Source organism: Gemmiger formicilis (genome assembly GCF_900167555.1).
Lineage (GTDB): Bacteria > Bacillota > Clostridia > Oscillospirales > Ruminococcaceae > Gemmiger > Gemmiger formicilis.
Map to the genome: position 1 here is coordinate 1 of NZ_FUYF01000016.1, position 49,626 is coordinate 49,626.

Below are 49,626 nucleotides of genomic sequence, written 5' to 3' on the forward strand. Positions count from 1 at the left end.
GCTCACTTGTGCCGAAGATAGTTGGCTGGAAACGGCCTGTGAAAATAGGTAGATGCCGGCTTCTCTTTTATAAGCACCATTAGCTCAGTTGGTAGAGCAACTGACTCTTAATCAGTGGGTCCTGGGTTCGAGTCCCCGATGGTGCACCAAAAAAAGCCTTACGGAAACGTAAGGCTTTTTTCATAATGATTGCCGCTTTGTGGAGTGCTTTCGTTTTGCCGCTGACTTCAACCCAAGTCAACGGCTCTTTTTGTTTTGTAGGAGAAATTCAAGAACTTTTATTGTAAGAGAAACGGTGGCATATATGCAGCTGCCAATAAAAGTAAGCAGCAAAATTATTTAGAGAGCTGTCAAAAAAGGCTCGCCAATTCCTCAATGGCGGTTTGTTGGTACAATACCAACCAGTCAGGCTTTGCCCAACTATGGATGATATGTATCAGGCTTATAGTCAGAGGAGGAAAGGAATGGATTGCCATCTGTACGCGGGCCCCATTTTGACTTCGCTGAAATTTTCTGAACGCTGCCCCAACCGGCGGGCTCCTTCTTGTATGGGCGGATGCGATACATAATTCGGTGCTTGCCATTGGTAAACTCAAGAATGGCGATTTTGGCGGTGGGAAATTCAGTGTTGCTGGGGTCGACCAGTTGAAACCTCCAGGTATACTGTTCGCCTTCCAGTTCAGATAACTCTATGATTTGTTTGGCAAGCTTATGGGCTGTATCCTCATTGGGCTGTTCAAAATAGCCATTGTCGTCGACGTGCAATTCGCCTTTCGCATACGCCTCATCAATTGTCGCCTGGGCGGCGGTCATGAGGGAGCGAGCCTGGAGCATGATGCGCTTTTCAACGGCTTTGTCGATATAGCCGGTCAGGGACGGGACCAAAAGCGCTGCTAATACGGCCAGGATGACCAGGACAACGATCAGTTCAACGAGGGTAACCCCCCTTTTTTGGTTGGAATCACAGAACCGGGCCATAGCGCACGCCTCCCACATCAGTATAAAACCGTACAAATAAAGTATATGCACATAACGATGCTGCGTCAATTGTGGGGGATGCCAAATTCTTTATACATTATTTGTGAATAATGTAAGACTGTCGAAAAACTCTTGTAGGGGCGAGCATTGCTCGCCCGTGCCCGTTTGTCTGGGAAAATACCTTCCGGGAAAACGCATTGCTGCGTCAAGCTGGCGGGCGACCAATGGTCGCCCCTACACATTCAATAGGTCAGGAATGTGATTCTCTGACACACTGACGTTATTTGTGAATAATGTGATATTATAATTCGATTTGAAAAACGCAGACGACGGCGGTGGTAAGAGGTACTGCCAAAAATCCTGCCCCCAATTTGTCGATTGTGCCAAACGAATAAAGTTGCAATCCGATTTGACTTTTTGTATACTATATCTATATATACTATACAAAATAATCGGAAATATTATAAAAATTCTGGTTGGAAAGCGGGCTGGGTGTTGAAAAAGATTAGGATACAGCGGGTGAGCATCTTTGATATTGTCGCCACGCTGGTGTTGGCGGTGGTGCTCGTCGCGTTCGCGGTGCAGGGCACGGGGGAGTTGGCTCAAATGCAGACCGCCACGGACGATTACATCCAGTGCGAGACACTGGCCCGGCAGCTGCAAAGCGGGTCGGACTACCTGATCGAGCAGGTGCGGATGTACACCGCCACCGGTCAGCGGGAGTACATGGACAACTACTTTGAGGAGCTGAATACGACCCGCCGCCGCGAGAACGCTTTAGAGTATTTTGCAGAGCATTACGGCGACACCGATGCTTTCACGCTGCTGAAATCCGCCATGACAACGTCGCAAAATCTGAGCTATACGGATCGCGCAAACCCCGGCGAGAGCATCTTCAAGGATGCTGACGAGGCGCTGTACCGTGTCAAGCAGAACGGCAAGCACGGCTGCGGCTTCTATTAAGTGCGCACGGATTTTGCGCAGCTGCGCCGTCTGCCGGACCTGCTTTTCCCGCGGCGTTGTCCGTTTTGCGGGTCATTGCTGGGGCCGGACGCACTGCAGGGCACGGTTTGCCCGGCCTGCGTGCCCGAGGAAATGCGCTTACAGCACATTCCGGCGCGTCTGCCGGAGGGCGAACACGATTTTTACGCCGTGCGGGAGGCTGCCGCGGCGTATTATTACGAGGATATTGTACGTACAGCCGTTTTGCGCTGCAAGCGGGGCGGCTGCTTTTGGTATGCCCGGGAGCTGGCGGACCGTGTGGCCGTGCTGGTGTTCGGCGCACTGCCGGCCAAACAGCCCGGAAAAATGCCACAGTATGCGGGTGTGACCGCGCTGCCGCTGTACAGCTGTATTGTGCCGGTGCCGCCCCGCCAGCCGCTGCCCGGTATGCCGGGTCTGCCGCTGCTGCTGGCGCGCCGGTTGGGCGCGGTGCTGGGGGTCCCGGTGGAGACACCGCTGTACATCAAGCGCCGGGGCCGCCCGCAGAAGGAGCTTACCCGCGAGCAGCGCCTGCAAAACGCCAGGGGCGCGTTTGGCTGCCGCCCCGGCACAGACCTGACCGGCAGGCGGGTGCTGCTGATTGATGACATTATCACAACCGGTGCGACGGCATCGGCGTGTGCGCTGGCACTTTTGCAGGCCGGTGCGGTGGAGGTGACCGCTGTGGCGATTGCCGCGGCGGAGGAGCTGCCCAAGAGCCGGAAAAAGCCCCCTGAGACAAAACCATAAAAAGACCGAAGCGGCGTGCCCGGAAATCATGGGCGTACTGCTTCGGTTTTTTTCATAGCTTATACGAGCTTATACGGGGTATCTCCGCACCATCCGGTATGCCGTGCCTGCCCCGACCAACGCCAGCCCTGCCAAAAATAGGGTGAAAAATTTGGCGGTTTTGCCACGCGCATAAAATCTGAACATCCTGTATAATAAAGACACGGATCGATTTTCTGCTGTAAAAGGAGAAACCGCGATGACAAAGCAAAAATATATCATGGCGCTGGACGCGGGCACCACGTCCAACCGCTGCATCCTTTTTAACGCCAGGGGCGAGATGTGCAGCGTCGCGCAAAAGGAGTTCACCCAGTATTTCCCCAAGCCAGGCTGGGTCGAGCATGACGCCAACGAGATCTGGACGACCCAGCTCGGCGTGGCGCTGTCGGCCATGAACGAGGTCGGCGCGTCGGCGGAGGACATCGCCGCCATCGGCATCACGAACCAGCGCGAGACGACCATCGTCTGGGACCGTGACACCGGCGAGCCGGTCTACCACGCCATTGTCTGGCAGTGCCGCCGCACAAGCGAGTACTGCGACGAGCTGAAAGCCCGCGGCCTGACCGACCTGATCCGGCAAAAGACCGGGCTGGTCATCGACGCCTACTTCTCGGCCACAAAGCTCAAGTGGATCTTGGACAACGTGCCCGGCGTGCGCGCGCGTGCCGAGCGCGGCGACCTGCTGTTCGGCACGGTGGAGACGTGGCTCATCTGGAAGCTGACCTGCGGCAAGATCCACGTGACCGACTACTCCAACGCCAGCCGGACGATGATGTTCAACATCCACACGCTGGACTGGGACGACGAGATACTGAAAATTCTCGATATACCGCGCTGTATGCTGCCGCGTCCCGTGCCCAACAGCGAGTTCTACGAGTACGCCGACCCGATGCACTTCGGCGGCGAGATCAAGATCGCGGGGGCGGCGGGCGACCAGCAGGCCGCGCTGTTCGGCCAGACCTGCTTTACCAGGGGCGAGGCCAAAAGCACCTTCGGCACGGGCGGCTTTCTGCTGATGAACACCGGAGAGAAGCCGGTGTTCTCCCAAAACGGGCTGGTCACCACCGTGGCGTGGGGACTGGACGGAAGAGTGAATTACGCGCTGGAAGGCTCGATTTTTGTGGCGGGCGCAGCCATCCAGTGGCTGCGGGACGAGCTGCACCTGCTGGAGGACGCCCGCGACAGCGAGTACATGGCGCAGAAGGTCAGGGACACGAACGGCTGCTACGTCGTGCCTGCGTTCACCGGTCTGGGTGCGCCGCACTGGGACCAGTACGCCCGCGGCACCATCGTGGGCCTGACCCGCGGCGTGAACAAGAACCACATCATCCGCGCGACGCTGGACAGCCTGTGCTACCAGATCAACGATGTGCTGGCCGCCATGCAGGCGGATTCCGGCATTGACCTGACGGCGCTCAAGGTGGACGGCGGCGCGTGCGCGAACAATTACTTACTGCAGACGATGGCGGACATCAGCAACCTGCCGGTCAAGCGCCCCTGCTGCGTGGAAACGACGGCGCTGGGTGCGGCGTATCTGGCCGGGCTGGCCGTCGGCTATTGGAGCAGCACCGAGGACGTGCTGCAAAACTGGTCGGTGGACCGTGAGTTTATGCCGGGCATCCCCGACGACGAGCGCACCAGACGGCTGAAGGGCTGGAATAAGGCGGTGCGGTGCAGCTACGGCTGGGCGAAGGAGGAGTAAGGTCCCTTAAGCCTTCCCCTTGGGGGGAAGGTGGCCCGAAGGGGCGGATGAGGGGAGAACTTACGGAAGAGGTCTTTTAAAAGCGTGCCTCCCGGTAGGGGCCGGACATGTCCGGCCCTCTGCCAAAAGGCAAAATTACGCTTGCGGAAAGGCCGCGGGCCGGGCATGCCCGGCCCCTACAGTCTCTATATGGAAAAGTAAGCGGTTTTTGGCGCGCATAGGACGGGCGTAGCCGCGTCCTCTTGCCTCCCCTGGCAGGGGAGGTGGCGCGCAGCGCCGGAGGGGTCGAACTTTGCGGTAACCCGAAATAGTTCGGACCGCCGCAAGGTTCTCTCCCTCACCCGCTGCGGCGGGAGCCCCCTCGCAGAGGGGGCCGAGAAAGAGACGCCGCAATAGAAAACCAACAACACGAGGTATCAATATGTACGACATCATCATTATCGGCGCGGGCGTGTCCGGGTGCGCCTGTGCGCGGGAGCTTTCGCAGTATGACGCGAAAATTCTTGTAGTAGAGAAGGAGGAGGACGTCTGCTGCGGCACGTCCAAGGCCAACAGCGCCATTGTCCACGCCGGGTACGATGCGGCCCACGGCAGCCTGATGGCCAAGCTCAACGTCGAGGGCAGCCGCCGGATGCCGGCCCTTGCGAAGGAGCTGGATTTTGCCTACGACCGGTGCGGCAGCCTTGTCGTCTGCCTGAGCAACGAGGACCGCCCCGCGCTGCAAAAGCTCTATGAAAACGGCATCGCCAACGGCGTGGAGGGGCTGCGCATCATAGAACGGGACGAGCTGGTGGGAATGGAGCCGAACATCTCGGACGCCGCCGTCGCCGCACTGTGGGCGCCCACGGGCGGCATCGTCTGCCCGTTCGGCCTGACGTTTGCGTTGGCGGAGAACGCCGCCAAAAACGGTGTGCAGTTTCGGTTTGACACCAAAGTTACGGGCCTGCACCCGCTGGACGGCGGCGGAACCGGGTGGGCCGTCGAGACCGACCACGGCACGCTGGAAACGCGCTGCATCGTCAATGCGGCGGGCGTATACGCCGACACGCTGCACAATATGGCCGACGCGGCGCACCCCATGACCATCACGGCCCGGCGGGGAGATTACTTCCTGCTTGACCACACGGCGGGGCAGCATGTGCGGCACACGGTATTCCAGCTGCCGGGCAAATACGGCAAGGGCGTGCTGGTAACGCCCACGGTGCACGGCAATCTGCTGGTCGGGCCGACGGCCATCGACGTGGACGACAAGGAGGCCACGGCCACGACGGCGGCGGGCCTGGACGAGGTGCGGGAAAAATCCGGCCTCGCGGTCAAGGACATTCCGCTGCGCCAGACCATCACGAGCTTCGCGGGTCTGCGCGCCCACGAGGTGCGGCACGACTTCTTCATCGGCGAGATCGCGCCCGGCTTTGTGGACTGCGCGGCCATCGAGTCGCCCGGCCTGTCCAGCGCCCCGGCCATCGGTGCGATGGTCGCGGACATCGTGCGCGGCAGTCTGCACTTACACAATAAGCCCGATTTTGACCCGACGCGCAGGGGCATTCTGGACCCCAAAGCACTGGATCTTGCAGCGCGGGCGGAGCTTATCCGACAAAACCCGGCCTACGGGCAGATTATATGCCGGTGCGAGAGCGTGACCGAGGGCGAGATCATCGACGCCATCCGCCGCACGCCCGGCGCACGCAGTCTGGACGGCGTCAAGCGGCGCACCCGCGCGGGCATGGGCCGCTGCCAGGCGGGCTTCTGCAGCCCGCGCGTCATGGAGATCCTGGCGCGGGAGCTGGGCGTGCCGCAGAGCGAAATCACCAAGTCCGGCGGTGCGTCCAAAATCATCGTCGGCACGAACAAGGATAGCCTGTGAAAGGGGGCGTCTGCCATGAAAAACGTTGATCTGGTCATTATCGGCGGCGGCCCGGCGGGGCTGGCCGCGGCGGTGGCCGCACGCAAAAGCGGCGTGCAGGACATCCTGATCCTGGAGCGCGACAGTGAGCTGGGCGGCATCCTGAACCAGTGCATCCACAATGGCTTCGGCCTGCATACCTTTAAAGAGGAGCTGACCGGCCCCGAGTACGCGACACGGTTTGTGACGCAGGTACGCGAATTGGGAATTGAATACAAGCTCAACACGATGGTGCTGGATCTGGCGGCGGACAAGACCGTCACCGCCATGAACAAGACCGACGGACTGTTTCAGCTGCACCCCAAGGCGGTCATTCTGGCCATGGGCTGCCGTGAGCGCCCGCGCGGTGCGCTGAACATTCCGGGCTACCGGCCCGCGGGCATCTTCACCGCGGGCACGGCGCAGCGGCTCGTCAACATGGAGGGCTGCCTGCCCGGGCGGCGGGTCGTGATTCTGGGCAGCGGCGACATCGGCCTTATCATGGCACGCCGCATGACGCTGGAGGGGGCAAAGGTGCTCTGCGTGGCGGAGCTGATGCCGTACTCCGGCGGCTTAAAGCGCAATATTGTGCAGTGCCTCGATGATTTTGGCATTCCGCTGAAATTGAGCCACACGGTAGTGGACATTCAGGGCAAGGAGCGCGTGACCGGCATCACGCTGGCGCGGGTCGAAAACGGAAAACCCGTCCCCGGCACCGAGGAACACTACGACTGCGACACGCTGCTGCTTTCCTGCGGGCTGCTGCCCGAAAACGAGCTGAGCCGCGCCGCGGGCGTGGCGCTGAACCCCGTCACCGGCGGCCCGGCGGTCAATGAGAGCCTGGAAACGAACCTGCCCGGCGTCTTTGCCGCGGGCAACGTGCTGCATGTGCATGACCTGGTGGATTATGTGTCGGAGGAGGCCGCGGCGGCAGGTGAGCACGCGGCGGCATACATTGCGGGCGGCGGGGCCGCGGCGGGCCGCACCCTGCCCGTGCGGTGCGAAAACGGCGTGCGCTACACCGTGCCGACCACCATCCGCCCCGACTGCGCGGGGGATACCGTGACGCTGCGGTTCCGCGTGGGCGGCGTGTACAAAAATAAAAAAATCGCGGTGTACCGCGGTACAGACTGCATCTACAGCCGCAAGCGGCCCGTGCTGGCCCCCGGCGAGATGGAGACTGTGCGGCTGAAGGCCGAGCTCCTGCGCGGCCCGGGCGACGCCGTGACGGTAACGTTGGAGGAGGGCTGACGATGGAAAAACGTGAACTGATCTGCATCGGCTGCCCGATGGGCTGCCCGCTGACTGTGACGCTGGACGGCGGCGCGGTGGTCACCGTGCAGGGCAACACCTGCCCGCGCGGCGACGCCTACGCCCGCAGGGAGGTCACCGCCCCGACGCGCATTGTGACCACAACGGTGCGCGTGACCGGCGGCATCCTGCCCGCCGTGAGCTGCAAGACCCGCAGCGACATCCCGAAGGAGAAAATTTTTGACGTTGTCCGCGCGCTGAAAAGCGTTGTGGTGCCCGCCCCCGTACACATCGGTCAGGTCCTGCTGCCCGATGCAGCCGGGACCGGCGTGGATGTGGTGGCGACGAAGGACGTAGCCGAGGTGTAGATTCATCCCGTTATGAAAATAACTTTCCAAAAAAGTTAAATTTTCAAAGAAATTTGGGCAAAAATCAATGGCGTGTTTGAATATTGCACAAAGAAACCGTTGGTTTTTCGGCTTTTCGACAATTTTGCTAAAATCACTTTCTTTTTTGTGAAGAATATGTTAATATGAGATTAACAAAGTGTCGCGGCTGCGGAACCAGACGGCCCGGCGCCGAGTTGGGAGAGACCCACTCACAATTTTTGGAGGAATGCTTTTATGATGAAGTATCTGCAGAAGCTCGGTAAAGCCTTAATGCTTCCCGTAGCTGCTCTGCCCGTCTGTGGTATCCTGATGGGCATTGGTTACGCTCTGGCTCCCGCCGTTATGGGTGCCGAGGGCCCGACCTCCGGTGCTGCTTACACCGTAGGTTTCCTGCTGATCAAGGCCGGCGGCGCCCTGATCGACAACATGGCATGGCTGTTCGCCATCGGCGCTGCCGTGGGTCTGTCTGACGACCACGACGGCACTGCCGGTCTGGCCGGTCTGGTCAGCTTCCTGATGATGCAGCAGCTGCTCAGCCCCGGCGTTGTCGGCGCTGTCCGCACGCTGGAGGAAGGCACCGTCGATTACATTGCTTTCAGCAAGATCGCCGGCAACTCCTTCATCGGCATCCTGGCCGCCATCATCGGTGCTGCCTGCTACAACAAGTTCAAGAACACCCAGCTGCCTGACTGGCTGGCATTCTTCAGCGGCAAGCGCAGCGTTGCTATCGTGACCGCCGTTGTTTCCATCGTGGTTTCCGTTGTTCTGCTGTTCGTCTGGCCCATCATCTTCGGCGCTCTGGTTGCCCTCGGCAACGGCATTGCCAAGATGAGCGGCATCGGCGCCGGCATCTACGCTTTCCTGAACCGTCTGCTGATCCCCACCGGCCTGCATCACGCTCTGAACAACGTGTTCTGGTTCGACACCATCGGTCTGGGCGACCTGAGCCACTACTGGGCTGGCGATGTCACCGGTCAGAATGGTGTCAATTGGGACCTCGGCATGTACATGTCCGGCTTCTTCCCCTGCATGATGTTCGGTATTGCCGGTGCTGCTCTGGCCATGGTCCAGACTGCCAAGAACAAGAAGGCTGCTATCGGTCTGGTTGTTTCCGCTGCTATCTGCGCCTTCGTCTGCGGCGTTACCGAGCCGTTCGAGTTCGGCTTCATGTTCCTCTGCTTCCCCCTGTATGTTGTCTATGCTGCTCTGTACGGCATCTTCACCATCATCACCTACTACTCCGGCTTCCGCGCAGGCTTCTGCTTCTCCGCCGGTGCTACCGACCTGATCTTCTCCGCCAGCCTGCCCGCACATGCTAAGACCTGGATGATCATCCCTCTGGGCATCGCCGCTTTCGTTGTCTTCTATCTGGTCTTCAAGTTCGCTATCGTCAAGTTCGACCTGAAGACCCCCGGCCGTGAGGACGAGGATGCCGAAGCTGCTGAGGCCAACATCACCCTCGCCAACAACGACTTCACCGCTATCGCCTCCGGCGTTCTGGCTGCTGTCGGCGGCAAGGGCAACGTTGCCAACGTTGACTACTGCGCCACTCGTCTGCGCTTTGAGGTCAAGGACAGCACTGCTGTCAACGAGAAGGCCGTCAAGGCTGCCGGTGCTGCCGGCGTTATCCGCCCCAGCAAGACCGCTTGCCAGGTCGTCATCGGACCCAAGGTCCAGTTCGTCTACGACGAGCTGAAGAAGATGCTGTAAAAACAGGCATCACCGGATAAAGGTCTGGTTCCCTTTATCAACTCCGCCGCGGGCGGGCGATCAGCCCGTCCGCGGCTTTTTCTGTGATTTGCTGCAAAAACGGCACAAAATCTTGGTACAAATCACATAAACCGGTCATGGTATCCCGCCCCATGGCGTGGTATAATGAAGAATAGGAAAACCGGGGCAACGCACCCCGAAAAGATCAGGAGGTATTTTCTTATGAAGATCATCCGTGCAAAAGATTACTACGACATGTCCCGCAAGGCCGCCAACATCATCTCGGCCCAGGTCATCATGAAGCCCAACTGCGTGCTGGGCCTGGCCACCGGCGGTACGCCCGTGGGCACCTACAAGCAGCTGGTCGAGTGGTACAACAAGGGCGACATCGACTTCTCCGAGGTCACGACGGTCAACCTGGACGAGTACCGCGGCCTGCCCAAGGAGCACCCCGAGAGCTACTGGAGCTTCATGCACCGCAACCTGTTTGACCATGTCAACATCCGTCCCGAGGCCATCAACCTGCCGGACGGCACCAACATGGACGCCGACGCCGAGTGCGCCCGCTATGACGCGGTCATTCACAATGTGGGCGGCGTTGACCTGCAGCTGCTGGGCATCGGCAACGACGGCCACATCGGCTTCAACGAGCCGAACGAGGCATTCGAGCTGGGCACCCACTGCGTTGATCTGAAGGAGGAAACCATCGAGGCCAACAAGCGCTTCTTCGACGGCAACGCCGATCTGGTCCCCAAGCAGGCCTACACCATGGGCATCAAGACGATCATGCAGGCCCGCAAAGTCCTGATGGTCGCCAACGGCAAGGGCAAGGCCGACATCGTCAAAAAGGCGTTCTTCGGCCCCGTCACGCCGGAGGTCCCCGCCAGCATCCTGCAGATGCACCCCGACTTCATTCTGGTCGGCGACGAGGAAGCCCTGAGCGAGATCTGATTTGCGGAGGAACACTGCAATGATTATCAAAAATGCAAAAGTCTACAGCGACGGCTGCCGCTTTGTGGAAAAGGACCTCATCATCCGCGATGGCCGCATCGTCTTTGGCGCGGCCCCGCAGGAGGGCGAGGATGTCATTGACGCGGGCGGTGCCTATGCGCTGCCGGGTCTGGTGGACATCCATTTCCACGGCGCAGTCGGCCACGATTTCTGCGACGCCGACGAGGCCGGCCTGCAGGCCATCGCTGATTTTGAGGCGAGCAAGGGCGTGCTGGCCATCTGCCCCGCAACCATGACGTTCAGCGAGGAGATCCTGAACGGCATCATGGACGTGGCCGCGGCCCACAAGAACGAGCGCGGCGCGGATCTGGTCGGCATCAACATGGAGGGGCCGTACATCAGCCCCAAGAAGGTTGGCGCGCAGAACCCGAAGTACGTCATGGCCGCCGACGCGGGCATGTTCCGCCGCCTGCAGGCGCGCAGCGGCGGGCTGATCAAATTGGTTGACGTCGCCCCCGAGGAGCCGGGCAATCTGGATTTCATCAAGGAATGCCGCGATGAGGTGCGCATTTCGATTGCCCACACCTGCACCGATTACGACACGGCCAAGGCCGCGTTTGCGGCGGGGGCATCCCACATGACCCACCTGTACAACGCGATGCCGGGCATCACCCACCGTGAGCCGGGGCCGATCATTGCCGCGCTGGAGGACGGTGCCGAGGTCGAGCTGATCACCGACAACGTCCACATTCACCCGGCGATGGTGCGGTTCACCTTCAACACCTTCGGGGCGGATCGTGTGATTTTGATTGCGGACAGCATGATGGCCTGCGGTCTGCCTGACGGCCAGTACAGTCTGGGCGGCCAGGCCGTCACGGTGCGCGGACCCCGCGCGACGCTGACTGAGCAGCCCGGCACGATTGCGGGCAGCGCGACCTGTCTGTTTGACTGCATGAAGCGTGCGGTCCTCGACATGGGCGTGCCCCTTGAGAGTGCCGTCCGCGCCGCGACCCTGAACCCCGCCCGCAGCATCGGCATTGATGCCGATTACGGCAGTCTCGACGCAGGCCGCTACGGCAACGTCGTGCTGGTCGATGATAAGCTGGATATTTTGAAGGTTGTGCGGCACGGAGAGGTTATCGGCTAAACCGGGAACGGCAGTCCCCCGGAAACTCGCTTTCTTTTGGCAGCAAAAGAAAGCTTGCAAAGAAAACTGCCGCTGTTGCGAATGCAGCGGACCCCGCCTTAGGGGCTGCACGCCCCTAAGAACCCCAATAAGGAAGTCGGAAGGGCCGATGGCTAAACGGACGCAGTATTACTGTCCGTTCTTAACGCCATCGGCCCTTCCTCCACTTTTGAGTCGGGAGTTCCCCCGAACCCCCGCAGGGGTGAGGTGGAGGCCCCCTTGTCAAAGGGGGCTGGCCGCGTTAGCGGACTGGGGGATTCCGACGGGCTGTGCGTGGTCGCCCATTCCCGGGCAACCTCCGCACGCGAAAAGGGGCCGGGCTGCCGCCCCCCCTCGCCCCTCTCGTCCGCGACCCGTTTACGGCAGTCTGTAGGGGCCGGGCATGCCCGGCCCGCAGCCTCGCCATTACCACCCCTTTTATCCTTTGCATCGTAGGGAGGGGTCTTGACCGCTTGACGGCGCACAACGAGCGCCGTCAGCCAGCAAAGCTGGCCCGCTCATGCGGTTGTTTGCCCTGCAGGGGCAAACATTGTTCGCTCCCCGATTTCGCTCCGCTCAACCGTGGGCCCACGCTCACAACCCCGCACCTCCGCGGGGCGTCGGGGACGCCGCCCCCTACAACACAATCCGCAGGGCTTCTCATTACCGCAAACGTCCGCGGCGGCCTGGGGGCAGGCCGCCCTACATCCCACTTTACCACATTCCGTGGGACGGGCCTTCGCCCGCAACTCATTCACGCCACCCTGTAGGGGCCGGGCATGCCCGGCCCGCAACCCTGCCATTACCACCCCGTATCCTTTGCATCGTAGGGCGGCAAGCCACAGGGCCTTTGCATAACCGCCCAGCCCCCTCAAACACAAAAATAACCTGCCTGCGACCTCTCGCAGGCAGGTTATTTTTTTAGTTCCTTTTCTTCTAAGGAAAGGAACAAATCCCCGTCTCGCAAAAATTACTTCCGGTCAATCGCCACAACTACGCCGGCCAGCGCCAGCAGGGCCAGCAGGTTCGGCACGGCCATCAGGCCGTTGAACAGGTCGGCCAGCGCCCAGACCAGATCGACCTTCAGGGTAGAGCCGACCAGAATGAACGCAACTACAATGATGCTGTACACCGGCAGCAGTTTCTCGCCGAACAGCGCCTTGAAGTTCGACTGGCCGAAGAAATACCAGCCGATGATCGTCGAAAACGCGAAAAAGAACATGCACACCGCGATGAAGATCGGCCCAAAGCCGCCGAACGCCTGGCTGAAGGCGGCCTGGGTCAGCACCGTGCCGGTCATGCCCTGCGGGATCAGGCCGGACGTGATCAGCACCAGGCCGGTCAGCGTCAGCACAACGAACGTGTCAACGAACACGCCCAGGATCGCCACAGCGCCCTGGTCCTGCGGGCGCTCGACCTTGGCCAGCGCGTGGGCGTGGGGCGTCGAGCCAAGGCCCGCCTCGTTGGAGAACAGGCCGCGGGCCACGCCGAAACGCATGGACTGCTGCACGGTCACGCCTGCGATGCCGCCCGCCATGGCCTGCGGCTCAAACGCCAGCACAAACACCTGCGCCAGCGCGCCGGGCAGCGCCTTGGCGTTGATGACCAGAATGACGATGCAGCCCAGAATGTAAAATGCCGCCATGATCGGCACAACTTTTTCCGTTACAGCGGCAATTCTCTGCACGCCGCCCAGGAAGATGAACGCCGCAATGGCCGCCACCACGACGCCCACCGCCAGCCGGTTCAGGCCAAAGGCGTTGTGGAACGCATCACCGATGGAGTTGGACTGTACCATGTTGCCCATGAAGCCCAGCGCCAGAATGATGAGCACCGAGAACACCGTGGCCAGCACCTTGCCGACCTTGCCCTTGAACGCGGCGCGAATATAGTACGCCGGGCCGCCCGTGACATGGCCGTTCACCGTGGTCTTGTAGTGCTGCGCCAGCACGGCCTCGGCGTAAATGGTCGCCATGCCGAAAAACGCCGACACCCAGGTCCAGAACAGCGCGCCCGGGCCGCCGCTGACCAGCGCCGTGGCACAGCCCGTGATGTTGCCGGTGCCGACCTGCGCCGCAATGGCCGTCGTCAGCGCCTGAAAGCTGCTCATGCCCTCGGCGTCCGCCTTTTTGCCGCGCAGCGTAAAGCCGCCGAACACACGGCGGAAGCCCTCACCAAAGCGGCGCACCTGCACGCCGCGCAGCCGCACGGTAAAGTACACGCCCGTGCCGACCAGCAAAAACAGCAGCAGCGAGTTCCACAGAACATCGCTGAACTGCTCAATAAACGTAGTAAATGCCGCCATACTGACCCCCATAACTTTTACATCCAAAATCCCCGCCGCAATGCGGGCGACTTATTTACTATACTATGAATTTGATATAAAGTCAAGTGTATTTGTATGGCGCACACACTGGCGGCTGTGTCCGGTAAACGGGCGCTTGCGGGAAGCCCGCGGGCCGGGCATGCCCGGCCCCTGCAGGCAGTCCAAAATTTGCCGCAAAAAAATTTCAAAAGACCCCGCCCGTGTCACAACTCGGACACAACCGGGTGGTATGATGGCGAAAACGGAACCGGAAAGGAGACAAACCATGAGAAAACTCGTCCTTCTGCTGGCCTCCGCGCTGGCCCTGACCGCCTGCACCGCCGCACCCGAGGTATCGTCCCCAGCCGAAGCTGCCCCGCCCGCCGAGACCGCAGCCACCGGCGAGGTCGCGGCGGCGTTCCCGGTGGGGACGCTGCAAATGGCCATCCCGGAGGTGATGGACACAGGCGCCGCCTCGGTTGAGATACCGTTCTCGGGGCTTGAGACCGAGCCGATCCTGAAGCTCGACTACGCGGCGGGCGTGCAGACAAAGCTCTGTGACATCGACCTGTCGCGGCAGATCCCGGTAGCCATCATGCAGCACGGGGACACGGTGGAATACTTCTGGGACTCCGAGGGCGGCACCGTGTTTGCCCACACGGCCATCCGCCCCGACGGCAGCGTCGAGGAGCAGACCGTCCCGAGAAAATTTTACCCCAACCTCTACGACGAGTACGCGGCGTATGACATTTGGGGCACGGCCTGCACGCGGCTGGACTGGCAGACCGGGGAGCTGACCACTGCGTCGCTGCCGTTTGTGCAGCTGGATGGCGTTCTGGGCGCAGTCGGCAGCCGGGTGCTGCTGACCCGCATTGTGTCCGACACGCCGCTGCCGGAGGGCGAGGGCAACGAGGAAATGCGGGACGCCGTGCTGCAAAACTCGCTGCGGGAGTACGACCTCTACGATCCGGCGACGAACACGATTGAAAAGGTGTTCGATGAGCCGTACTATCCCGAGGACCACAACGAGCTGAAATCCTATCTGGGTTACTGCGGCGACAAGCTGTATTTTGGGGTCTCCTGCACGGACGATGCGTCCGCGCTCAGCCGGAAGAACACGCTGGTCAGCTATGACCGCACCGCGGGCATCTGGCAGGAGGAATGCAGCGCCGACTCCAAGGGCGGGGAGTACAGCAATTTCTGGCCGCTTTTGCAGGACGGCCAGCTCAGGCTGGTGGTGCTGTGGCGGGGAACGGACACCCTGACGCTTTACAGCATCGACAACGGCGCGCGGTACGAGGTCCCCTATGAGGAGGCCGGGTCCGATGCCACCGGGAACAGGAATTTCCCGATAGCCCTGACCGACGATGGCCGCATTTTGGTGACGGACGGGTACATTGACCGCAGCGGCGTGGCCGCCAGCCGGTATGCGCTGATCGATTTGGGCGCGTATCTGGCGGGAAGCCGGGAGTATACCGCGGTGGAGATGTGGACGGAGTGAGGCGGTAAAATGCGGACCGCCGGTTATGGGCAATTTGTAGGGAGCGGTCTTGACCGCTCCGGGGGCCATGCGTGCGGGCACGCACCGTCCCACACACCCCCGCACGTAGAGGCCGGGCATGCCCGGCCCCTACAACTCGACAAAAATCAAAACGAGCCGCCCCAATCGTCGGGACGGCTCGTTTTTATGCGAATAAATTACTTATTCTTCTTGCTGGCGGCCTTCATGCGCAGGTCGTGGTCCAGAATGCGCTTGCGGATGCGCAGGTTCTCGGGGGTGACTTCCAGCAGCTCGTCGGGCGCCAGGAACTCAAGGCAGCCCTCGAGGCTGAACTTGGAGACAGGCACCAGACGCAGGGCGTCGTCGCTGCCGGAGGCGCGGGTGTTGGTCAGGTGCTTCGTCTTGCAGACGTTGACCGTGATGTCCTCGCCCGTCGGGGTGTAGCCGACGACCTCACCGGCGTAGACCTTCTCGCCTGCGTTGACGATCAGGGTGCCGCGCTGCTGGGCGTTGAACAGGCCGTAAGTGACGGCGTCGCCGGTATCAAAGCTGATGAGGGAGCCGGTGGAGCGGGTCTGGATGTCGCCGCACCATTCCTCGTAGCCGTCGAAGATCGTGTTCATGATGCCCTCACCGTGGGTGTCGGTCAGGAACTGGCTGCGATAGCCGAACAGGCCGCGGCTGGGCATACGGAACTCGATGCGGGAGCGGCTGTTCATCATCTGCATGTTCATCAGGATGGCCTTGCGGGCGCCCAGAGCGGTCATGACGTTGCCCTGATAGGTCTCGGGCACGTCGACGACGACGCGCTCCATGGGCTCCATGACCTTGCCGTTCTCCTCGTGGGTCAGAACGTGCGGGGGGCTGACCTGCAGCTCATAGCCTTCGCGGCGCATCGTCTCGATCAGGATGGACAGGTGCATTTCGCCGCGGCCCATGACGCGGAAGGAATCGTTCGTGGCGGAATCCTCGACCTTCAGGGCGACGTCCTTCAGCAGCTCGCGCATCAGGCGGTCACGGATCTGGCGGGAGGTGACGTACTTGCCCTCCTTGCCGGCAAACGGGGAATCGTTGACCGAGAAGGTCATTTCCACCGTGGGATCGTTGATCTTGACAAAGGGCAGGGGCTGCACCTTGCTGGGGTCGCAGATCGTGTTGCCGATGGAAATATCGGGCAGACCCGCAAATGCGACGATGTCGCCGGCCTGGGCGCTCTCGATCGGCTCACGGCCATTGGCCTTGAAGTCGAACAGCTTGGTGATGCGGCCGCTCATGTGTACGTCGGGGTTGTGCCAGTCGCAGACCTGGATCGGGCTGCCGACCTTGATGACGCCGTTCTGCACGCGGCCAACGCCCATGCGGCCCACGAAGTCGTTGTAGTCAACGCTGGAGACCAGCATCTGCAGCGGCTCGTCGGGCTCGCCCTCCGGCGGCTGCACATATTTCAGGATAGTGTCAAACAGGGGCTTCAGGTCCGTGCCGGAGGCAGGGTCGGTCCAGTCGTAGCTGGCCGTGCCGTTGCGCCCGGAGCAGAACACCATCGGGCTGTCCAGCTGCTCGTCGGTAGCGCCCAGGTCCATCAGCAGCTCCAAAATCTCGTCGATGACCTCGGCAATGCGGGCATCGGGACGGTCAATCTTGTTGACGGCGATGACCAGAGACAGGTTCTGCTGCAGAGCCTTCTGCAGAACAAAACGGGTCTGGGGCATGCAGCCCTCGGCTGCATCGACCAGCAGCAGAACGCCGTTGACCATCTTCAGCACGCGCTCGACCTCGCCGCCGAAGTCGGCGTGGCCCGGGGTGTCAACGATGTTGATCTTGACGCCGTTGTACTCGCAGGAGCAGTTCTTGGCCAGAATCGTGATGCCGCGCTCACGCTCGATGTCGCCGGAGTCCATGACGCGCTCGGCCACCTGCTGGTTGGCACGGAAAGCACCGGACTGCTTCAGCATCTGGTCGACCAGGGTGGTCTTGCCGTGGTCGACGTGCGCGATGATCGCGACGTTGCGGAGATTTTCCTGAATCATATACGTTCCCTCTCAAATTGAAAATGCCGATATACTGATATTTGCAGGGGCAAAGCCCCAATATCCACATACTATTTTATAATACGCTATAATGTGGTATTTGTCAAGAATCGCAAAACGCAAAAATGTGTGCTATAATATGGATTATTATAGTGATATTTTACACTAATTAAACCATACGGCTTTACATTCTCCTTGGCCCCCTCTGGGAGGGGGCTCCCGCCGCAGCGGGTGGGGGAGAGAGCCTGGCCAGGTGAGAAGGTTTCGGGCAATGGCAAGGTTCTCTCCCTCCGCCCCTTCGGGGCACCTCCCTCCCAGAGGGAGGCAAGGACGCGAAGATGAGGGAAACAAAGTATACGAGGGAGAACCACTATGGCAAACAACACGGTACGCCACATCAACATCATCGGCCACCAGAACCCGGACACGGACTCGATCTGCTCCGCGCTGGCGTATGCCTGGCTGAAAAACCGCGGCAGCCTGACCGGCCTGTATGAGGCCCGCCGCGCCGGACATGTGAACCGGGAAACGCGGTTCGTTCTGCAGCACTTCGGCGTGGAGCCGCCGCGGCTTTGCACCGACGTCAGCCCGCAGATCAAGGACATCGACATCCGCAAGCAGGCGGGCATCGACGGCGAGATGAGCCTGCGCGCGGCCTGGAACCTGATGCGCGACGTCGAGATCGACACGCTCTGCATCGTGGACAGCGACAACGAGCTGCAGGGGCTTATCACCATCAAGGACATTGCCGACGCGAACATGGACCTGTTCGACACGGCAGTGCTGGCCGCGGCCAACACCCGCTGCACGAACCTGCTGGAAACGCTGGAGGCTGAGCTGGTGGTCGGCAGCGCCGACGCCCACATTGACAGCGGCAATATCTGCATCGGCACCAGCCCGGAAATCATGGAGGAGCTGGTCAAGCCCGGCGACCTTGTGCTGGTCTCCAACCGGTACGAGACCCAGATGTGCGCCATCGACTGCGGCGCGCAGGCCATCGTTGTCTGCTGCGGCTCCGCGGTGCCGCGCACCATCGTGGCACGTGCGCAGGAAAAGGGCTGCGCCGTGCTGGCGACCCCCTACGATACCTACGCCGCCGCGCGGCTCATCTCCACCGCCGCGCCGGTGCGCCACTTTATGCGCACGAAGGAATTGCTGAAATTCAGCGTAAATACGCCGATTGAGGACGCCAAAAAGGTTATGGCCAGCGTGCGTCACCGCTATTTCCCGATCCTGGATGAGAACGGCAAGTACTGCGGCGTCGTCAGCCGCCGTAACCTGTTGAACCTGCACCGCAAGCAGGTCATTCTCGTTGACCACAATGAGCGCACCCAGGCCGTGGACGGTCTGGAGCAGGCGGACATTCTGGAGATCATCGACCATCACCGCATCGGCAGTCTGGAGACCACCGGCCCGGTCTATTTCCGCAATGTTCCGGTGGGCTGCACGGCCACGATTTTGTACCAGATGTACGGCGAGCAGGGCCTGACGCCCAGCCGCGAGATCGCGGGTCTGCTGCTGTCGGCCATTCTGTCCGATACGCTGGTGTTCCGCTCTCCGACGTCCACCCCGCAGGACGAAGCCGCCGCCAAGGCGTTGGCCGCGCTGGCGGGCGAGGACATCCAGTCCTACGCCGAGCAGATGTTTGAGGCAGGTGCCGACCTGACGGGCCGCACGGCGGAGGATGTGTTCAGCTCGGACTTCAAGGCGTTCAGCCGCGGCGACGTCAAGTTCGGCGTCGGCCAGTCCACCTACATGACCGACAAGTCCCGCGCCGCCGCCGAGGCGCTTGTGCAACCGTTCCTGCCCGAGGCGAGCCGCCGCGAGGGTCTGCCGCTGATCTTCTACATGTTCACCGACATGAAGACCCAGAGCACCGACCTGATGTTCTACGGCCACAACGCCGAGGAGATCATCCGCGATGCGTTCCACGTCGAGCCGGAGGGGAACATAGCCAAACTGCCCGGTGTCGTCAGCCGCAAGAAGCAGCTCATCCCGCCGCTGCTGGCAGCTTTGCAGGCGCGGCAGTAAGATTAACGGCAGTCTCCCGGGAGGTCCTACTTTCTTTTGTGACCAAAAGAAAGTAGCAAAGAAAAGTCTCGCTGTTGCGACGCAGCGAACCCGCGCCTTAGGGGCTGCACGCCCCTAAGAACCCCAAAGCGGAAGTCGGAAGAGGCGGGGGCTAAACGAAAGCAGTATTACTTTTCGTTCTTAACGCCCCCGCCCCTTCCTCCACTTTAAATTCGGGTGTTGCGGGGTTGCGAGCGCGGGGCCACAGTTGAGCGCAGCGAAACTGGGGAGCGAGCAATGTTTGCCCCTGCGGGGCAAACAACCGCACGAGCGTGTTTGCGAAGCAAACTGGCGGCGCTCGTTGTGCGCCGCCAAGCGCCCCCGAACCCCCGATGCCGGAAACAGCAGTCCGTAGGGGCCGGGCATGCCCGGCCCGCGGCTTACCGCCGTAGACCTTTTTGCGGTTGATTTGTAGGGGAGGGATTCATCCCTCCCGCACACCTTCCCATCGCCACCCACTACATAAAAAGGACGCACAACCGTAAAGGTCATGCGTCCTTTGTTTTTATGCCAGCTTTTTTATGGCCTTGCCAAGCGGGCGGCTTACCGCCGTCAGCACCGCCGCCGGCACAAAGCTGGCGGCGAGATACACCGGGAACATCCCGGCCAGCGGCAGGCCGTGCCCCTGCACAAACGGCAGGAATACCAGCGTCAGCAGGACATGATGCACCAGGTACACGCCGTAGCACCAGCCCGCCAGCCGCCGCAGGGCGGGGCAAAGCGGTGCGGGTACGTGCTGCCCGGCGGCATAGACTGCCCAGAACAGCACCGACGCCAGCACCAACAGCACGGCCAGACGCGGCACTTCGTCCACCCACAAAAGCGGGCAGACCGCCAGCCCGATATACAGCCGATAGGACGGCAGCGCGTTCTTTTTCAGCAGCGTGCCGAACCACACCCCCAGCGCAAACGCGGGCAGGCGGCCCAGTACCGTATGCCCGGCCTCCCACGGAGCGGGGCAGACGAGCGGCCAGACAACGGCCAGCACTGCCATGCAGAGCGCCAGCACCCGGCGGTGCGCTGCGGTCTCCATGCACCGGAGCAGCAGCGGGAACACGAGATACAAAATCAGGATAACGCCCAAAAACCACTCGCCGATTTTGTAGAAAGTGACCGTCACGGGCGCTAAATACCCATCCAGCCCCAGCACTGAAAAAATCACACGCCAGCGCGGAATATCGGCGTTGTTGCCGTGCAGGACCTCGCCGTACAGGAACAGCGCGCCAAACCCCAGCCAGAACGCCGGGTAGGTCGCGGCGGCGCGGCCCACAAAGTAGCGCCGGGCGTCAAACCGTCCCTGCCATTGCAGGCAGAGCGCCGCACCGGACAGCAGAAAAAACCACGCCAGCCCGACCTCGACCCAGTCGGCCATGCCGCGGCCAATCAGCGCCGTCGGCACGGCAAAGCCCAGGCGCGCGGCCTCGATGCAATAGTGGTAGCACAGCACGGGCAGCAGCGCGGCCAGCCGAACCACATCCAGCCCGGGACGATAATTTTGGGGCATCACGCCGCGACAGCGCCGAAGGCGGATACGCCCAGCACACTCAGCGCGCCCATGATGCAGCCTGCCAGCAGCACGCCGCCCATGCAGGCGCGGACGCTGGACTTAAAGTCCATGTCCAAAAGGCTGGCGGCCAGCGTGCCGGTCCACGCACCCGTGCCGGGCAGCGGAATGCCGACGAACAGCAGCAGCGCCCACGGCAGGCCGCGGCCCGCCGTGGCCTTCAGCTTCGCGCCGCCCTTGTGGCCTTTTTCGAGGCAGAAGGTGAAGAACTTGCCGATGACCGGCTTATCCGCACCCCACTCCAGCACCTTGCGGGCAAAGAAGAAGATGAACGGCACGGGGAGCATATTGCCGATGATGGCGATGACGTACACCTGCCACAGCGGCAGGCCCATGGCCACGCCCACGGGGATCGCGCCGCGCAGCTCGATCAGGGGGACCATCGAAATCAAGAACACACTCAGGTATTTTGTCAGCATTTGAAAACCTCGCTTATACGTTGAAACAATAGTACAGACAAATTTTATTATACAAAATATTTGTGCGTCTGGCAAGAGGTGAACGTGTAAAATTGACGTAAAAATGAAAAAAGCCGCCCCCGGCGAGGGGACGGCAGCGAAAATGTGCGGTAGGGGCCGGGCATGCCCGGCCCGGCGGTGTATGGCAGACGGGCGTATGCGGGAAAGCTGCGGGCCGGACATGTCCGGCCCCTACGCCGCTGCCTTGTCTCAATCCAGCAGATTCGTCATGCTTTTCAGGCTGACACCCAGCGTGGACGCATTATGCAAAAGTGCGGACGTGGCCGGGGGCAGGATGCCCATGGCGCCCAGGATGATGAGGGTGCTGTTGAAGCTCATGATAAAGCGGTAGTTGCTCTCGGTGCGCTTCTGCAGGCCGTTGGCAATGGACTTCAAGATCACCAGCTCGCGCAGGCTGTCGGCGGCAATCGTGACGTCGGCGATTTCCCGGGCAATGGCCGCGCCGTCGCTGATGGCAATGCCGACGTCGGCGGCGGACAGGGCGGGGGAGTCGTTGATGCCGTCGCCCAGCATGATGACGGTGTGCCCGGCGGCCTTCTCCTGCTCGACAAAGTTGGCCTTGTCCTCGGGCAGGACCTCGGCGTAGTAGCGGTCCACGCCGACCTGCTTCGCAATGACCGACGCGGTGCGGTCATTGTCGCCGGTCATCATGACGGCCTTGCGGATGCCCAGGCCGCGCAGCTGTTTCAAAACCTCGGAGGCTTCCTCGCGCAGCGGGTCGGCGATGCAGATGGCACCGGCCAGCACACCGCCGATGGCCAGATACAGGTGGGAATATTCCGGCGGCAGCGCGTCGAATTTGCCGCACTCGTTCGTCGGAATATAGCAGCCCTCGTCCTCAAAGACAAAGTGCTGGCTGCCGATAACGGCCTTCTCGCCGCCGATCTGGCTGGCAATGCCGTGGGCGACGACGTACTGCACCTCGCTGTGCATCTCGTCGTGGCGGATGCCCTTTGCGGCAGCGGCCTGCACGACGGCGTTCGCCATCGAGTGGGGGTAGTGCTCCTCCAGACAGGCCGCAATCTGTAAAACCTCGTCCTCGGTGCGGGTGCCGAACGGCACGACCTGCACAACGGTGGGCGTCGCGTGGGTCAGCGTGCCGGTCTTGTCAAAGACGATGGTATCGGCGTTGGCCAGAGCCTCCAGATACTTGCCGCCCTTGACCGTGATATGGTAGCTGCTGCACTCACGCATGGCGGACAGCACGGCCAGCGGCATCGACAGCTTGAGCGCACAGGAAAAATCGACCATCAGGATCGAGATCGCACGGGTCGCGTTGCGGGTCAGCGCGTAGGTCACGGCGGTGCCCAGCAGGCTGTACGGGACCAGCTTGTCGGCCAGCGCGGCGGCGCGGGTCTCGCTGGCGGATTTCAGCTTCTCGGAGTTCTCGATCATCTTGACGATCTGGTCGTAGCGTCCGTTGCCGGCCTGCTGCTCGACGGTCACGGTGATCTGGCCCTCCTCGACGACGGTGCCCGCGTAGACGACGGCCCCCTCGCTCTTGCGGACGGGCTCGGCCTCGCCGGTCAGGGAGGCCTGGTTGACGCTGGCCTCGCCGTCCAGCACCCTGCCGTCCAGCGGGATGACGCTGCCGGTGTGCACGACGATGGCGTCGCCCGCGCACACCTGCGAGATCGGCACAAGGACCTCGCCCTCGGCGGTCTGCTGCCAGACGCGGTCCACGTTCAGCGACATGCAGCGGGCCAGGTCGCCCAGCGATTTCTTGCGGGTCCATTCCTCCAGCAGCTCGCCCAGGCGCAGCAGGAACATGACGGAGCCTGCTGTGCCGAAATCGCCGCGCAGCATCGACACGCCGATGGACAGCGCGTCGAGGACCTCGACCTCGAGCTTGCGGCGGAAAACGCACCGCAGACCGCGGAAAATATAGGGCACGCTGCGCACCAGTGTGTAGACCATGCGCAGCGGCGCGGGCAGGAACAGCTTGCGCGCAAGGTGGAAGATCGTCATATTGACGAGCTTTTCCTGATATTCGCGGTTGACGGCGCGGGGGCTGTTGGCGGGCACCTCGGCCAGGGCCTCCGTGTCAAAGCGGAAGGCTGCCAGGCCCCTGACGATACCGGCGCGGCTCTCGGTATAGACGATGACGACGTCGCAGGTGCGCTCATACACGGCGGCGGTGCGCACGCCGGGCAGGCTGGTCAGATAGTCCTGCAGCTGGTCCGCCTCGGCCAGCGACATGCGCGGCTTACGGAGATGCAGGCGGATGCGCCCGCGGCTCTCATGCAGAATATTCCATTTCATAATTACTCTCCCGGTAAATAAAAAAGGCTTCCCCCGAGGGGGAAGCTGCCGCCAACGGCGGCTGATGAGGGCGGACTGTTCCGCAGTATCCCGTGAACGGGTGGCTGCGGCGAACACGCACCTCATCCGACCTCGCTTTGCTCGGCCACCTTCCCCGCCCGCGGGGAAGGCTTTTGCAGCAGCGAAAACTTACTCAGCCTTCTCCTCGGCGGTGTCCTCCAGAACGGCGTCATCCTCGGCGGCGCGCTGCTCGTTGATCTCCTTGGCGTCGGCCAGGATGTCGCCGCAGTTCTCCTGCAGGGTGGTGGCGGTCTTCATGACCTGGTCCTTCATGCGCAGGACAGCGGCGGTGCACTGGGTATACAGCTTCTTCGCATCCTTGCTGGTCAGAATCTCAATACCGGCGGAGCCAAACAGAGCGCCGCCTGCAAACAGACCGATCTTTGCCCAATTCATAGTTCAAATCCCCTTTACTGTAATATGCTTGCGATGGTGTATAAAATGTGCCCCATCGGGCGAACCTGTAAGGTTTACACATAATTCTACAACGGTTAGCCACGACTGGGGTAGACTGAAAAGGCATACGGTGTGCAGAATGGATTTTTTCGCCAAAAGTCTCCTTGGCCCCCTCGCAGAGGGGGCCAAGAAAATCTTACGCGGTGTGGCTGCTTGCCGTCGGGCACGCCACCCGCCGCAGCTCGGTGGGGCGGCGGCCTGTGTGGCGGCGGAAGGCCGCGGCAAAGCGGCTGGGGTCCTCATAGCCGACGCGGTGCGCGATCTCGGCCACGGGCAGGTCGCTCTCCTGCAAAAGCCGGGCGGCGGTGTCCATCCGCAGCCCGCGCAGATAGCTGGCCACCGGCACGCCGTACAGCGCCTTGAAGCAGATCTTCAGCGAGCTTTGGGACAGGTGAAATTTTGCGGCCAGCTCGGGCAGGGTGATGCGGCTGCCCTGGTGGGTCAGCAGATAATCGTGCGCCTGGCGGGTATGCTCCAGCTGCAAACGGTCAAAGTAGGGCGTGCGGGGCGTGTCGGCCCCGGCATAGCGGCTGACCAGCTCGTCCCAGTGTTCCAGCGCGGCGGCGGCCACGCGGGGGTCATACATGATGCCGCTGTTTTTTTCGATCTCGCGGCGGCAGGCAGCACTGGTCATGGCGGGGCGGTAGCTGCGGCTGCTCATCATCGCATCAATGGAGTCCGCCACGGCAATGACGCGCGACCCCGGCGGGATGTCATGCCCCGACAGCCCGTCCGGGTAGCCGCGGCCATCCCACCGCTCATGGTGATGGCGCACCAGTATGGCAATTTCTTTAAAATCGTCGATTTTGCGCAGGATTTCATACCCGGTCACGGGATGGCGGCGCATTTCCTCCCATTCGGGCCGGGTCAGCGGCCCGGCCTTGCGCAGGACGGAATCCGGCACGGCGATCTTGCCGATGTCGTGCAGGTGGGCGGCCATGTGGATGCGGGTCGTCTCGTCCTCGTCCAGGCCGAGGGCGGCGGCGAGCACCAGCACCATGTCCGCCACCCGGTCAGAGTGACTGGCTGTGTAGGCATCGCGCGCGTCCAGGGCGGCGACGATGCTCTCAATCAGGTCATGATATTGCATCAGATGGCTTGCGTTGTGCAGCGCGGTGTCCGGCTGCTGCGGTTGGTTTGCCATGGACCGCGGCTCCTTTCCGTGATAGGATCGCCAAAGGTTAGCATTCTCTAACAGTTAGCGTAAACTATCTTACTGCAAGAAGGGGGATTTGTCAAGAGAGGAGTTAGGAGTGAGGTGGGGGGCACACTACGCTGTGGAGGGGGGCGCCGGCGGAAACATTTCGGGAGGGATACATCCCGCCCGCTGACTGTCAAAAAAATGTATTTTTGCCTTGTTGCGTGTGTAGGGGCGACCATTGGTCGCCCGCCAGCTTACCGCAGCAACGCATTTTCCGGGACAGTTTCTTGCAAGGCAAACGGGCACGGGCGAGCAATGCTCGCCCCTACAAGAGTGTTTCGACGTCTGTAGCTGCCCCACATTTCCGCTGCCCACTGTGCCGAACGGGTGTTTATTTCTCCCTCTTGACAAAAGCGGTTAGTCTATGCTATCTTGTCATTGGTTAGCTTGCGCTAACCTTGAAGTATCGCTTTATCCCATTCCGGGCATACTGAAAAAGCAGTTTATAGAGAAAGGACTTTGTACCATGAGCTATCTGGAAATTGAGAAGGTCATTGGCCGCGAGATTATCGACTCCCGCGGCAACCCCACCGTCGAGGCAGAGGTATGGCTGGCCGACGGCACGATTGGCCGCGGTGCTGCCCCCAGCGGTGCGTCCACCGGTGAATTTGAGGCTCTGGAGCTGCGCGACGGCGACAAGAGCCGCTTCGGCGGCAAGGGCGTCAGCAAGGCTGTTGAGAACATCAACACCACCATCAACGAGGTTCTCGCCGGCATGGATGCCTCCGACATCTACGCCGTGGACGCCGCTATGCTGAAGGCCGACGGCACCAAGGATAAGTCCAACCTCGGTGCAAACGCCATTCTGGCGGTTTCCATCGCAGCGGCCCGCGCGGCGGCCATCTCGCTGGATGTGCCCCTGTACCGCTTCCTGGGCGGCGTGTCCGGCAACAAGCTGCCCGTTCCCATGATGAACATCCTGAACGGCGGCGCGCACGCGGCCAACACTGTGGACGTGCAGGAGTTCATGATCATGCCCGCCGGTGCGCCCAGCTTCAAGGAGGGTCTGCGCTGGTGCACTGAGGTGTTCCACGCCCTGCAGGCGCTGCTGAAATCCAAGGGTCTGGCCACCTCCGTCGGTGACGAGGGCGGCTTTGCACCCGACCTTGCCAGCGACGAGGAGGCCATTCAGTATATCCTTGAGGCCATCGAGAAGGCCGGCTACCTGCCCGGCAGGGATTTTGTGCTGGCCATGGATGCTGCCTCCAGCGAATGGAAGGGCAGCAAAAAGGGCGAGTATAAGCTGCCCAAGTGCGGCAAGGTCTTTACCAGTGAGGAGCTGGTCGAGCACTGGAAGCAGCTGGTCGAGAAGTATCCCATCTACTCCATCGAGGACGGCCTCGACGAGGAGGACTGGGAGGGCTGGCAGCACATGACGAAGGAGCTGGGCGGCAAGGTCCAGCTGGTCGGCGACGACCTGTTCGTCACGAACACCGAGCGCCTGTCCAAGGGCATTCGCTTGGGCTGCGGCAACTCGATCCTCATCAAGCTGAACCAGATCGGCTCGGTTTCCGAGACGCTGGAGGCCATCAAGATGGCGCACAAGGCCGGTTACACCGCCATTGCGTCCCACCGCTCCGGCGAGACCGAGGACACTACGATTGCCGACCTGGCCGTTGCGCTGAACACCTGCCAGATCAAGACCGGCGCCCCCAGCCGCAGCGAGCGCGTCGCCAAGTACAACCAGCTTCTCCGCATCGAGGAGGAGCTTGGCAGCGCCGCGCAGTATCCGGGGTTTGGGGCGTTTAACATTAAAAAGTAAGTGCTAGAGAGGAGAGAAAATGCCGCGGGCGGATGCTCGCATCCGCCCCTACAAATCAAAAACTGTTGCCCAAACAACACACAAAGCCCTGTAATTCTGGTATAATACTCAAAGCCGGGCGAAATGCGCCCGGCGGTCCATACATTAAAAGAGGTGCACAATGACAGATTTCAAACAGTGGGAAGGCTTTGAAGGCCGCATTTGGAAAGAGGAAGTCAACACCCGTGACTTCATCCAGAAGAACTACACCCCCTACGACGGCGACGAGAGCTTCCTCGCTGGTCCTACCGACGCTACCAACAAGCTGTGGGGCGCGCTGCAGAAGCTGCAGAAAGCCGAGCGCGCCAAGGGCGGCGTGCTGGACATGGAGACCGAGGTCGTCTCCGGCCTGACCGCCTACGGCCCCGGCTACATCGACCCCGAGCTGAAGGACCTCGAGAAGGTCGTCGGCCTGCAGACCGATAAGCCCCTGAAGCGCGCCTTCATGCCCTACGGCGGCATCAAGATGGCGGAGCAGGCCTGCACCACCTACGGCTACCAGCCCAGCGAGAAGCTGCACGAGATTTTCACCAAGTACACCCGCACCCATAATCAGGCCGTGTTCGATGCCTACACCCCCGAGATGAAGAAGGCCCGCCACAGCCACATCGTCACCGGCCTGCCCGACACCTATGGCCGCGGCCGTATCGTCGGCGACTACCGCCGCGTGGCGCTGTACGGCATCGACTACCTCATCAAGGCCAAGCAGAACGACTTTGCCAACTGCGGCGACGGCACGATGACCGAGGAGGTCGTCCGCCAGCGCGAGGAAATCTCTATGCAGATCTCCGCCCTGAAGGGCATGAAGGAGATGGCTGCTGCCTACGGCTTCGACATCTCCCAGCCCGCCGCCAACGCAAAAGAGGCCGTCCAGTGGCTGTACTTCGGCTATCTGGCCGCCATCAAGACCCAGAACGGCGCTGCCATGTCCGTTGGCCGTGTGTCCACCTTCCTGGACATCTACATCCAGCGCGATCTGGACAACGGCACCCTGACCGAGAGCGAGGCCCAGGAGCTGATCGACCACATGGTCATGAAGTTCCGTATGGTCAAGTTCGCCCGCATCCCCAGCTACAACCAGCTGTTCAGCGGCGACCCCGTCTGGGCGACCCTCGAGGTCGGCGGCATCGGCATGGATGGCCGCTCCATGGTCACCAAGAACGACTTCCGCTTCCTGCATACGCTCGAGAACATGGGCCCCGCCCCCGAGCCGAACATGACGGTGCTGTATTCCAGCGCCCTGCCCAAGACCTTCAAGGACTATGCGTCTAAAATCTCCATCGACACGTCCAGCGTCCAGTACGAGAACGACGACGTCATGAAGCCTGTCTGGGGCGATGACTACTCCATCTGCTGCTGCGTTTCCGCCACCCAGACCGGCAAGGAGATGCAGTTCTTCGGCGCACGTGCGAACCTCGCCAAGTGCCTGCTCTACGCCATCAACGGCGGCGTCGATGAGAAGCTCGGCGAGCAGGTCGGCCCCGCTTACGCCCCCATCACCGCCGAGTACCTCGACTACGGCGAGGTCACGGCCAAGTACGACGTCATGATGGACTGGCTGGCCGGGCTGTATGTCAACATCCTGAACCTCATCCAGTATATGCACGACAAGTACTACTATGAGGCTGCCGAGATGGCCCTGATCGACACCGATGTCCGCCGCACCTTCGCTACCGGTATTGCCGGCTTCAGCCATGTGGTCGACTCCCTGTCCGCCATCAAGTACGCCAAGGTCAAGTGCATCCGCAACGAGCAGGGCCTCGTCACCGATTACGAGATCGAGGGCGACTTCCCGAAGTACGGCAACGATGATGACCGCGCCGATGACATCGCCGTCGAGCTGCTGCGCAGCTTCCTGGAGAAGATCAAGCGCCGCCACACCTACCGCAACTCCGAGGCCACCACCTCGATCCTGACCATCACCTCCAACGTCGTCTACGGCAAGGCCACCGGCGCTATGCCCGATGGCCGCAAGGCGTACACCCCGTTTGCCCCCGGCGGCAACCCGAGCTACGGCGCCGAGACCCACGGCCTGCTGGCGTCCCTGAACTCCGTTGCCAAGCTGCCCTACCACTGGGCACTGGACGGCATCTCCAACACCCAGACCATCAACCCCGATGCCCTGGGCCACAGCGAGGACGAGCGCGTCACCAACCTGGTGCAGGTCATGGACGGCTACTTTGACCAGGGTGCCCACCACCTGAACGTCAACGTCTTTGGCGTGGAAAAGCTGCTGGACGCCATGGAGCACCCCGAGAAGGAGGAGTACGCCAACTTCACCATCCGTGTCTCCGGCTACGCGGTCAAGTTCATCGACCTGACCAAGGAGCAGCAGCTCGACGTTATCGCACGTACCTGCCACAAGGTCCTGTAATTTTGTAAGCAGAATAGGGCCCGCAGCCGCGGCTGCGGGCCTTTTTGTGGTATACTGTGTTATACCACCCGGTAGGGGCCGGGCATGCCCGGCCCGCAGGTTTACGCAAGCTACCCGTTCACGTTTTACAGCACCCCTTTTCAAATTGCATTGCAGGGAGGGGTCTTGACCCCTCCGCGGTGGCCAGAGGGCTGGCCGCCCTACAAGCGCCCGCAAAAGAAATGCGTAGGGGAGGGATTTATCCCTCCCGGGACGTGTGCGGCAGCCACGGGGCGTCGAGGACGCCGCCCCCTACCAATTCATTTTCCCAATAAACGGAGGCAAACTTATGTCCGAAACTCTAGGCTACATCCATTCTGTTGAAACCTTCGGCCTGGTCGACGGGCCGGGCGTGCGGTATATCATCTTTTTGCAGGGCTGCGCCATGCGCTGCCAATACTGCCATAACCCCGAGACCTGGGCGTTTACGAAGGACACCGCCAGCACCCCGCAGGAGGCATTTACTGCCGCCTACCGCTACCGCAACTACTGGCGCGGCAACGGCGGGCTGACCATCAGCGGCGGCGAACCGCTTTTGCAGCTGGACTTTGTCAGCGAGGTGTTCCGTCTGGCCCGCGCCAAAAAGGTGCAGACCGCGCTGGACACCAGCGCCCAGCCCTTTGCGCCCGACAACGCCGAATGGATGGCCCGCTTTGACCGTCTGCTGGAAAACACCGACCTCGTCATTTTGGATTTAAAGGAAATTGACGACGAGAAACACAAAAAACTGACCGGCCACAGCAACAAAAACATTCTGGCCATGGCACAGTATGTGGCGGCCAGGGGCGTGGACCTCTGGGTCCGCCATGTGCTGGTCCCCGGCCTGACCGATGACGCCGACGGCCTGCGGCAGCTGGATGCCTTTATTAAAACGCTGCCCACCGTGCGCCGCGTAGAAATTCTGCCCTACCACACGCTGGGACTGTTCAAGTGGCAGAACCTTGGTATCCCGTACCCGCTGGACGGCGTGCGCGTACCCACGGCGGAGGAGGTCGAAACCGCGGAGCAGCTTTTGCATGTGCGCGATTATCCCGATGCACCCAAGGGCAGCACCGCAAAGTAATTTCTACAAAAATGCTGGGAATTATTTTGGGGAAATGCTTGACATCCCTGCTGCAATATGGTAAAGTATATGCGTGGTTAGCGTCTACTAACCATAACCAACCTCGAACCGTCAACCGGCTGTTTGCCTCTCCGGTGCGGTTCCTGCCAATAACAGGCTGCGCCTCCGTTTTGGCGTTTTGCTCTGCGCCTTTTTAGCGGTCTGCTTATTGCGTTTTGCCCCCATCGTTCTCTGCTCCGGACGGTGGGGGATTTTTTTGTGCTTCGCGCAAAAAAATCGCGGCATCACGGTCACGGGAAACCGAGGCCGCCCCTTTTGCGGTTTGTATGTAGGGCGGGGTGCCCTCACCCCGCCGCGGGGCGTCGGGGACGCCGCCCCCTACAGCGGCGAACCGCGAACTTTCCCGTTATGGCAGACGCCCGCAAAAAGGTCATCCCTCCCGGGACTATTGCAACCCTGTAGGGGCCGGGCATGCCCGGCCCGCGGCCTGACGAAAGCGCCCGTCTGCGGGAACCACCCCGGGCGGATATAGAATCCGCCCCTACGGGAAATCGCTGCCGCCCCTTTTGCGGTTTGTATGTGGGGCGGCGAACCGCGAACTTTCCCGCTATGGCAGACGTCCGCGGCGGCCTGTGGGCAGGCCGCCCTACGCATCGCCCGCAAAAAGGTCATCCCTCCCGGGACTATTGCAACCCTGTAGGGGCCGGGCATGCCCGGCCCGCGGCCTGACGAAAGCGCCCGTCTGCGGGAACCACCCCGGGCGGATATAGAATCCGCCCCTACGGGAAATCGCTGCCGCCCCTTTTGCGGTTTGTATGTGGGGCGGCGAACCGCGGGCGTATATCCCGCAAACCCATCTTTCAACAACAACCGCCGCCCGCCGTGGAAAACTTCCCCGGCGGGCGGCGGTTTATTGCGCGTAAATAGAATTTATTTGCTGATCCTGTCGATTGCGGCCAACTCGTCGGGCGTGAACGTCGTGTGCTCCACGGCCTTGATGTTGTCCAGAATCTGCTGCGTTTTGGAGGCACCGATCAGAACCGTTGTGACCTCGTCGTGGTGCAGCAGCCAGGCAAGGGCCATCTCGGCCAGGGTCTGACCGCGCTGCCGGGCAAGGTCGTTCAGGGCGCTGATCTGCGCAAGGCGCTCCGGCGTGATGTCCTTCTCCTTCAAGAACCGCCCGTCGGTGTGGACGCGGCTGTCGGCGGGGATGCCGTGCAGATAGCGGTCCGTCAAAAGCCCCTGCGCCAGCGGGCTGAAGGTGATGATGCCCTTGTGCAGCTTCGCGGCGGTATCCTTTAACCCGTTGTGCTCAATCGTGCGGTCAAAGATCGAATACCGGTTCTGGTTGATGACGAACGGTACATGCAGCTCGTCCAGAATGGCCGCGGCCTTTTCCAGCGTCGGGCCGTCGTAGTTGGACAGACCGGCGTACAGCGCCTTGCCGCTGCGCACGGCCTGCGCCAGTGCGCCCATCGTCTCCTCCAGCGGGGTGTTGGGGTCCATGCGGTGGTGGTAGAAAATGTCCACATAGTCCAGCCCCATGCGCTGCAGGCTCCGGTCCAGGCTGGCCAGCAGATACTTGCGGCTGCCCCAGTCGCCGTAGGGGCCGTCCCACATCAGGTAACCGGCCTTGGTGGAGATGATCAGCTCGTCGCGGTAGACGCCGAGGTCGTCCCGCAGAATTTTACCAAAATTCCGCTCGGCTGCGCCCGGCTCGGGGCCGTAGTTGTTGGCAAGGTCAAAGTGGGTGATGCCGTGGTCAAACGCCGTGCGGCAGAGCGCGCGCATATTCTCATACGGGGCGGTGTCACCGAAATTATGCCACAGCCCCAGCGAGACTGCGGGCAGCATAAGGCCGCTGGCCCCGCAGCGGCGGTAGGGGATGACCTGATAGCGGTTTTGTGCGGCTTGGTACATGGGGAAAGCCTCCTTTGCTTTTCTTTCATTATAATATCCGCGGCGGGTGCAGACAATGTGAAAGCTGCACAAAAAGCAGCATCAAAATTCGACACTTGACATAAATCCGATTTCGGACTATACTGGAATCCGAAATCGGATTTTAAAGAGGAAAGAGAATGGAAGAAAAGGAATCTCAGGCCCGCGCCCTGCTGGACAAAACGAACCGCCAGTTCAATGAGTGCAACGCCCTGTACCACGCGGCGGCGCAGCGGTGCGGCCTGTCGGACGCAGCGTTCTGGACGCTGTATGCGCTGGTGACGTCGTGCGAGCCGCTGACCCAGAACCGCATTGCGGCGGACTGGGGCATCCCCAAGCAGACGCTGAACTCCGCCGTGGCGGCCATGGTCAAAAAGGGCCTGCTGGCGCTTTGCCCGGGAAAAGGAGCCCACAGCGGAAAGATCGTGACCCTGACCGCCGAGGGCCGTGCGCTGGCCGAGCGCACCGTCGTGCCGGTCATCGCCGCCGAGGAAAAGGCCATCCGCGCCTTTGGCCTTGCAAGTGCCGAGGAAATGCACCGTCTGGCGCAGCGGCATCTGGAATGCCTGCAGCGGGAGTTTGAAACGATAAGCGCCTTCCCCTGAGGGGGAAGGTGGCCGAGGCCCCGCCCGAGGCCGGATGAGGGTGAACCTGCCGGAATTTCCCGCTAAAGGGATATAACGGCAAACTTTGCCCTCATCAGTCGCCTTCGGCGACAGCTTCAGTCTCCGCGCTAAGAGCCGCCTCCGGCGGTTGCGCTTCGACACGCGCCTGCGGGCGCAGCCCCGCGGGGGAAGCCTTTGAAAACGCGCAAAAACAGGAGCATTTATGTCAAAATCAAACCAGATCCAACTGTCCGACCACTTTACCACGGGGCGGCTGCTGAAATTCACGGCGTCGCCCATTATCATGATGATCTTCACGTCGATCTACACGATTGTGGACGGCTTTTTTGTCTCGAACTGCGCGGGCAAAACGGCGTTCACGGCGCTGAACCTCATTTACCCCTATATCCAGATGCTGGGCTGCCTCGGCTTTATGATCGGCACGGGCGGCAGTGCGCTGGTCGCCATGACGCTGGGCATGGGCGATGAGAAGCGCGCAAACCAGCTGTTCAGTATGTTGGCCGTTGCGACTGTGGGCATCGGCGCGATTTTCAGCGTCATCGGCCTGGCACTGCTGCGGCCCGTGGCGCTGCTGCTGGGCGCAACGCCCGAGCTGCTGCCCAGCTGTCTGCTGTATGGCCGCATTTTGCTGACATTCCAAACGGCGTTCATGCTGCAATACCTGTTCCAGAGCTTCTTTATTGCCGCGGAAAAACCCAAGCTGGGCCTGTTCTTCACGGTGGCGGCGGGCGTGACCAACATGGTGCTGGACTTCGTGCTCGTCGGCGTGGCGGGTCTTGGGCTGGCCGGTGCGGCGTCGGCAACGGTCATCAGCCAGATGGTCGGCGGTGTGGCGCCCATTTTCTACTTTGCTAAGCGCCGTCCCGGCTGCCGCCTGTATTTCACAAAGCCGCTGTTCAGCCTGCGGGAGCTGTTCAAAGCCTGCACCAACGGCATCAGCGAGCTGATGACGAATATCTCGATGTCGCTGGTCGGTGCGCTGTACAATATGCAGCTGCTCAAGCTGTTCGGCGCGGACGGCGTTGCGGCCTACGGCGTGCTTATGTATGTGGGCTTTGTGTTCGCGGCGGTGTTCATCGGCTATTCTCAGGGCACAGCGCCCATTGTCAGCTACCACTTTGGCGCGGACAATAAGGACGAACTGAAAAACCTGCTGCGCAAAAGTGCGGGCATCATTGCGGTGGCCGGTGTGGCGATGCTGACTTCCAGTGAGCTGCTGGCCGAGTCGCTGGCCAAAATCTTCGTCGGCTACGATGCGGGGCTGCTGGCGCTGACGACCCACGGCATGAAGCTGTACTGCATCAGTTTTATCCTGTCAGGCTTCAACATCTTCGGCTCGGCGTTCTTCACGGCGCTGAACAACGGCACAGTGTCGGCGGCTATCTCCTTCCTGCGCACGCTGCTGTTCCAGGTCGTGTCCATCCTGACCCTGCCGCTTATCATCGGCGTGGACGGCATCTGGCTTGCGGTAGTTGCCGCCGAGGCCATGGCGCTGGTATGCACCGGAGGGTTTGTTGTGAGGGGGAGAAAGAGGTATGGGTATCTGTAAAAAGATAAGGCGTGCGATGTGCAAATAATAAATAAAAAATAATAAATAATAAAGAAGGTGGAGTTTGCGCCCGAGGGCGCAAACAAAACGGGGTGTCGGGGACGCCGCCCCCTACAGCAACGGAAAGCGGGAATGCTTGCCTTTTAAAATGTGCCGCCGCGGGCGGCACACCACCTTTATTATTTCTTATTTATTATTTTTTATTTAAACAAAAAGCGGCTGTCCGGTTGGGCAGTCGCTTTTTTGCTGTTATTCCTCCTCTTCCTCCTCCAAAATCTCCTGCGCGACCTCGCCGCGGCTCATGCGGGTGTCCATGGCGCGCTTTTCGATCAGGCGGTGGGCGTCGGTCTCGGTGTAGCCTTTTTTCTCAATCAAATAGCACTTTGCGCGGTCCACCAGCCGCAGCTGGGCGATTTTGTCCAGCAGCTTTGCGTTCTCGGTCCGCAGCACGGCCAGGCGCTTGTAGCTGCTGGCCGCGATCTGCACGGCCTGCCGGAACTGTGCGCCGGTGAACGGCTTGGCCAGCACAAGCACGCCGAAATCCTGCAGCTTATCCGCGATCTGCTCCGCGGTGCCGGTCTTGGCCAGAAGGATGACGCCTGCGTCGGTCTTTTCCACGGCGTCGGTGCCCAGCTCGTGGCCGAACTCATCGGGCAGGGGCGTGTTGATGATGACGACCTCAAAGTCGTTGGTATCCATGCGGCGGCGCGCTTCGCCGCCGCTGGCGACAATCGTGGGGCGGGTATAGCCCAGCTCTCCGATATGCCGCGCCAGATATTCATTGGCGTTATTCCCCGCTGAAACGATCAGGGCTTTTGCCATAGGCTGCCCTCCCTTCCTGATAATTTACGATGAAGCTTTCGGACAGGCCGTAGGGCGGGGTGCCCCCACCCCGCCGTGGGCGTGTGCCGCACGGAAAAGTTTTCTCTCCGGGCACACGGGCACGGCGGCCTGAGGGCAGGCCGCCCTACGTACTCCCGTAAAATCAAATGATCAGGAAGCTGTGCGCTCTTTCCCAGCTCTCGGTGTCGGGGGCACCCTCGGCGTCGTGGCAGAGCTGGGTCTGGTACTCAAAGTACTTGTTCATCAGGGCAACGGGCAGCTCACGGCTGATAAACTCGCTCTGCCCGGCCACGGTGATGGCCTCACGCAGGGTGCGGGGCAGGCTGTCCAGACCCGCCGCGGCGCTGGGATGGAACAGATTGCGGTTCACGGCCTCGGGCAGGGGCAGGCTGTGCTCAATGCCGTCGAGACCGGCGGCCAGGATCAGGCCGATGACCAGATACGGGTTGCCCGCGGGGTCGGGCCCGCGCAGCTCAACGCGGCAGAACTCGCCGTGGGCGCTGGGCAGACGCACGAGCTGGCTGCGGTTCTGGCGGCTCCAGCTCACGTACAGCGGGGCCTCGTTTGCGCCCAGCCGCGCGTAGGAGTTGGGCACAGGGTTGCAGAACGCCGTCAGCTCCCGCGCGTGGGCCAGGATGCCCGCCACAAAATGTCCGGCCTCGCTGTCGGGCGTAAAGGCGCCGTCAAACAGGTTCTTGCCGTCCCGCAGCAGCGAGACATTGACATGCAGACCGCTGCCCGGCTGGTTGGCCAAAGGCTTGGGCATGAAGCTGGCAAACAGACCGTTGCGGGCCGCAATGGCCTTGACGGTGCTCTTGAAGGTGTTCAGATTGTCGGCGGATTTCAGCGCCGTCGTGTAGCGGAAGCAGACCTCGTTCTGGCCGTGGCCGCTCTCGTGGTGGCTGTGCTCGGGGTGCAGGCCCATTTCCTCAATGGCAAAGCAGATCTCCCGGCGGATGTTCTCGCCTTTGTCCAGCGGCGGGATGTCAAAATAGCCGCCTATGTCCAGCGGAATGCGGGTCGGGCTGCCGTGCTCGTCGGTCTCGAACAGGTAGAACTCGCACTCGCAGCCGACGTTGCAGACAAGGCCCATGGCGCGGGCACGCTTGGTGACGGATTGCAGGTAGCCGCGGCAGTTGCCCTCAAACGGCTTGCCGTTGGGCAGGGTGATGTCGCAGTACATGCGGATGACGCGGCCCTCGGTGGGGCGCCACGGCAGCACGGTGGCGGTGTCCGGGTCCGGCCAGAGCACAAGGTCGCTCTCCTCGACGTTCATGAACCCGGCGATGGACGACCCGTCGAAGCTGACACCCTCGGCAAAGGCGCGGGGCAGCTCACTGGCAAAAAGCGAAACGTTTTTCTGGTTGCCGAAAATATCGCAGAATGTCAATTTTGCGAACTTAACATCGTTGTCCTCAACAAAATTGAGAATGTCCTGTGCGGTGCGTTTCATAGGAACCTCCTGTAAAAGCCTTCCCCTGCGGGGGAAGGTGGCGCGAAGCGACGGATGAGGGGCGAGTGTGCCGCGGCAGACCGTGAACGGGTCGTATGGCAAGGCTGCCCCTCATCAGCCGCCTGCGGGCGGCAGCTTCAGTCTCCGCGCTAAGAGCCACCTCCGGCGGTTGCGCTTCGACACGCGCCTGCGGGCGCAGCCCCAAGGGGGGAAGCCGCAGATACTCGAAAGGCCCACCTGTGCGGGCGGGCCTTTCGAGCTGGTGTAAGAAATAGGAAAAGGAGAATGGCGATTGTAAAAGGGTGTAACCTTACACCCGGCTGCGTCTTCACTGTGCGGGGCGGGGGCGCGGCCAGTAAGGAAAATGGCGTGGTGTGGGCGGGCTGTTGCTTGCGGGGAAACAACCCAACCCGTAGGGGCGCATTCTATATGCGCCCGTCAACCGGCAGCCTCTTGCGGGCGGATACGGGACCCGCCCCTACAAAAAGCGCGGGAGAAAATCACTCGGTATAGAACAGCATACGGCTGTAGCAGGGCAGGGGCCAGTAATCCTCATCGACGATGCTCTCGGCCTCGTCGGCGGCGGCACGCAGGGCATCCATCGCGGGGATGACCTCGTCGTGGAAGGCGTGTGCCTTGGCGGCCTCGTCGTCCATGGCGCTGACCTTGTCGGTAGCGGCCTGCAGGGCGTCGGTGGCGTCGGACATCTCGTCGGTGTACTTGCTCAGGGCGGTCAGGACCTTCGTCTCGGCCTTGGTGGAGATGCCCTCCACAGCGGCGGTCTTGGCGGCGGCTGCGCCGGCGACCTCGCCCATGTAGGCGGTGGCGGCGGGGATCAGCTGCTTGTTGGCGATCTTGAGCATCGTGCGGGCCTCGATGTTGAGGATCTTGGAGTAGTGCTCCATCTCGACCTCGTAGCGGCTCAGCATCTCGGTCTTGGTCAGGACGCCGAACTCCTCCATCAGGGCAATGTTCTTCTCGTCCTTCAGCGCGATCATCGCGTCGGGGGTGCACTTGCGGTTCGGCAGGCCGCGGCGCTCGGCCTCGACCTCCCATGCCTCGCTGTAGCCGTTGCCGTTGAAGATCACGCGGCGGTGCTCGTTCAGCGTCTTTTTGACCCAGGCGGCAGCCGCGCACTCAAAGTCGGCGGCACCGGCGGTCTCGGCCACGAACTCCTTCAGGCTCTTGGCGACGGCGGCGTTCAGGATCGTGTTCGCGTCGGACAGGTTCTCGGCGGAGCCGGGCATACGGAACTCAAACTTGTTGCCGGTGAAGGCGAACGGAGAGGTACGGTTGCGGTCCGTGGTGTCCTTGCTGAACTTGGGCAGGACATCAACGCCCAGGTCCATCTTCATCTTGACGGGGCCGGCATAGGGGGAATCGGTGCAGATGGCATCAATAACGGCCTCCAGCTCCTCACCGACGAAGATGGAAATGATGGCCGGGGGTGCCTCGTTGGCGCCCAGACGGTGATCGTTGCCCGGGGTGGCGACGGAGGTGCGCAGCAGGTCGGCGTAATCGTCAACGGCCTCGATGACTGCGGACAGGAACACCATGAACTGCAGGTTTTCCATCGGGGTGTCGCCGGGGTCCAGCAGGTTCTCGTGCTTGGTGCCGAGGGACCAGTTGTTGTGCTTGCCGCTGCCGTTGACGCCCTCGAACGGCTTCTCATGCTGCAGGCAGACCAGACCGTGCTTGTCGGCGATCTTCCTCATCATCTCCATCGTCAGCAGGTTGTGGTCGATGGCGACGTTGGTGGTGTCGTAGATGGGGGCCAGCTCATGCTGGCAGGGGGCGACCTCGTTGTGCTTGGTCTTGGCGGGAATGCCCAGCTTCCACAGCTCCTCGTCCAGCTCCTTCATAAAGCCGGAGACGATGGGGCGGATCGTGCCGAAGTAGTGCTCCTCCAGCTCCTGGCCCTTGGACGGGGCAGAGCCGAACAGCGTGCGGCCGCACAGCACCAGGTCCAGGCGCTTCTGGTAGTCCTCCTTCTTAATCAGGAAGTACTCCTGCTCGGGGCCGACGGTGGTCACGACGCGGTCCACGTCCTTGCCGAACAGCTTCAGCACCTTGCAGGCCTGGTCGGAGATGGCCTGCATCGAGCGCAGCAGCGGGGTCTTTTTGTCCAGTGCCTCGCCGGTGTAGGAGCAGAACGCAGTGGGGATGCACAGCGTATCGTCCTTCACGAAAGCGTAGCTGGTGGGGTCCCAGGCGGTGTAGCCGCGGGCCTCGGCGGTGGCGCGCAGGCCGCCGGAGGGGAAGGAGGAGGCGTCCGGCTCACCTTTGATGAGTTCCTTGCCGGAAAACTCCATGATGGCGGTGCCGTCCGGCTGGGGGCTGACAAAGCCGTCATGCTTCTCACTGGTGATGCCGGTCAGAGGCTGGAACCAGTGGGTGTAGTGGGTGGCGCCCTGCTCAATGGCCCAGCGCTTCATGACGCTGGCCACGACGTTGGCGACCTCAAGGTCCAGCGGCTGGCCCTTCTCAATCGTCGCCTTGAGGCTCTTGTAGGTCGAGCTGGGCAGACGCTCGCGCATCTCATGCTCGTTGAAGACTTTGCTGCCGTAAAGTTCCATAACGGTTGCTGCCATACTTCTTACTCCTTTATTTCCTCTATTTACAGAAAAAGGACGCTGCGAAAACACATTCGCAGCGCCCTTGCTGTTATGCCTCTATTATACGGGGTAAGCGGACAAAATGCAACTGGCAATCTGACGAAAGAAACAACGATTTTTTGGTTGAAATACGGCAATACTGTGAACTGTGCGCAAGAGACGGAATGTGGTATACTAAGGACAGGAAATGACCCCCCCTTGGCCCCCTCTGGGAGGGGGCTCCCGCCGCAGCGGGTGGGGGAGAGAACCTTGCGGTCATCCGAAATATTTCGGGCTGTGGCAAGGTTCTCTCCCTCCGGCCCTGCGGGGCCACCTCCCTCGCAGAGGGAGGCAAGGAGGATGGGAGGTATAATAAACTTATGGAAATCGAACGCAAATGGATGGTCACGGGCTGGCCGGAGGGGCTGACCCAGACCTCGGACTATCAGATGGATCAGGGCTACGTCAGCGTGCGCCCCACGGTGCGCATCCGGCGCGAGGCCCTGCAGGGCGGGCGCACGGCGCTGGTGCTCTGCTTTAAAGGGGCAGGCACCCTGAGCCGCGAGGAGATCGAGACCGAAATCGACGCCGAGCTGTTCGCAAAGCTCGAGCATTTAATAGGTAAGCCCCTTATCCGCAAGGAGCGCCGCGGCTATCGGCTGCCCGGCGGGCTGACGCTCGAGGTCAACTGCGTGGACCCCGACCTGCCCACGGCTTTCTGGTACGCCGAGGTCGAGTTTGAAACCGAAGCCCAGGCTCTTGCCTGGGACCCCGCCGCCGCGGGCCTTGCCGACTACCTGCACGACGAATGCACCGGCAAGCCCGGCAGCAGTATGGGGGAGTACTGGCTTCAGACGCGAAAATAAGGAAGCCTTCCCCCGTGGGGGAAACCAAAAATTTGTATTTGTAAAATCTCCGCCCCCACCTTTACAAACGCCCTTAAAACGACTACAATATTAGTATATTTACTACAACAGGAAAACCTGAAAAGGAGCAATGGAATGAAACGTGTTCTGCTTGTGATCGCAGCGCTGCTCTCCCTGACAGTGCTGCTGGCGGCCTGCAAAAAGAGCGGCGATACCATCTCGACCCCCACCGCGGAAAGCACACCCGCGACTGTGGAGGCGACCCCCGCTCCCACCGAGCTGCCCCCCTATGAGGCCAACGTCCTGACCGGTGAGCCGAAGGGTGCTGACTACCCCGAGGGCCAGCGCATCACCGCCGTGATGGTCAACAACATCGTGGCGGCCCGCCCCCAGCGCGGTCTGTCCAAGGCCGACATCCTGTTTGAGATCAAGGTCGAGGGCGGCATCACCCGTTTCATGCCTGTCTTTACCGATTATAAGACCGTCGGCGAGGTCGGCCCCGTCCGCTCGGGCCGCGACCAGTTCTTCCGCCTGATCCTGCCCTGGCAGGCGCTCTATATCCATGAGGGCCAGTCCGTCGTCATGCAGCAGTACGCCATCGACTACGACTACGGCAAGCTGAACAACAACGACGGTGCCAACGGCTACCGCGATTATGGCCGCGTCAACTGGGCCGGCAAGAGCTACAACGCCGGTTCTCTGGCGCTGGAGCACACGATGTACACCAACGCCGACAACATCGCAAACTATATCAGCAGCCAGAACGTGGATATGAACCGCACCTACAACTCCACCTTCTTTAACTTTGTGGATTACCGCCTGGGCACGACCCGCGACCTGTCCAACAGCCTGGACAGTGCCTACAGCGATAAGTATGGCCCTGTTGTCTCTGACGGCCAGTATGTCGAGATCGTCCACAGCCAGTCCTACAAGACCCGCTTCATCTACGACGAGAGCACCAACCAGTACAAGATGCAGCAGAACTACTCCGACGGCCAGTGGCGCGATACCGTGGACGAGGCCGCCGACAACAAGGTGCTGACCTTCCCCAACGTCATCGTCCTGTACACCGACATCCACACCTACCCCGGCCACGAGAAAACGGACCTGCAGTACGTTGAGTACGCATGGGGCGGCGTCGGCTACTACTGCTACGGCGGCAAGTGCGAGAAGATCTACTGGCAGAAGGGCACCCCGCTGGAGGCCCTGCGCCTGTACTACTTGAACGAGGACGGCACCTGCAGCGACACCCCGCTGGAGGTCAACATCGGCAAGAGCTATGTGGCCGTGACCGACGTAGACTTTGCCGAAAACTTTGTCCACAGCACGCTGGACGGCGTCAACCTGTCCACCGCCACGACCCAGACCTACGAGAAGAGCTATGTCGAGGACGACGCCAAGGCCGGTGAGACCCTCGGCTCCTCCACCGACGACCTGACCGCAGCCGCCACCGGCAGCGGCGAGGCTGAGACCACCGAGGCTCCCGCGCAGGAGACTGTGACCGAGGAGACCCCGGCGCAGGAGGAAACGCCCGCTGAGGAGGCCCCCGTCGAGGAGACTCCCGCGGAGACCACCGAGGCCCCGGCGGATGAGACCCCCGCGGAATAATTGAATCTGCCCGTACAACGTGGCTCGCCCGGCGGCGGGCCGCGTTGTTTGTTTACAGAGAGGTATTGTATATGAGGAAATTGCAGGCATGGGGCGGCGCTGCGGCGCTGCTGGCTGCCCTGCTGCTGGGCGGCTGCGCCCGGCAGGATACCGTGACCGCCACGCCGGAGCAGGCAGCGACCCCCACCCCGGAGGTCACTGCCGAGTCGACGCCCGAGCCCGCGGTGGGCCTGAGCACCAACCCGCTGACCGGGCTGGACGACGCCGACTACACCGGCAAGCGCCCCGTGGCCGTGATGCTGCGCACGCTGGACGGCGCACAGCCCCAGTGGGGCATTGCGTCCGCCGATGTGCTGATCGAGGGCGTGACCGAGGGCAACACCGCGGGTCTGATGGCGCTGTTTGCCGACGTGGACCGCATCAGCAAGGTGGGGCCGGTCGGCCCGGGCCGCGACCTGTTTTTGCAGGCCGCGCTGCCGCTGAATGCGATGCCGGTCTCGATTGACAAGAACGTCTACGCGGCAAACCTGCTCAACACGCTGGCGTATCAGGATCTGGACGGCTACCACGTCGGCAAGACGGCGTTTGCCTTTGACCAGGGCCGTCAGGACGCAGGCTACCGCGAGGAAAACTGCTGGTACACCACCGGTGAGCTGATCCGCAACGGTGCGGCCAGCTACGGCACGGCGCTGGAGGGCAGCAACACCCCGCTGTTCCGTTTTGGTGCGCGGGAGGAGGTTGCCCCCGAGAACCGCAGCGGCATGAGCCTGACCGTGACGTTCTCGAAATCCGACAGCGAGCAGCTGAACTACAACACCGGCACCGGCCTGTACGAGAAGCTGAACGCCGACGGAAGCCCGATGACCGACGCCGACAACGGTCAACAGGCGGCGTTCACCAACGTGTTTGTGCTGTATGCGTCCAGCGGCATCAAGGATGACGGCTACACCCGCCAGTACGACATGACCGGCGGCACCGGCCTCTACCTGCACGGCGGCGCGTGGGAGCAGATCTCCTGGAGCAAGGAGGACGCCACCGGACCGTTCAGCCTGACCGCCGCCGACGGCACGCCGCTGACCGTGGCCCCTGGCAAGAGCTTTATCGCGATCTGGGGCGGCTACTACGGCCAGGCCCTGCGCCTGACCGCCGCCGACGGCAGCGAGCAGACCCTGCCCGAAAAGCCCGCCCTGCTGGCAAGCGGCGTCACTGATGAAGCCGCTGCCGCCGCCGAGGCTGCGCTGTCGAACGCGCAGAAGCTCATTGATGCGCAGGCTGCCATTGACCAGGCCAACGCCAGCCTGGCCGAGGCACAGACTGAATTGCAGGACGCCCAGGCCGCCCTGGACGCCGACAGCGAGAACGCCGACCTGCTCGCCGCCCGCGATGCCGCGCAGGCAAAAATCGACGAGCTGAACCAGACCATCGCGGACAATCAGGCGTATCTGGATGCGAACGCTCCGCAGCCGGAGGCAACCGAAGCCCCGGCAGAATGATGAAGGTGAGCGGCAGCCGCAAACGGCCTGAGGGGCTTTGACGGGCCTTCCCATGGACGTCCGTATCCCCCACAGCCGCCCGCTGCAAAAATTACCGCCCTGTAGGGGCCGGGCATGCCCGGCCCGCGGCCTTCCCATAACCGCCCGTACACCATCCATAACCGGGCCGGACATGTCCGGCCCCTACCGCCCAATACACCAAAAGGCACCTGCTTTTCCACAAGTACTGTAGGGAGGGGTCTTGACCCCTCCGCCGGGCGTTGAGGACGCCGCCCGCTGCAAAAATTGCCGCCCTGTAGGGGCCGGGCATGCCCGGCCCCTACCGCCCAATAACCCAAAAGGCACCTGCTTTTCCACAAGTACTGTAGGGAGGGGTCTTGACCCCTCCGCCGGGCGTTGAGGGCGCCGCCCGCTGCAAAAATTGCCGCCCTGTAGGGGCCGGGCATGCCCGGCCCGCGGCCTTCCCATAACCACCCGTACACCATCCACAGCCGGGCCGGGCATGCCCGGCCCCTACCGCCCAATACACCAAAAGGCACCTGCTCAACCCCGAGCAGGTGCCTTTTTATATCCCATTATTTAGAATTTCTTCGGTTCCTTCTTTGCAAAGAAGGAACAAAACTTCCGTATCCCCCGTAAATTACTCCATCCCGTCCAGATACCCGTGGGGCACAACGTCATACGCCTCGGCCAGATGGTCCCGCATCCACATCTCGGCGTCCAGGCGCACACTGTAGCCCGCGCCCGGGTCGGTCATCCACTCCTCCGGCTTGCGGAAGGGCAAGGCGTGCTGGGACAGCATGTTCATGATAACGCCGCCGTGGGTCACGCAGGCGGCCTCCTCGGTGTGGGTGCGCAGCATGTACTCAAACATCTTCATCAGCATCGATGACGTGCGGTTGAAGAACATCTGCCGGTCCTCCGCGCCCGCGGGCACCGTGCGGCTCGTCGGGTCCATCCACTGGGCAAACTCCGGGTCCTTCACCAGCTCCTGCACGGCGCGGCCCTCAAACTTGCCAAAGGCCATCTCCCGCAGGTCGTCCAGCTCGATCTGCCGCACGCCGGGAAACAAAATCTCCGCCGTCTCGGTGGCGCGCTTCATCGGGCTGGTGAATACCAGCGGCACGACCGGATAGTCAAAATCCTTTTTCAACGTTTTCAGCTGGGCGCGGCCCTCGTCGCACAGGGGCAGGTCGCTGCCGCTGCCAATGTACAGCCCTTGCAGATTGCCCGCCGTCAGGCCGTGGCGGATCAGATGCAGTTTATAATATTTCACGTTATAATCTCGCTTTCCATAACATTGCTACTTAAGGCAACACCGCACAATTCCCGCCTTACGGCTTAAGCACCGCTCCGGCGGCTGCGGCACGGCATCTGCGTTGCCAAAATGCTCGCCAATACACAAAGTATTGCCTGCGCTTTTGGCTTAGCAGCTGCCGCACCTCGCTCGCCGTATCGGCACTTAGAATTATGCAGTATTGCCTTAACAGCATACCCTAAAATCGTGTCCTGCGCAACCGTAAATTATTACAATTTGGTTACAACGCGCATCCGCCGCGCCGCTTTGGCAAATTCTGCCCACAATATTTATAGCTGTACTCGCTGTATAATGACTAAATGTAGGTGCAGGATGTCGGTTCGGCGCAGTGACGGCATTTTCGGCACAAAATCTGTCAATTTTTTGGGTTTACAAAGCGTTTTCCACCCGCTATAATATACAGCGTGTAGAAAATATGCAAGGGGCACCACTGCGGCCCGGCACCGTGCCGGTCATGCGCCCCGGAACAGGATTGCGGACCATGGGGATCGAATTTAACCGGATCATTACGCTGCTGCGCAAGGAGCGCGGCATCACCCAGAAGCAGGCGGCGCAGGACCTTGGCATCAGCCAGGCCCAGCTCTCCCATTACGAGAAGGGCATCCGCGAATGCGGCCTTGCCTTTGTCGTGCAGGTGGCGGACTACTACGACGTCAGCTGCGACTACCTGCTGGGCCGCAGTGCCGAGCGCAGCGGCCAGACCATCACGGTGGAGGAGCTGCCCGAGGGCAATTCGGCCACCGGCGGCAGTGTCTACCGCGGCAGCGTCCTACCCACGATGTACAAAAAGCTCATCGAGAACTCCCTCGACATCCTCTACGACAAATTGCAGGAGAGCAGGGACAAGCAGCTTGTTGTCGGCGTCAGCAGCTACCTGATGCTGGCCGTGTACAAGATGTTCCGTCTGCTGTACGAGGCATCGCCCAAAAATGTCAGCGGCATGTTCCGCGTCGGCTCCGCCCGCTGGGACCGCAGCGCCGACGCCGCCATGAGCATGGCCGAGGGTGACCTGGCCGCCGCCCTGACCGGTGAGGACGGCACCCGCGACAGCCTTGAGCCTGCAACGCTCGCCCTGAGCACCGACCAGCTCGCCCGCGACTACCCCCGCCACGCCACCAGCCTTTTCAACCTCGTCAAAAATGCCGAGGAAGCCATGCGCGGACTGAAAAAGGCGGAGTAAAACCAAAAATAAGAGCCTGTGCAGTTCGCCTGCACAGGCTTTTTTGTATAAGCGGGGATATAACAGGGAGAGCGGGCCTTACTTGCCCAGTGCCTTGCGGCAGGCGGGGCAGACGTATTTGCCGTGGAGCAGCACGGCGTCGGGAGAAATGTCGCCGCAGAAAACGCAGCTGCCCTGCGCGTGGTACTTGCGCATAATGATGGAATCCCCATCGGTAAAAATCTCAAGCGGGGTATCCGGAGTAATGTCGTAGGTGGTGCGGAGTTCCTTGGGCAGGACCACGCGGCCCAGACTGTCGATACTGCGAACGATACCGGTAGAAATCATCTTTCTAACCTCCTGTAATACGTTTCGGCGTGTTGGGCCAAAAAACGGTGCCCAAGCCGACGGCTTCGAACCTTACGACCTTATTATACGGCTTATTGGAAGTGTTGTCAATATTTGGCAATCGAAAAAACAGGGCTTTTGCGTATATTTTTAGAAGGCTGCAAAATAAAAGCACAAAAAATCAGAAAAGGATGCGTTTTGTCACAACTTTGTCACAACACAATGGTATCGTTTAAAAAACGTAAGCGGAAAGGAGGGCGGCCATGGCAAGGACCGGCACACCCCCGCGGGAAAAAGCCCGGGTCTACCGCACCGGGCGGCTCGACAGGCTGTGCTCGCTGCTGTTTGCGGTGGCGGCGCTGATTTTGTGCGCAGGCATCGGCGCGGTGCTCTGGTACGAGTGGCAGGGCACCCGGCCCACCGCGGCAGAGCAGGCCGAGGCGGACGAGATCGAGCGGGCAGACGGCGGCGAGGAGGAGATCGTTGCCGTGACAGAGGAGGCGGCGGACGGCAAAATCGTTGTGGCCATCGACCCGGGACATGGCGGCGTCAACCCAAGCGTCGGCGGCGAGGACGCGGGCAGCCTCGGCAGCGGCCTGCGCGAGGCGGACGTCACGCTGAAAACCGCCACGCTCGTCTATGACAAGCTCGCGCGTGATGGCCGTTTTGCTCCGATGCTGACCGCCAACGGCACCGAGTACCTCAAGCCCAGCCGCCGCGCGGCCCGCGCCAAGGCAGCCGGTGCGCAGCTGCTGCTCTCCATTCACCTGAACTACGACGCCGACAGCTGCGTTTCCGGCTTTGAGTGCTGCCCGGCTACGCCGCAGCTGTCCACAAATGCCGACAGCCTGCGCTTTGCGCGGATGGTCGCGGAAAAATTCGGTGCAATGGGGATGGAGCTGCGCGGCATCGACGGCGTGCGCTACATCTATTTTGACGACAACGACAACCGTTACATACGCGAGTCCAACGACACGACCGTGCTCTCCGACCCGACGTTTACCGTAGTGCAGAAATGCGGCTGCCCGGCGGTGCTGGTGGAGGAGGGCTTCATCACAAACCCCGGCGACGTTGCCCTGGTCGCCACCGACGCAGCCTGCGAGGCGGCGGCACAGGCGTACTATGAATGTATCCTGACCTACTTTGACCTGACATAAAAAGCGCGGTGCACCCCGGCGGGCGCATCGCGCGTACTTATTATATAAGGATGCCGCTGCAATGGTCGATCTCATGCTGGATGATCTGGGCCGTCCAGCCGGTGAAATTCCTGACGTGGGTCTGCATCTGACGATCCTGCCACTGCACCTTAATGGTGCGGTGCCGCCTGGCTCGGCGCTGCCCCTGCAGCGACAGGCAGCCTTCCTCGGCCAGGTACAGCCCCTTGCGGTAGACGATGACCGGGTTGAACATCTCGCAGGGTGTGCCGTCGTTGTCAAACACGATGATCGCCTTGTTGACGCCGATCATATTGGCGGCCATGCCGACACAGCCGTCCTCGTGCGCCTTGAGTGTATCCAGCAGATCATCGGCGACAGCAATGTCGCCGGCATCGGCGGGCAGCGCCTTCTGCGCTAAAAAGACCGTGTCGGTCATCAGGGGACGAACCATAGGGAAAAACCTCCTGCCTATACTATATAAATAGTATAGCGCAGGGCAGGGCCGCCGGTCAATAGGGCAGCGGCCCCAGATACCCGCCTGCGGCGCGGCACTGGTGCAGCACCGCGCGGCAGGATTCGTCGGCGCGGCGTAAGTACTCCTTCTTGCGGGCCAGGTCGCGGCGCTGCTGCTCCTGCATCGCGCGGAAATGCGGGCAGGACTTGTGGCACCCCGGGCAATACGCATGGCAATTCTTCTGGCAAGGAAGCATAGGAAACGCTCCTTTCATGAAAATCAGGTATCGAATGGAAAACTGACACAAGATATAGTAGGAAAGAACCGTTCTTCTGCCTACAGTATACACCATCCATCCTGTCACATCAAGGGGAAACATGTAACGCTTGTGTAAAGATTGCGCGAGAGGGAGACTCGCCGGAAGTTGATGTCTGCCATCCCGCTTCTTTCCACCCCCCCGTAGGGGCCGGGCATGCCCGGCCCGCGCACTTTCCGCCGCCGCCCGTTACTGCTTTACACACCCCGTCTCACCCCTACATCGTAGGGAGGGGTCTTGACCCCTCCGCGGGGCGTCGAGGACGCCGCCCCCTACAGAGATGGCCCGAAACCATCCTACACCTATACACGCCCGCGGCGGCCTGAGGGCAGGCCGCCCTACAATCTTCCGTTCACCCCCCCGTAGGGGCCGGGCATGCCCGGCCCGCAACCTCCCCGCCGCCTGCCGTCAATCTTCCACCGCCCACCCATTCCCCCAAACCACCTGATCCCGCAACCCGCTTGCCGCCCACCACCCCCCATAATTTGTGCCCGCCAACCGCCGTCACCCCAATATACACCTTGCCCAAACTTCACCCTCAAACTTTGTCGAAAAAATCAAAAAACTTGAAAAAACCTGTTGACAAAGGTCATACTACTTGCTATAATAATCAAGCTGTCTCGCGAGCCCAGCCCGCGGCGGCAGCCGCTGGAGCCTTTACCTACAGCTTGTACGCCGTTTTTTGAAGAAAACTTCTTCAAAAAACTTTCAGAAAACCTCTTGACAAACGAGAGAATCTGATATATAATATACAAGCTGTCACGGAAACGCGACAGCGCAGCAGGACCTTGAAAATTGAACAAAACTGAAACTTGTGGAACCTTGATCGTGGGTTTGGAAACCCACGTTAATCAATTCCAAATTTACAAGTAATTCATACAGGACGCAAGCGATTGTGTCTGAG

General features: G+C 61.4%; 37 protein-coding genes and 1 tRNA gene. 22 read left to right on the top strand and 16 right to left on the bottom strand.

All coding sequences use genetic code 11. The features are described from left to right. Positions 1-73: 73 nt before the first annotated feature. Positions 74-149, top strand: a tRNA-Lys gene (locus B5D32_RS11275). Positions 150-420: 271 nt separating this feature from the next. Here the strand turns inward: B5D32_RS11275 and B5D32_RS11280 are convergent. Then, complete coding sequence (locus tag B5D32_RS11280) at positions 421-978, bottom strand: type II secretion system protein (protein ID WP_078785128.1); 558 nt, start codon at positions 976-978, stop codon at positions 421-423. Positions 979-1,497: 519 nt separating this feature from the next. Between B5D32_RS11280 and B5D32_RS11285 the strand changes: the two genes are divergently transcribed. The 9 genes from B5D32_RS11285 to nagA all read left to right on the top strand — a co-directional run bounded on the left by B5D32_RS11285 (position 1,498) and on the right by nagA (position 11,780). Beyond that, a complete protein-coding gene (locus B5D32_RS11285; protein ID WP_078785129.1) occupies positions 1,498-1,941 on the top strand; it encodes a hypothetical protein in 444 nt (147 codons plus the stop codon). Further along, a complete protein-coding gene (locus tag B5D32_RS11290; protein WP_078785130.1) occupies positions 1,942-2,709 on the top strand; it encodes a ComF family protein in 768 nt (255 codons plus the stop codon). Between the two features lie 238 nt (positions 2,710-2,947). Next, positions 2,948-4,450, top strand: coding sequence for a glycerol kinase GlpK (gene glpK / locus B5D32_RS11295; protein WP_078785131.1), 1,503 nt, complete (start codon positions 2,948-2,950; stop codon positions 4,448-4,450). 421 nt (positions 4,451-4,871) lie between these two features. Continuing rightward, the gene (locus tag B5D32_RS11300) at positions 4,872-6,314 is read left to right on the top strand and encodes an NAD(P)/FAD-dependent oxidoreductase (RefSeq protein WP_078785132.1); all 1,443 of its coding nucleotides are present in this window, start codon (positions 4,872-4,874) and stop codon (positions 6,312-6,314) included. A gap of 15 nt (positions 6,315-6,329) precedes the next feature. Further along, positions 6,330-7,583: an NAD(P)/FAD-dependent oxidoreductase gene (locus B5D32_RS11305; RefSeq protein WP_078785133.1), complete on the top strand. Its 1,254-nt coding sequence runs from the start codon at positions 6,330-6,332 to the stop codon at positions 7,581-7,583. Between the two features lie 2 nt (positions 7,584-7,585). Then, positions 7,586-7,951, top strand: coding sequence for a DUF1667 domain-containing protein (locus B5D32_RS11310; RefSeq protein ID WP_078785134.1), 366 nt, complete (start codon positions 7,586-7,588; stop codon positions 7,949-7,951). A gap of 255 nt (positions 7,952-8,206) precedes the next feature. Then, positions 8,207-9,682: a PTS transporter subunit EIIC gene (locus B5D32_RS11315; protein WP_078785135.1), complete on the top strand. Its 1,476-nt coding sequence runs from the start codon at positions 8,207-8,209 to the stop codon at positions 9,680-9,682. A 222-nt stretch (positions 9,683-9,904) separates the two neighbouring features. Next, positions 9,905-10,633, top strand: a complete 729-nt coding sequence (gene nagB, locus B5D32_RS11320; RefSeq protein WP_078785136.1) for a glucosamine-6-phosphate deaminase — start codon at positions 9,905-9,907, stop codon at positions 10,631-10,633. 19 nt (positions 10,634-10,652) lie between these two features. After that, complete coding sequence (gene nagA / locus B5D32_RS11325) at positions 10,653-11,780, top strand: N-acetylglucosamine-6-phosphate deacetylase (RefSeq protein ID WP_078785137.1); 1,128 nt, start codon at positions 10,653-10,655, stop codon at positions 11,778-11,780. 988 nt (positions 11,781-12,768) lie between these two features. Here nagA and B5D32_RS11330 read toward each other — a convergent pair. Beyond that, on the bottom strand, positions 12,769-14,103 hold the full coding sequence (locus B5D32_RS11330; protein WP_078785138.1) for an alanine/glycine:cation symporter family protein: 1,335 nt from the start codon (positions 14,101-14,103) through the stop codon (positions 12,769-12,771). 286 nt (positions 14,104-14,389) lie between these two features. Between B5D32_RS11330 and B5D32_RS11335 the strand changes: the two genes are divergently transcribed. Further along, positions 14,390-15,604: a hypothetical protein gene (locus tag B5D32_RS11335; RefSeq protein ID WP_078785139.1), complete on the top strand. Its 1,215-nt coding sequence runs from the start codon at positions 14,390-14,392 to the stop codon at positions 15,602-15,604. Positions 15,605-15,801: 197 nt separating this feature from the next. Here the strand turns inward: B5D32_RS11335 and typA are convergent, their stop codons facing one another. Continuing rightward, complete coding sequence (gene typA / locus B5D32_RS11340; RefSeq protein ID WP_078785140.1) at positions 15,802-17,631, bottom strand: translational GTPase TypA; 1,830 nt, start codon at positions 17,629-17,631, stop codon at positions 15,802-15,804. 372 nt (positions 17,632-18,003) lie between these two features. On the opposite strand from typA, the gene B5D32_RS11345 reads away from it, so the two are divergent. Then, the gene (locus tag B5D32_RS11345; RefSeq protein WP_078785141.1) at positions 18,004-19,662 is read left to right on the top strand and encodes a putative manganese-dependent inorganic diphosphatase; all 1,659 of its coding nucleotides are present in this window, start codon (positions 18,004-18,006) and stop codon (positions 19,660-19,662) included. 544 nt (positions 19,663-20,206) lie between these two features. Here B5D32_RS11345 and B5D32_RS11350 read toward each other — a convergent pair. From B5D32_RS11350 to B5D32_RS15715, 5 genes are all read right to left on the bottom strand, one after another. Next, positions 20,207-21,205 (bottom strand): acyltransferase family protein, encoded by a 999-nt coding sequence (locus tag B5D32_RS11350; protein ID WP_078785142.1) that lies wholly within the window; start codon positions 21,203-21,205, stop codon positions 20,207-20,209. Beyond that, on the bottom strand, positions 21,205-21,684 hold the full coding sequence (locus B5D32_RS11355; RefSeq protein WP_078785143.1) for a COG2426 family protein: 480 nt from the start codon (positions 21,682-21,684) through the stop codon (positions 21,205-21,207). Before B5D32_RS11355 ends, B5D32_RS11350 begins: the two co-directional genes overlap by 1 nt. 249 nt (positions 21,685-21,933) lie before the next feature. Then, positions 21,934-24,006 carry a heavy metal translocating P-type ATPase gene (locus B5D32_RS11360; RefSeq protein WP_078785144.1) on the bottom strand — a complete coding sequence of 691 codons (2,073 nt, stop codon included), beginning with the start codon at positions 24,004-24,006 and terminating at the stop codon, positions 21,934-21,936. 189 nt (positions 24,007-24,195) lie between these two features. Further along, a complete protein-coding gene (locus B5D32_RS11365; protein ID WP_078785145.1) occupies positions 24,196-24,462 on the bottom strand; it encodes a DUF6110 family protein in 267 nt (88 codons plus the stop codon). A 196-nt stretch (positions 24,463-24,658) separates the two neighbouring features. Beyond that, entirely contained in the window at positions 24,659-25,666 is a 1,008-nt protein-coding gene (locus B5D32_RS15715; RefSeq protein WP_078785146.1) for an HD domain-containing phosphohydrolase, read from the bottom strand. Between the two features lie 523 nt (positions 25,667-26,189). Between B5D32_RS15715 and eno the strand changes: the two genes are divergently transcribed. The 3 genes from eno to pflA all read left to right on the top strand — a co-directional run bounded on the left by eno (position 26,190) and on the right by pflA (position 31,000). Next, positions 26,190-27,485, top strand: a complete 1,296-nt coding sequence (gene eno / locus B5D32_RS11375) for a phosphopyruvate hydratase (protein WP_078785147.1) — start codon at positions 26,190-26,192, stop codon at positions 27,483-27,485. 160 nt (positions 27,486-27,645) lie between these two features. Further along, a complete protein-coding gene (gene pflB / locus B5D32_RS11380) occupies positions 27,646-29,898 on the top strand; it encodes a formate C-acetyltransferase (RefSeq protein ID WP_078785148.1) in 2,253 nt (750 codons plus the stop codon). Between the two features lie 328 nt (positions 29,899-30,226). Continuing rightward, positions 30,227-31,000 carry a pyruvate formate-lyase-activating protein gene (gene pflA / locus B5D32_RS11385; RefSeq protein ID WP_078785149.1) on the top strand — a complete coding sequence of 258 codons (774 nt, stop codon included), beginning with the start codon at positions 30,227-30,229 and terminating at the stop codon, positions 30,998-31,000. 930 nt (positions 31,001-31,930) lie between these two features. Here pflA and B5D32_RS11390 read toward each other — a convergent pair. Next, positions 31,931-32,920, bottom strand: a complete 990-nt coding sequence (locus tag B5D32_RS11390) for an aldo/keto reductase (protein ID WP_078785150.1) — start codon at positions 32,918-32,920, stop codon at positions 31,931-31,933. 158 nt (positions 32,921-33,078) lie between these two features. Between B5D32_RS11390 and B5D32_RS11395 the strand changes: the two genes are divergently transcribed. Together B5D32_RS11395 and B5D32_RS11400 are read left to right on the top strand one after the other, a co-directional pair. After that, entirely contained in the window at positions 33,079-33,543 is a 465-nt protein-coding gene (locus B5D32_RS11395; RefSeq protein ID WP_078785151.1) for a MarR family winged helix-turn-helix transcriptional regulator, read from the top strand. Between the two features lie 223 nt (positions 33,544-33,766). Continuing rightward, complete coding sequence (locus B5D32_RS11400; protein ID WP_078785152.1) at positions 33,767-35,113, top strand: MATE family efflux transporter; 1,347 nt, start codon at positions 33,767-33,769, stop codon at positions 35,111-35,113. A gap of 249 nt (positions 35,114-35,362) precedes the next feature. On the opposite strand, the gene B5D32_RS11405 is transcribed toward B5D32_RS11400, so the two are convergent. The 3 genes from B5D32_RS11405 to B5D32_RS11415 all read right to left on the bottom strand — a co-directional run bounded on the left by B5D32_RS11405 (position 35,363) and on the right by B5D32_RS11415 (position 40,000). Next, entirely contained in the window at positions 35,363-35,935 is a 573-nt protein-coding gene (locus tag B5D32_RS11405) for an ANTAR domain-containing response regulator (RefSeq protein ID WP_078785153.1), read from the bottom strand. Between the two features lie 163 nt (positions 35,936-36,098). Continuing rightward, entirely contained in the window at positions 36,099-37,409 is a 1,311-nt protein-coding gene (locus B5D32_RS11410) for a glutamine synthetase family protein (RefSeq protein ID WP_078785154.1), read from the bottom strand. A gap of 500 nt (positions 37,410-37,909) precedes the next feature. Continuing rightward, complete coding sequence (locus tag B5D32_RS11415) at positions 37,910-40,000, bottom strand: glutamine synthetase III family protein (protein WP_078785155.1); 2,091 nt, start codon at positions 39,998-40,000, stop codon at positions 37,910-37,912. A 383-nt stretch (positions 40,001-40,383) separates the two neighbouring features. Here B5D32_RS11415 and B5D32_RS11420 point away from each other — a divergent pair, with 383 nt between their 5' ends. The 3 genes from B5D32_RS11420 to B5D32_RS11430 all read left to right on the top strand — a co-directional run bounded on the left by B5D32_RS11420 (position 40,384) and on the right by B5D32_RS11430 (position 43,970). Continuing rightward, positions 40,384-40,869, top strand: a complete 486-nt coding sequence (locus B5D32_RS11420; RefSeq protein ID WP_078785156.1) for a CYTH domain-containing protein — start codon at positions 40,384-40,386, stop codon at positions 40,867-40,869. A 135-nt stretch (positions 40,870-41,004) separates the two neighbouring features. Next, positions 41,005-42,477: a DUF3048 domain-containing protein gene (locus B5D32_RS11425; protein ID WP_078785157.1), complete on the top strand. Its 1,473-nt coding sequence runs from the start codon at positions 41,005-41,007 to the stop codon at positions 42,475-42,477. A 71-nt stretch (positions 42,478-42,548) separates the two neighbouring features. Then, a complete protein-coding gene (locus B5D32_RS11430; protein ID WP_078785158.1) occupies positions 42,549-43,970 on the top strand; it encodes a DUF3048 domain-containing protein in 1,422 nt (473 codons plus the stop codon). Between the two features lie 640 nt (positions 43,971-44,610). Here B5D32_RS11430 and B5D32_RS11435 read toward each other — a convergent pair. Next, positions 44,611-45,246, bottom strand: a complete 636-nt coding sequence (locus B5D32_RS11435) for a histidine phosphatase family protein (RefSeq protein ID WP_078785159.1) — start codon at positions 45,244-45,246, stop codon at positions 44,611-44,613. 523 nt (positions 45,247-45,769) lie between these two features. Between B5D32_RS11435 and B5D32_RS11440 the strand changes: the two genes are divergently transcribed. Then, positions 45,770-46,468 (top strand): helix-turn-helix domain-containing protein, encoded by a 699-nt coding sequence (locus B5D32_RS11440; protein WP_078785160.1) that lies wholly within the window; start codon positions 45,770-45,772, stop codon positions 46,466-46,468. A 78-nt stretch (positions 46,469-46,546) separates the two neighbouring features. Here the strand turns inward: B5D32_RS11440 and B5D32_RS11445 are convergent, their stop codons facing one another. Beyond that, positions 46,547-46,795 (bottom strand): AbrB/MazE/SpoVT family DNA-binding domain-containing protein, encoded by a 249-nt coding sequence (locus tag B5D32_RS11445; RefSeq protein ID WP_078785161.1) that lies wholly within the window; start codon positions 46,793-46,795, stop codon positions 46,547-46,549. 263 nt (positions 46,796-47,058) lie between these two features. Here B5D32_RS11445 and B5D32_RS11450 point away from each other — a divergent pair, with 263 nt between their 5' ends. Then, complete coding sequence (locus tag B5D32_RS11450; protein ID WP_078785162.1) at positions 47,059-47,952, top strand: N-acetylmuramoyl-L-alanine amidase family protein; 894 nt, start codon at positions 47,059-47,061, stop codon at positions 47,950-47,952. Between the two features lie 40 nt (positions 47,953-47,992). On the opposite strand, the gene B5D32_RS11455 is transcribed toward B5D32_RS11450, so the two are convergent. Further along, positions 47,993-48,403, bottom strand: a complete 411-nt coding sequence (locus B5D32_RS11455) for a peptide deformylase (protein ID WP_078785163.1) — start codon at positions 48,401-48,403, stop codon at positions 47,993-47,995. Between the two features lie 58 nt (positions 48,404-48,461). After that, complete coding sequence (locus tag B5D32_RS11460) at positions 48,462-48,662, bottom strand: hypothetical protein (RefSeq protein ID WP_078785164.1); 201 nt, start codon at positions 48,660-48,662, stop codon at positions 48,462-48,464. Positions 48,663-49,626 lie beyond the last annotated feature (964 nt).

What these genes read in the sequence shown, in the direction of transcription:
- B5D32_RS11280 (WP_078785128.1), bottom strand. Translation starts at nt 978, where the DNA reads ATGGCCCGGTTCTGTGATTCCAACCAAAAAAGGGGGGTTACCCTCGTT.
- B5D32_RS11430 (WP_078785158.1), top strand. Translation starts at nt 42,549, where the DNA reads ATGAGGAAATTGCAGGCATGGGGCGGCGCTGCGGCGCTGCTGGCTGCC.
- B5D32_RS11410 (WP_078785154.1), bottom strand. Translation starts at nt 37,409, where the DNA reads ATGAAACGCACCGCACAGGACATTCTCAATTTTGTTGAGGACAACGAT.
- B5D32_RS11460 (WP_078785164.1), bottom strand. Translation starts at nt 48,662, where the DNA reads ATGCTTCCTTGCCAGAAGAATTGCCATGCGTATTGCCCGGGGTGCCAC.
- B5D32_RS11315 (WP_078785135.1), top strand. Translation starts at nt 8,207, where the DNA reads ATGATGAAGTATCTGCAGAAGCTCGGTAAAGCCTTAATGCTTCCCGTA.
- pflB (WP_078785148.1), top strand. Translation starts at nt 27,646, where the DNA reads ATGACAGATTTCAAACAGTGGGAAGGCTTTGAAGGCCGCATTTGGAAA.
- B5D32_RS11415 (WP_078785155.1), bottom strand. Translation starts at nt 40,000, where the DNA reads ATGGCAGCAACCGTTATGGAACTTTACGGCAGCAAAGTCTTCAACGAG.
- B5D32_RS11395 (WP_078785151.1), top strand. Translation starts at nt 33,079, where the DNA reads ATGGAAGAAAAGGAATCTCAGGCCCGCGCCCTGCTGGACAAAACGAAC.
- B5D32_RS11355 (WP_078785143.1), bottom strand. Translation starts at nt 21,684, where the DNA reads ATGCTGACAAAATACCTGAGTGTGTTCTTGATTTCGATGGTCCCCCTG.
- pflA (WP_078785149.1), top strand. Translation starts at nt 30,227, where the DNA reads ATGTCCGAAACTCTAGGCTACATCCATTCTGTTGAAACCTTCGGCCTG.
- B5D32_RS11310 (WP_078785134.1), top strand. Translation starts at nt 7,586, where the DNA reads ATGGAAAAACGTGAACTGATCTGCATCGGCTGCCCGATGGGCTGCCCG.
- B5D32_RS11420 (WP_078785156.1), top strand. Translation starts at nt 40,384, where the DNA reads ATGGAAATCGAACGCAAATGGATGGTCACGGGCTGGCCGGAGGGGCTG.
- B5D32_RS11345 (WP_078785141.1), top strand. Translation starts at nt 18,004, where the DNA reads ATGGCAAACAACACGGTACGCCACATCAACATCATCGGCCACCAGAAC.
- nagB (WP_078785136.1), top strand. Translation starts at nt 9,905, where the DNA reads ATGAAGATCATCCGTGCAAAAGATTACTACGACATGTCCCGCAAGGCC.
- eno (WP_078785147.1), top strand. Translation starts at nt 26,190, where the DNA reads ATGAGCTATCTGGAAATTGAGAAGGTCATTGGCCGCGAGATTATCGAC.
- B5D32_RS11425 (WP_078785157.1), top strand. Translation starts at nt 41,005, where the DNA reads ATGAAACGTGTTCTGCTTGTGATCGCAGCGCTGCTCTCCCTGACAGTG.
- nagA (WP_078785137.1), top strand. Translation starts at nt 10,653, where the DNA reads ATGATTATCAAAAATGCAAAAGTCTACAGCGACGGCTGCCGCTTTGTG.
- B5D32_RS11305 (WP_078785133.1), top strand. Translation starts at nt 6,330, where the DNA reads ATGAAAAACGTTGATCTGGTCATTATCGGCGGCGGCCCGGCGGGGCTG.
- glpK (WP_078785131.1), top strand. Translation starts at nt 2,948, where the DNA reads ATGACAAAGCAAAAATATATCATGGCGCTGGACGCGGGCACCACGTCC.
- B5D32_RS11455 (WP_078785163.1), bottom strand. Translation starts at nt 48,403, where the DNA reads ATGGTTCGTCCCCTGATGACCGACACGGTCTTTTTAGCGCAGAAGGCG.
- B5D32_RS11330 (WP_078785138.1), bottom strand. Translation starts at nt 14,103, where the DNA reads ATGGCGGCATTTACTACGTTTATTGAGCAGTTCAGCGATGTTCTGTGG.
- typA (WP_078785140.1), bottom strand. Translation starts at nt 17,631, where the DNA reads ATGATTCAGGAAAATCTCCGCAACGTCGCGATCATCGCGCACGTCGAC.
- B5D32_RS11300 (WP_078785132.1), top strand. Translation starts at nt 4,872, where the DNA reads ATGTACGACATCATCATTATCGGCGCGGGCGTGTCCGGGTGCGCCTGT.
- B5D32_RS11350 (WP_078785142.1), bottom strand. Translation starts at nt 21,205, where the DNA reads ATGCCCCAAAATTATCGTCCCGGGCTGGATGTGGTTCGGCTGGCCGCG.
- B5D32_RS11450 (WP_078785162.1), top strand. Translation starts at nt 47,059, where the DNA reads ATGGCAAGGACCGGCACACCCCCGCGGGAAAAAGCCCGGGTCTACCGC.
- B5D32_RS11335 (WP_078785139.1), top strand. Translation starts at nt 14,390, where the DNA reads ATGAGAAAACTCGTCCTTCTGCTGGCCTCCGCGCTGGCCCTGACCGCC.
- B5D32_RS11360 (WP_078785144.1), bottom strand. Translation starts at nt 24,006, where the DNA reads ATGAAATGGAATATTCTGCATGAGAGCCGCGGGCGCATCCGCCTGCAT.
- B5D32_RS11400 (WP_078785152.1), top strand. Translation starts at nt 33,767, where the DNA reads ATGTCAAAATCAAACCAGATCCAACTGTCCGACCACTTTACCACGGGG.
- B5D32_RS11445 (WP_078785161.1), bottom strand. Translation starts at nt 46,795, where the DNA reads ATGATTTCTACCGGTATCGTTCGCAGTATCGACAGTCTGGGCCGCGTG.
- B5D32_RS11405 (WP_078785153.1), bottom strand. Translation starts at nt 35,935, where the DNA reads ATGGCAAAAGCCCTGATCGTTTCAGCGGGGAATAACGCCAATGAATAT.
- B5D32_RS11390 (WP_078785150.1), bottom strand. Translation starts at nt 32,920, where the DNA reads ATGTACCAAGCCGCACAAAACCGCTATCAGGTCATCCCCTACCGCCGC.
- B5D32_RS15715 (WP_078785146.1), bottom strand. Translation starts at nt 25,666, where the DNA reads ATGGCAAACCAACCGCAGCAGCCGGACACCGCGCTGCACAACGCAAGC.
- B5D32_RS11440 (WP_078785160.1), top strand. Translation starts at nt 45,770, where the DNA reads ATGGGGATCGAATTTAACCGGATCATTACGCTGCTGCGCAAGGAGCGC.
- B5D32_RS11365 (WP_078785145.1), bottom strand. Translation starts at nt 24,462, where the DNA reads ATGAATTGGGCAAAGATCGGTCTGTTTGCAGGCGGCGCTCTGTTTGGC.